Origin of the sequence: Rhizobium sp. BT-226, from assembly GCF_025847085.2 — a bacterium.
GTDB lineage: Bacteria > Pseudomonadota > Alphaproteobacteria > Rhizobiales > Rhizobiaceae > Rhizobium > Rhizobium sophorae.
Map to the genome: position 1 here is coordinate 454,927 of NZ_JAOYTI010000004.1, position 54,008 is coordinate 508,934.

Consider the following 54,008-nt stretch of genomic DNA (forward strand, 5'->3'; position numbering starts at 1 on the left):
TAGGCCGAGCCGGAGGCGATGGCGATGCGCGGCACCGAGGTGAAGAAGGATAGCGTCACGCCGACGACGAAGCCGGCAAAGACAACCTTGCGCGCTGCCTGCGGGCCGAACTGGCGGTTGGTCAGATCGGTGATCAGGAAGGCGATCGGATAGGAGAAAGCGCCCCAGGTCAGGATGTCGGCAAGGTTGATGCCGGCGACTTCGGCGTTCAGGGGAAACTGGACGAGGAAGTTGGAGGCGACGACGACGAGCGTCATCAGCGCGACATAGGCAATGGTATAGCGGTTCTTCAGCATTTTTTTATCCTGGGTGATGCCACCAGTTGGAGGAGCAAACCGGCAAAGCAAAAGGCTTGTCGGTATTATCCGTTCAAGCCTTTTGAAGCCGTATGAAAGAAGGGCAGAAGCTTACGCAGCAGCGGCTTCAGCGGTCTTCTTGGCAATCTGACGGCGCAGCAGGCGCGCGCGCATCGACAGTTCGTTTTCGCTGGCCTTCAGCAGGAAGGCATCGAGGCCGCCACGATGCTCGACGGAGCGAAGAGCGGCAGCCGAAACGCGAAGACGATAACGCTGGTTGAGAGCGTCGGAAATCAGCGTTACCTGGCACAGGTTCGGCAGGAACCGGCGCTTGGTCTTGTTGTTGGCATGGCTGACATTGTTACCAGTCAGGACGGCCTTGCCGGTCAATTCGCACACGCGGGACATGGAACACCTATTCTTGTTTTTCTCGGGCCATCGAATTGCCACTCCCGGCAAAGCCAGGCGCGCAATCCAACGGGCATGATTGGAAAGTTGCGGTTCTATAGTCAGACAGGCTGCTCGCGTCAAGCCAAACCTTGGCCTTTCCCGCAATTCTGTCAAAAAGCTGCTGTTTTCTTCCCTTCACGGCAGGAGTATAGAGCGCTCAGCAAGGCCTGCCGGCGCGCAGCAAGACAAGGCTTTTTTCCATGGCTCATTCGGGCAGACGGATTTTCATTTCGGCCATCGCCGCACTTCTTGCCATACCGGCATCGGCGGCCGAAATCCTGCATCGGACGGAATACCGGGTGGCGCTCGCCGGCCTGCCGATCGCGCGTGCCGCGTTCCTGACGCAGATCGAGGACGATCACAGCTACAAGATCGCCGGCGACATCAATTCTGCCGGTCTTGCCGATCTCGTCACGACGATTTCGGCCAAGACCAGTGTCACCGGGGTCGTGCGCAAGAACAGGCTGCAGGCGTTGAAATATTCGCTCTACTACAAGAGCGGCAAGAGGAAGGCCCGCGTCTACGAGGTCAGCTACCGCAACGGCAACATCATTTCGGCGACGACGACACCGATGCCGAAGCGTCCGAAGAACTGGATCGACGTCACGCCGCGCGACATGCGCTCGGTGCTCGACCCGATCTCCGGTCTGGTCTTCACCGGCGATACCAAGGTCTGCTCGCAGACGCTGCCGATCTTCGACGGCGAGACACGCATGGATCTGGTGCTGTCGCCGAAGGGCGACGAGGATTTCTCCACCAATGGCTTCAAGGGCAAGGCGACCGTCTGCAGCGTGCGCTTCGTGCCGCGCTCGGGCTACAAGAAAGGCCGCAAGGACATCGACTATCTCAGCAAGAGCCACCGCATGGAAATCTGGTTTGCCAAGTCGGACGCGGCAAATGTATACGCTCCTGTCTATGTGCGCATTCCAACCGAATATGGAATGGTGACGATCACTGCCGTCAAATACGGCAGCAACAGCTGACGGGGCTTCTGCCTCCGTGAAAGGGGACAGGTGAAGCTTCGCGCGACGTTGATCGGTTTTACGGCCATTCTGATGTGGTCGTTCCTGGCGTTGTTCACGGCCGCTTCCGGCAAGATGCCGCCGTTCCAGCTTTCGGCCGTCTGCTTTGCGATCGGCAGCATTCCCGGCCTCGTCGTGCTGACCCTCGATCCCTCGCGGCTGGCGCTGCTGAAGCAGCCGGCCAAGGTCTGGATAACCGGCATTATGGGGCTGTTCGGTTATCACTTCCTCTATTTTACCGCGCTCCGGAACGCGCCGGCGGTGGAGGCGGGGCTGATCGCCTATCTCTGGCCGCTGCTGATCGTCGTCGGTTCGGCGCTGCTGCCCGGCGAACGGCTGCGCTGGTATCATGTGGCAGGTGCGCTTGCCGGGCTTTGCGGCACCTTCCTGATCGTTAGCCGCAACGGCATCGATTTCGACGGCGCCTATGCCATTGGTTACGGCGCTGCTTTTCTCTGCGCCTTCACATGGTCCGGCTATTCGCTGCTGACGCGGCGTTTCGACGCCGTCTCCACGGATGTCGTCACCGGCTTCTGCCTTGCAACCTCCATGCTGTCGCTCTTCTGCCATCTCGGCCTTGAGACGACCGTCTGGCCGGAAACGGTTTTCGAATGGGTCGCCGTCGCCGGGCTCGGGCTCTTTCCGGTCGGTGCTGCCTTCTACGCGTGGGATTACGGCGTCAAGAACGGCGATATCCAAATTCTCGGCGCGGCAAGTTATGCAGCACCTCTGCTTTCGACGCTTATTCTGGTGCTGTTCGGATTTGCCGAGCCGAGCTGGCGCATTGCTCTCGCCTGCCTGCTCGTCACCGGCGGGGCGGTGCTCGCCGCTCAGGACATGTTTCGCCGCAAAACTCCTGCGCAGCCTGCGGCTGCAGCATAGGCCTTAGAACAGGATTCAGATTTTTGGGCCCGGTCGGCCTAAAATCTGAATCCTGTTCTAAATTAGATAGTTGGAGGATGATGTCGCCCGAAAACCGCTCACACTTTTCGGCTTCATGCTCTAACCGCCGGGCTTCCAACCGGGCGGCGCCATCTCGAAGCTCGAAAATTCGAAGCCGGGCGAGACGGTGCAGCCGACCAGGGTGAAATCGCCGAGGGTTTCGGCCGATTGCCACCAATTGGCGGGAATGATTGCCTGCGGCCGTTCGCCGGCAGGAAGATTCGTTCCGAGCGTCAGGGTCTCGCTTGCCGTTCCGTCTTCCGACCGATGCAGCGAGAGCGGCGCGCCGGCGTAATAATGCCAGACCTCCGCCGCATCATGGACACGATGCCAGTGCGAACGCTGCCCCCTGGCCAGCAGATAATAGATCGCTGTCGAGTGGCCGCGTTCTCCGCCCGCGGTATCGCGGAATGTCTGCACGTACCAGCCACCTTCGGGATGCGGCTGCATGCCGAGTTCGCGGATGATGTCCTCAGGCGACATCAGAAATGGTCCTTGCGCTTGCGGATCTCGGCAAAGACTTCCTCGTTGGTCTTGCCTTCCATCAGCAGATTGCGGCGGATCGCCGGATCGGCGGCGCGCAGAAACGGGTTGGTTTCCTTTTCTAGCCCCAGCGTCGTCGGGATGGTGAATTTGCCGTCGGCGCGCAAGGCCTCGATCTCGGCGGCGCGGTTCTTCAGTCGCTCATTGTCGGGATCGACGGTCAGCGCGAAGCGGGCATTGGACAATGTGTATTCATGGCCGAAATAGATGGCGGTCTCATCGGGCAGCACGGCGAGTTTCTGCAGGGAATGCCACATATCGGCGGCCGGGCGTTCGAACAGCCGGCCGCAGCCGAGCGCAAACAGCGTGTCGGCGGCAAACAGCAGTTTGTCATCGACGAAGTGATAGCAGATGTGGCCTGCGGTGTGGCCGGGCGTCTCGATGACGTTGACCGTGTGGTCGCCAAAAAGGAAGCTGTCGCTATCGGCCATCGTCCGATCGAGACCGGGAATGGCAATGGCCTCGTTGATCGGGCCGATGATCTCGCAGCCGAACTGTTCCTTCAGCGCCAGGTTGGCCGTGACATGGTCGGTGTGATGATGCGTGGTGAAGATATGGGTGATTTTCCAGCCGCGACGTGTCGCCGCCTCCAGGATCGGCGCCTCCTCCGGCGCATCGATCGCCGCGGTAAAGCCTGTCTCCGGATCGTGCACGAGAACGCCGAAATTGTCGGTGCGGCAGAGAAAAACGTCTAATTCCAAAGGTTTCATCGTTCAATAATCCCTTATCCCAGGAGTCTCGCGGAAATGTAGAGGTTCCGGCCTTGAAGTCCAACCGCCCGCTGATAACATTTGTCGCGATGCACGCCGATATCGTCGACTTACGCCAGTTCTATCATTCCGAGCTCGGACGTCTTGCCGAGCAGTCGATCGCCATGGCGCTGTCCTCGCTCTGGGTGCGGCTGCCGCAGGAGCGCCTGGTCGGTATCGGTTATGCCGTGCCCTTCCTCGATCGCTTCCAGGCCGATACCGAGCGCACCTTCGCCTTCATGCCGGCCGGGCAGGGCGCGGTGAACTGGCCGATGGGCTCGCTTTCGACGACGGCGCTTGTCTTCGACGAGGAACTGCCGCTGCCGGATTCGTCGATCGACCGGGTGCTGATGGTGCATTCGCTGGAATTTGCCGAAAGCCCGCGCGAGACGCTGAAGGAGCTCTGGCGGGTGCTGGCGCCGGGCGGACGGCTGGTCATCGTCGTGCCGAACCGGCGCGGCGTCTGGGCACGCATGGAGCATACGCCCTTCGGTTCGGGCCGGCCCTATTCCCGCGGTCAGCTGACAAATCTGCTGCGCGAGACGAATTTCACGCCGGGCGCGACGGCTGAAGCGCTGTTCTTCCCGCCCTCGAAGCTCAGGACCATCCTGCGCCTGCGGCGCGCCTTCGAGCGGATCGGCCGAACGCTTTGGCCGGCCTTCTCGGGCGTCATCATCGTCGAAGCGCAGAAGCGGCTCTATCAGGGGCTGCCGGTTGCGGCGCGGGCCTCCCGCCGCGTCTTCGTGCCGGTTCTCGCACCGCACGGCGTGCCGACCACACGTAGTAGATGACGTCGCTCGCGGTGGTCTTGTGTCACGCCCATAGCTCTCGACAACAATCGCATTCCGCTTTAATGCCACTTGGTGTTTTTCAGCCCGGATTTACCGGCAATTCCAAGGTCGAACCATGAGCGTTGAGATGAGCAAACCCGTTCCGCGTCCCGGTATTCTCGATATCGCAGCCTATGTGCCGGGCAAGGAACATGCGCCGGGTGTTGCCCGTGTCTACAAGCTCTCGTCCAACGAAACGCCGCTCGGCGCCAGCCCGAAGGCAATCGAGGCCTTCAAGACGGTTGCCGACAATCTGGGGCGTTATCCTGACGGGCAGGCGATCGAACTGCGCGAGGCGATCGCTGCCGTGCACGGCCTCAATCCGGCAAACATCCTCTGCGGCAACGGTTCGGACGAGCTGCTCGGCCTGCTCTGCCATGTCTATCTCGGCGCTGGCGACGAGGGCATCATCACCGAGCACGGCTTCCTCGTCTACAAGATCCAGATCCTGGGCGCAGGCGCCACGCCTGTCGTCGTCAAGGAGAAGGACTATACCGTCGATGTCGATGCCATTCTTGCGGCGGTGACGGAGAAGACGAAGATCGTCTTCATCGCCAATCCCGGCAATCCGACCGGCACCTATGTTTCCGTCAGCGAGATCCGCCGCCTGCAGGCCGGACTGCCGAAACATGTCGTCCTGGTGCTCGATGCGGCTTACGCCGAATATGTGCGCCGCAACGATTATGAAGCCGGCATCGAGGTCGTGTCCTCCAATGCCAATGTGGTGATGACCCGCACCTTCTCGAAGGCCTACGGTCTTGCGGCGCTACGCGTCGGCTGGATGTATGCGCCGGCCGAGATCGTCGACGCATTGAATCGCGTGCGCGCGCCGTTCAACTTGAACGCACCGGCAATCGCCGCCGCCGCCGCTGCCATCCGCGACCAGGCCTTCATCCAGCAGGCCGTCTCCTTCAACCAGATGTGGGTGGAGACACTAACCCAGGCGCTCGAAGCGATCGGGCTGAAGGTGACGCCGTCCGTTGCCAATTTCGTCCTCATCCATTTCCCGGAGATCGACGGCAAGCGCGCCGCGGATGCCGACGATTTGCTGACGAGCCGCGGCTACATCCTGCGGGCCGTGCGCGGTTATGGCTTCGCCAATGCGCTGCGCATGAGCATCGGCCCCGAGGAGGCCAATCGCGGCGTGATTGCCGCGCTCACCGAATTCATGGGTCATCAGCGATGAGCGTGCAGTTCGATCGTATCGCGCTGATCGGCATCGGCCTGATCGGCTCTTCGCTCGCCTATGACATCAGGCGGCTTGGTCTTGCAAGGGAGATCGTCGTCGCTACGCGCAGCCCCGATACGTTGAAGCGCGCCGAAGAACTCGGCCTCGGCGATCGCTATACGACGTCGTCGCAGGATGCCGTCACGGATGCCGATCTGGTGATCGTCTCGGTGCCGGTCGGCGCTTCTGAAAGCGTGGCGAAGGAGATCTCGGGAAACCTGAAGCCCGGGGCCATCGTCACCGATGTCGGTTCGACAAAGGCTTCTGTCATTGCGCAGATGCTGCCGCATATGCCTGATAATGTGCATTTCATCCCCGGCCATCCGTTGGCCGGCACCGAAAAATCCGGCCCGGATGCCGGCTTTCCCGGCCTCTTCGAAGGCCGCTGGTGCATCTTCACGCCGGTCGCCGGCACCGATGAGGCGGCGCTCAAGCGGCTGCGCAGCTTCTGGGAAGCGCTGGGCTCGAAGGTCGACGAGATGGATGCCGAGCATCACGACAAGGTGCTCGCCATCGTCTCGCACCTGCCGCATATCATCGCCTACAATATCGTCGGCACGGCCGACGATCTGGAAACGGTGACGGAATCTGAAGTCATCAAATATTCCGCCTCCGGCTTTCGCGATTTCACGCGCCTTGCTGCCTCCGACCCGACCATGTGGCGCGACGTCTGCCTCCACAACCGCGATGCGATCCTCGAAATGCTGGCGCGCTTTTCGGAGGATCTCGCCTATCTGCAGCGCGCCATCCGCTGGGGCGAAGGCGACAAGATTTTCGAACTCTTCACCCGCACACGCGCCATCCGCCGTTCGATCGTCCAGGCTGGCCAGGATGTCGACGCGCCGGATTTCGGCCGCCACGCTCTGGACAAGAAGTAGCCGCCGCGATGGTGGAGGTGGCAAACGCCGGCCAGGCAGATATCGACTGGCTGGTGCGCGAGGATGCCAGTGCCGGTGCGGCATGGGTATCGCGCTGTGTCGCGCTCGGCGAATATCTGGTTGCCAGGGAGGCCGGCGAGATTGTCGGTTTCCTCCGCTTCTCCCGCTTCTGGGGCAGGGTTCCCTATATGGAAATGATCCGCGTCCTGCCCGGACACCGCCGGTCGGGCGTTGGAACGGCGCTGTTTCTTGCCTGGGAAGACGCCATGCGCGGCGATGGCGCCCGCCTGCTGATGACGTCGAGCGAATGCGATGAAAGCCGGCCTCAGGACTGGCATCGCCGCAACGGATTTTCCGAAACCGGCGCGATCGAGCTGCCCGGCCTGCAATCGGTCCCGGAAGTCTTCTTCATCAAGCGAATTGCCTGAAGCGCCTCGCGTCGAGCCGTAATCATGCGACGCGCTCAGGCCTGTTCCTATTTCCTGTGCATCCCCCTATCCCAAAACCGCTGCACACTTTTGGGCGAGATGCATCAGATCGGCGGAATCCGGCCGAGTGGGATGAAACCGCTGACGGTGGCATTGCCGCGATCGACGACGAGATCGACGGAGACCTTGTCGCCGCCGCCGGCAAGCGCCTTCAAGAGCTTCGTCGCGGTGTTGACGGTCGATGCGATATCCGGAAATGCCTGTTTCAGGCTGTCGCCCCAGGGGCCGAGCTGTTCGATCTCCAGCTTGAATTTTCCCGAGAGGAAGCCTTGTTCGTCGAAGGAGAAGGGGCCGGTGAGCGTCATCACCTTGCCGTCGCCGATGTCGGCGACGATGCGGCGCAGGTCGCCGGTGGCGCCATTGAGGCCGTTCCGGTCGCTTCCGTCGATCAGGCCGGCCTTGCCGGCGACGGTCAGATCGATGCTCGCCGACAATTTCGGGAAGATCTGCGGCCAGTCCTTGATCGCCGTATTGGCGTCCTGCACGGAGATCGCGCCGTCGAGATCGGCACCGTTCTGGCGCAGATGGATTTCGGTGCGAGCGGCATCGAAGCTCATGGTCTGGCCGGTGTAGGAGGAGAAGGCCATCGCCTTCAGACCCTCGATGACGGTCGAGCTGCGGTCGATGCCCTGCAGCCTGGTTGCAAGACTCGCCTGCAGGTTCGTCCACTGGGCCGAGATCGAAAGGCCGTTGCTGGTGCGGATTTCGGCCGGCGAATCGAGTTCCCAGACGATATTGCCGGGCGCATAGACCTGGGCTGCCGAGCGCAGCGCGCCGAAGGTGGCGGAGACGCCGTTGACATTGTCGTCGACGTCGATCTTCGAGCAAAACAGACCGATACGGAAGGGATAGCCACGGAATTCGATATCGGAGCATTCACCGCTGACGCCTGCCTGGTCGCGCGGCGCGATCGCCTTCAGCACCGTGGTCTTCAACGCCGACGCCGCATAGAACCAGCCGCCGGTATAAAGCGCGATCGCCAGGAGGACGCCTCCACCCAGCAACCAGAATTTCTTGCCGCTGCCGGATTGGCTGCTGCCGGATCGGCTTGACGCTGCCATGATGTTCTCCAATGGTGAATCGCAAATGTGATTCCGGTCTGGCGTGCGATATGGACGAATTTTGGGTATTTGGCTACGGTTCGCTGATGTGGAATCCGGGCTTCGAGTTCATGGAGCGGGCAGAGGCCCTGGTCTACGGCTACAGGCGTTCGCTCTGCGTCCGCTCCTTTGTCCATCGCGGCACCCGCGACAATCCGGGCCTGGTTCTCGGCCTCGACAGGGGTGGCGCCTGCCGCGGCATGGCTTTCCGTATTGCGCCGGAAAAATGGGATGAAGTGATCGATTATCTCCGCGCCCGCGAGCTGGTCACCAACGTCTATCTGGAGCGCCGGGTGCGGTTGCAGCTTGCCGGCCGGCGCCGGGTCGAGGCGGTCGCCTACATCATCGACCGCGAGCATGAACAATATGCCGGCGCACTGGATGCGCTTGCGGCGGCGCGGGTGGTGAACGAAGCAAAAGGCCAGTCTGGTCCGAATGACGCCTATGTCTTCAACACGCTGACGCATCTGAAGCAGATGGGCATTCGCGACCATTGGCTGGAGCAGGTCGTCAACGAAGTGGAGCGGCTGCGCGCCGCCTGATCTCAGCCAGTTGCCGCGTTCAATTTGCGCAGCTCGCCCAGTCTGTCGACCGCCGTCGGCGGGAGCGGCAGATGCGGATTTTGCGCGACGGTTTCGAGCAGAAGCTCGTCGCTTGCCCGCTCCGATACCTCGATCAGATGGGCGAAAAAGGCGTCCGGATCCATTCCCGGCATGATCGGCGGTAGGATCCTCACCTTAAAATGGCCGGGATAACGACGAATGCTCCGCCGCGGCCAGAAGAGGCCGGGATGCATGGCGACCGGCACGACGGGGAGGCTAAGGTCGCGGTACATGCGGGCTATGCCGTATTTATAGAGCGGCTCTGCGCCCGGCGGGCGGCGGGTGCCCTCGGGATAGATGATGAGCTGGCGGCCGGTCGACAGCTCTTCCTTCGTGCGTTTCAGCACTTCCACCATCACCTTGCCGCGGGCGCCGCGATCGACCGGGATCATGCGCTGTTTCTTCGCATACCAGCCGAAAAGCGGAATCCACATCAGTTCGCGCTTCAGGATGTAGACCGGATCTTTCAGCCAGGGCAGCAGTGCGTAGGTATCCCAGAAGGACTGATGCTTCGGCGCCAGGATGTAACTGCCGTCAGGCAGGTTCTCCAGGCCCTCGATCTCGAAGGTGGTGCCGACGATCACCCGCATCAGCCAGTGGTTGGAGCGCGCCCAGTTCTTCGGGATCGCATAGGCGATCTTGCGCGGCACGACGAAATAGTAGGGCGAGAGCACGATCATCCGGATGATGAGGTTGGCGTAGAAGATCGTGTTGAAGAGAACGGAACGCAGGGCGATCATGAAACTTTCCCGAGGCATGCTCACGCGACCGGCCTACACGATATTGCCGATCATAAAAAGCGTTTGATGCTGCCTTGATGTAAAAGCTCAGTCTGAGGCGGATACGCCTGCCGAGCGCAGCCCGGTGTGGCGGCCGAAGCCGGTGATGTTGCGGGCGCCGGTCAGCAGCACTTTCACATATTCGGCCAGCATGACGCGCATCGCATTCGGGTCGGTGAACCAGTTGCGGCTCTTCAAATCCGAATTGACCACGGGATAAGCGATGAACTCGATGTCGGGATCGACATAGGAGAGCTCGGCGAGGCTTCGCGGCATGTGGTAGTTGTTGGTGACGATCAGAACGCTGCGGTATCCCTTGGCGTGGATCCAGTTCGAAGCTTCCTCGGCATTGCCGATCGTATCGATCGCATCGTAACCGATATCGACACAGCAGGAGAAGAGATCGGCCGAACCCTGCGTCATCTTGCGGATCTGTGCCGGCGTCGTCGTCGGGTGGGCGCCGGAAATGAGCAAGCGCTTGCCGGCACCCTTCTGCAGCAGCTCCACGGCCTGGTCGATGCGCTGGTAACCACCCGTCAGCACCACGATGGCATCCGCCTTCGGTTCAGCCGGGGGCTTCAGCGTCGTCACGGAATCGGCGAAACGCAGAAAACCTCCGAACACCAAGGCGATTGCCAGCAAGCAGGCAAAGCCGCCCCAGCGCAGCAGGCGGCGGATCGGCCCGCGCCGCGGCGACAAAGCTGCCGGGCGATCAAGCTCCGGGTCCTGATGAATCGGGTTGGGTGTCGTGTGTCCCATCGTCATGAATCGTGATTATACGCTGATTGCGGCGCAGAACAGACGCTTTCATGGCAAAACGGCACGGTCACGATCAACTTCCGATGCCGTCGGTGCGTGTCGGGTCCGAGCGTAGCGTATCGATTTCGTAGATCGTCCGCATGACGGTCAGCCGGGCGGTAAAGGTGGTCAGGAGCGCGATGACGATCATCGTAGCGAAGATGCCGGCATAACCGAGCACGCCGACGGAGAAGGTGCCGAAGAGCGCGGTCGCCTGGTCCGTTTCGGGGGTGGCGAGGGTACGGCTCTGCCAGAAACCGGCGGTGGCGAAGAAGAGGGCGGCAAGCGCGCTGCCGATCGCCGAGCCCTTGAGGCTGATCTTCAAGAAATGCTTCTGGAATTCGGTGGCGACGAAGGAGCTTTCGGCGCCGACGAAATGCAGCACTTCGACGACGTGCCGATTGCCCGACAGCGCGCCGCGCGTGGCGAAGACGACGGTGAGTACCATCGCCGTGAAAACCAGGAGCAGGATGCCGGTGCCGATCATCACAGTCGTGTGCGCCATGGACACCAGCCGGTCGACCCAGGTGCGGTGATCGTCGAGGGTCGCCTGCGGAATACTGTCCTTCAGCAGCGCCCGCATCGAATCGAAATCCGGAGGATTGCTCTCGTCGATGGTGATGATGACGAGGCGAGGAACGGGCAGATCCTTGAGATCGAGACCGGGGCCGAGCCAGGGTTCGAGCAGGCGAGCGGTCGCCGCCTCGTCGACGATCTGGCCGCTCTTGGTGCCGACGAAGGTCAGCGCCAGGTCGCGCGCCTGGATCAGCGCCTTTTCCATGTCGAGATTGTCGTCCGGCTTGATCTGGATGGTGATCTCGCGCGAGATCTGGCTCTCCCAGCTTGCCGCGGTCGACCGCACCATGCTGACGCCGCCGAGCGTCAGGCAGGCGAGAAAGGCCATGATCGATATCACCACCATCAAGGCGCTGCCCTGGATGTTGGAAGGCGGCAGGATCGGCGCGGTCGGACGCACGCGCAATTCCGGCCGCTTCTGCTGGGTCTTGGCAGACGCCTTCTCGGGGGGTCTGGACGGGGGCTCAGTCATAAATATCGAGATGCCCCTCTGAGAGGATCATGCGGCGAGCCTCCACCTGCTCCATCAACGCCAGGTCATGCGTGGCGATCACGACCGCCGTGCCGAGGCGGTTCAGCTCGAGGAAAAGGTTGAGCAGGCGCTTGGCCATCGGCGGGTCGACATTGCCGGTCGGCTCGTCGGCCAGCAGCACTTCCGGCCGGTCCATCAGCGCACGGGCGATTGCGGCGCGCTGCTTCTCGCCGCCGGAGAGTACAGGCGGCAGCACGTTGATGCGTTCGCCGAGGCCGACCCATTTCAAAAGTTCCAGGACGTCGGTCTTGTAGGAGCTCTCATCCTTGCCACGTACCCGTAAGGGCAAAGCGACATTCTCATAGGTGGTGAGATGGTCGAGGAGGCGGAAATCCTGGAAGACGATGCCGACGCGGCGGCGCAGAAGCGGCAGTTCGGGGCGGGGGATTTCAGAAATATCGCGCCCGAACATGCGGATTAGGCCGCGCGTCGGCTGCAGCGACATGAAAAGCATCCGCAGCAGCGACGTCTTGCCGGCGCCCGATGGGCCGGTCAGGAACTGAAAGGATTTCTTCGGAATGTCGAAGGTCAGGTCCCGGAGGATTTCCGGGCCCATGCCATAGCGCAAACCGACATTCTCGAAATGGATCAACGGGCAGCTCAGTCTGTTGTGGGTTTCACCGCACGACTTGTTAACCAACACCGTTAACAGCCGGTAAATTTTGCTGGAAAGACGCCCGTTTGATGGCGATCTTTGCGAAGCATTAACCATTAAAATTTACGACTGAGCAGGATTCGTTTCAATGCCAAGATTTCCCCTGGCAGCGAAACCATGTGGACATCTGCGAGGCAGCCATCATGGAAGCATCCTCCTTCAGTCGCCGGACTCCGGGCCAGACCTATGATTTCCTGCCGCCGGAACCCGCCAACCGTCGGTACCGCTCGGCGCGTCCTGCCGATATCTCCGACGCCGAATTCGTCACCCTCGGCAAAGTGCGGCCCAGGGAATTCAGTGCAAGGACTTATAACGACAATCGCAACCGCATGGCTGCCGCAAACGCCGCACCGAAGCCGTTCATGTCGGCAATGGCTGCTTCTGTTCTGCAGACCGTGGAATCCTGGCTTCAGCGCGCGTCGACGCGGAGCTTCGCAGCGCTGGTACTGGCGCTCACCGTGCTCGTCTTCGGGCTAACAGGTGGTTTTTCCGGCCTTTCCGGCGAGCGAGCCGCTTCCGGCGCATCGCTGCACTTCACCCATGTCACGGTGACGCCGCGTGATGCGAACGGCATGCGGGTACTCGTCATCAACGGCATCATCGAAAACGAGAGCGGCACGACGCAGACGGTGCATCCGATCCGTGCCGATCTCGTGACCGACGAACGGCTGACCGCAAGCATCGTCATCAACCCGCCCGCCGATGTGATCTATGGCGGCCAGAGCCGTGGCTTCTCGGCTCGCGTCCAGCATGCCGGCGGAAAAATGCCGGAGGTCCGGCTTTCCTTCCTGCCATAGACGTAACACGACATGGATTGCCGATTTTTGCGTCGCAGGTCGTGCCAATCCCGTTAATTTCATGGCAGGCGAGGCTGTTTCAGGCTCGCATATGTGCTAACGGCTTACCCTTCTTTTCATGGAGCAAGCCCTTATGCCTGTCGTGCGCGGAAAAAACATCGAGCCGCTCTTCACCGCCGAGCAGATCGCCGAGCGCAATCATGCGATGGCGCGGGAGATCGCCAATGGCCCGACCAAGGACCTGCTCGTCATCGCCGTGCTGAAGGGTTCCTTCATCTTCGCCGCCGACCTGATTCGCGCCCTGCATGATAGCGGGCTTGCCCCGGAGGTCGAGTTCATCACGCTGTCGAGTTACGGCATCGGCACGGTTTCGCAGGGTGTGCGCATCGTCAAGGATATCGACAGCGACGTGCATGGCCGCGACGTCCTGCTGATCGACGATATCCTCGAATCCGGCCGGACGCTGCTCTTTGCCAAGGAGTTGCTCTTCGAACGTGGCGCGCGCAACGTCACGATCGCCGTGCTGCTCGACAAGCGCGTCAAGCGCAAGGAAAAGCTGGAGGCCGACTATGTCGGCTTCGAATGCCCCGACTATTTTGTCGTCGGCTACGGCATGGATGTCGCCTATGCCTTTCGCGAACTGCCCTTCGTCGGCGTGGTTACCGGGGACGCCTGAGCGTTGCCTTCAAGACGGGTTGTTAACCATCTCGTCCATTGCTTCGTCATCTTTACCGATCGAAAAGGAAAGTCTGGTGATTTCCGTCGCGGGGCTGATACGGAGCGATGCACATATGGCAAGAATTCTGATTACGGAAGACGAGGACTCCCTGCGGTCCTTCGTGGCCCGAGCCCTGCGGCTTGATGGCCACGAGACCGATGAGGCGGCCGATGGGGCCGAGGGCTTGGAGAAGCTCAAGGACGGGGTCTACGATCTGCTGCTTTCAGATATCCGCATGCCGGTGATGGACGGCATTGAACTCGCCCATCAGGCAAAAGACGCCTTTCCAGGTCTGAAGATCCTGCTGATGACCGGTTACGCCGAACAGCGCGAACGGGCCGACGATCTTGCCGAAAAGATCATCGATGTCGTCGCCAAACCCTTCGCGCTTCCCGATATCCGCAAGGCTGTCGCCCGGGCGCTCGTCGCTTAGAGCATAATGCCGAAAGGTGTGAGCGTTCTTCGGACGAGATGGTGCACACCTTCCTCGATTGAGGTCCGGATTTAGATTTTAGGCCGCTCCGGCCTAAAATCATTCTGTTAAAGCGACTGCGATGCATTGTGTAGTGGCGTAGGACTACTGAATATCCAACAGCCGCTCGAGATAACGCCGTTCCATTTCCTGCGGCGGATTGTTGCCGAGCTTTTCGCGGATCGCGTCAAGGATTTCTCGTGCCCGCTGAACGTCGATTTCATCAGGCACCTTCACGTCATCGCCGAAATCAGGTCCCTGGGTCCGGCGTGGCCGGCCGAGTGGGTCGCGGCCGTTCTGGTCGCCCTGGCCCACCTGGCCGTTTGGACCTTGACCCTGCTGGCCCTGCTGCGCCTGCATCATCTGGTTCATCATGTCGCGGGCGCCCTGGCGAAGCGCTTCGAGCGCGCGGCCCTGGCCCTCGACGGCCGGTTGGCCGCGGCCCTGGCCGAGTTCACGGCCGGCACCTTCCATTTCGCGTTGCGCCTGGCCAAAGCCCGGGCCGGGCTTCATGCCCATCTCGCCGAGGCTTTTCTGCAATTCGCCGAGCTGCTTGCCGAGCGCATCCTGCTGAGCGCGTAGCTGTTTCAGCGCCTCGCGCAGCTGCTCGGCCGTCATCTGGTCGGAGGGCTGCTCACCTTCCTTGCCTTGCTGTCCCTGCTGCTGATCCTGCGGCTCGCCATTCTCTTCCGGATTCATCTCGTCGAGCAGCGGGTCGTTTTCGCCCATCTCAGTCTCGCCGCGCTGCATGCGGTCCCTGAGCTGCTGATCGAGCCGGAAGGTTTGTTCCATCAGCTTCTGCTGGTCGCGCAGGATCTCGCCGAGCTTGTCCATCTGTTTGCGGGCTTCGCTGTTTTCCTGGCTCTGCTGACCGCGCTGCGGCCGGCCCGCCTGCAAGTTGTTCATCATCCGCTGCAATTCCGACAGCATCTGCTGGGCCGCGTCACGATTGCCGGAGCGGGCAAGATTCTCGATCTGGTCCATCATCCGTTCCAGATCCTGCTGGCGCAGGATATTCTGCGCATTCTGGTTCGGCTGCATCGGCGCGTTCTGCATGCGTTGGGCGAGCTCGGTCATATAGTCCTGCATCGCCTTGCGCAGCTCGTCCATCAGCTTCTTGATCTCCGCGTCGGGGGCGTTGCGGTCCAACGCGTCGGCAAGCTTCTGCTGGGCTTCGCGCAGCTTGCGCTCGGCCAGCGAGAGATCACCGTCCTCCATGCCCAGCGCAATCTCCCAGAGATATTGGGCCGTATCCTTCAGCGCATCCTCGCCCTTTGCGAGCTTCATGCGCGCCAAGGCGGATTCGAGCAGCAGGTAGTTGGTAAGCTTGGGGATCGTCTCCTCGGGACGGATGGTCAGCGCCTCGTTCAAGGCGATCGCCTGCGGCATCTTGCGCGTATCGAGTGCGAAGACCTGCCGCTGCTCGGCGACGGCTGCGGCAAGCGGCTCGTTGAAGGGCCGCGACGGCAGCACCATCTCATGAGGCGGGCTGCGGCCGGTCTGGCCGGCGGCATCCTTGGCGACGAGGGTGATGCGCACGCGCTTGCCGGCAAGCGGATGTTCGGTCAGGTTCCGGCTGGTCACGCCCTTGGCGTCGCGGGCGTTGCGGCGGGGGATATCCAGCCGATATTCCGGCAGCGGATAGAGCGGCGTTGCCGTCGGGTCGTTTTCCAGAGGAACGATCTCCGCATGCGCCTCCTGGACGCCGTAATCGTCCTTGACGGTGAAACCGATTTCGAGCGCGCCGTTGACGCTGGGCTTCGGCAAACCGTCGAAGGCAATTTCCGGCGCCTTGTCGGGAAGCACGTCGAAGCTCCAGCGGCGGCCGTTGACCTCGAGTGCGCCGTTCTCCTGGAGCTTCATCATATGCGTCTGCGCGACAAGAGCCTGGCTGGCCGGTGCCGCCGTCTGCTGCTCGCTGGCTGATGCCGCCGTCTGCTGCGGCTTGGTATCCGCCTGCACGGCGATATCCTGGGCCTCGCCGTTCGCCTTGCGGAACACGACCTTTTCGGCCGTCTTTCCGCCGCTGACGCGGACAGTGAGGCCTGAAAACTGCGGAATGCCGATCGGCGCCTGCTCGCTGCCGTCAGCCGTCAGGTAAACCGGGGCGCGGCCGGTATAGGAGGGCGGCGTCACCCAGGCGTCGATGCGCACCGCCGGATCGCTGACCACCGGTTCGGGTGCTGCCTGCAACGCGTCGCGGATCGAGCCGCCGTTGATCGACAGCGAATAACCGAAGGCCGTGACGAGCAGCAGCGCCGGGACGGCGCGCAGCGCGAAACGGTCATGCGCGGCAATATCAGGCCGCGGCAGTCCGGCATCGAGCGCTGCGATCTTTTCAGCCATGCGCGTCTGGTGCTCGCGCCAGAGCGCCCGGCCGAAGGGCGTATCGAAGGCCGGCTCGTCCTCCTGGACGGTGACCGGCTGGTGCGGCAGGCCGTTGCGCTCCTCCAGCATGCGGTCGGCTTCTGCGACTTTCGGCCAGCGCAGGGTGCGGAACGGGAGGAGCGAAACCAGAAAAGCGGCGGCAAAGGCGATGAGCAGCAGGATGCGCAGCCAGTCCGGCACGCTGCGGAAGAGGCCGAACCAGGAAGCGCAGAGATAAAAGGCGATGACGGACAGTACCGGCATCAAAGGCGGCAGCAGCTGCTCGAAAAAGAGCACGATGCGCGCCAACAAGCGTTTCGTCGTCACCAGCCGGGCAAGCGAGGGACGGAACGCAAATGCACCTTTCTTCTGCCGCGAGGGGCTTGTCATCGGTCCGGTCTCCGCGATCTGGCGTTGTGGAACAGAGGGCGCTTCCGGCGATTGCGGGGCAATACGCTCATGAACGAAAGGATAACACTCTTTGTGGCGAAGGCGAGGGCGAGCGGCCGGTAATACCGGCTTTTCACGGTTATTCGCCAAAAAGTGATGGCTTGTTCAGTCGAGCCAGGCCGGAACGGAGTCGAGGCTGATCAGTTCGGCATAGGTTCTGCGCGGGCGGATCGTATGAAAATCGCTGCCCCTGACCAGAACTTCGGGCACCAGCAGGCGGCTGTTATAGGTGCCGGCCTGGACCGCGCCGTAAGCGCCGGCAGTGCTGACGGCCATCAGGTCGCCGGGCTTCGGCATCGCCATCTCGCGGTCCAGCGCCAGATAATCACCGGTCTCGCAAACGGGACCGACCACGTCGGCGCGGATGCGGGGCGCGTTGGCCGCCGAAATCGTCACCGGGCGGATCTCGTGATAGGCCTCGTAGAGCGTCGGGCGGATGAGATCGTTCATTGCGCCGTCGACGATGACGAAGGTCTTTTCGCCGCCATCCTTCACATAGAGGACTTCGGTCACGAGGATGCCGGCATTGCCGACGATCAAGCGTCCGGGTTCGGTGATGATCTTGCAGTCCAGGCCGCGCAGCTGGTTCTTGACGATTGCGGCATAGGCATCCGGCAGCGGCGGCGGATTGTTGTCGTCCTTGTAGGGGATGCCGAGGCCGCCGCCGATATCGACGTGGTGGATGGTGTGGCCGTCGGCGCGTAGCGTCGCGACAAGGTCGTGCAGCAGTTTGAAGGCGTCGTCGAAGGGCTGCAATTCGGTGATCTGGCTGCCGATATGCATGTCGATGCCGGTGACCTCGATGCCCGGCAGCTTGGCGGCATGGGCATAGATGGCGCGGGCGCGCTCCCAGGAGATGCCGAACTTGTTTTCCTTCTTGCCGGTCGAGATCTTCGAATGCGTCTTCGCATCGACATCCGGGTTGATGCGGAAGGAGACCGGCGCTTTCTTGCCCGCGCTGACGGCGCGCTGGTTGAGGATCTCGAGTTCGGGCTCGGATTCAACGTTGAAGCAGTAGATGCCGGCCTCGAGGGCGAAATCCATCTCGGACGGCGTCTTGCCGACACCTGAGAACATGATGCGGCTCGCCGGAATGTCGGCGGCAAGCGCGCGGCGCAGCTCGCCTTCCGAGACGACATCGATGCCGGCGCCGAGGCGGCCCAGCGTCTTCAGCACCGCCTGGTTCGAATTCGCCTTCATCGCATAGCAGACCATGGAGTCCATGTCGGCGAAGGCTTCCGAAAAGACGCGGTAATGGCGCTCCAGCGTCGCGGTGGAATAGACGTAAAAAGGGGTGCCGACCGCCTTGGCGATCTCGGGAACGGGGACGTTCTCCGCATGAAGGACGCCGTCGCGGTACTCGAAATGGTTCACGGGTTTGTGCCTTAAAGAAGGGGATCGAGAAGGAAGGGCTTGTCGACGGTTCCCGGCCGTTTCGTCGGCTTGGAAACGTCGCCTTCCTTGGTTGCCGCAGCGCTCGGCGGATCGAGGTCGCCCTTGCGCCCGCATCCGGCAACGGCAAGGCCGATGACGGCGAGAACCGCCGTCAGGCGGACGAGGTGCGGCAAGCTCTTCTGCATGGATATCCTCTTCTGCGGCATGTGATGGCATCATTCATATCGAATGATGGACATCTTCATAACGAAGTTTATCTGCCTTGTGCACCCTGATTGTTGGGCGGTCTTTCGAGGCCCGCAGGAAGGGCGGCGGCTTTTCGCCACGCCTGCTATCTCTTAGTTGCGGGCGCGCCAGAAGGCGATCTGCCTGCGCACTTCGGACGGCGCGGTGCCGCCGAAGCTCTTGCGACTGGCGACCGAAGCCTCGACGGTCAGCACGTCGTAGACCTTGTCGGTGATGTCGGGATGGATCGCCTGCAGATCGGAGAGCGGCAGCTCGGCAAGGTCGCAGCCCTTGCTTTCGGCGAGCGCTACGGCGCGGCCGGTGACGTGATGGGCGTCGCGAAAGGGCAGGCCCGCTTCGCGCACCAGCCAGTCGGCAAGATCGGTCGCCGTCGAATAGCCGGAGCCGGCCGCCGCCTTCATGCGCGCGGTGTTGACGGTCATGTCGCGCACCATGCCGGTCATGGCGGCGATTGCCAATTCCAGGCTCTCGGCAGCGTCGAAGACCTGTTCCTTGTCTTCCTGCATGTCCTTGGAATAGGCGAGCGGCAGGCCCTTCATGATCGTCAGCAGCGCCACCAGCGAGCCGTTGATGCGGCCGGTCTTGGCGCGCACCAGTTCGGCGGCATCCGGGTTCTTCTTCTGCGGCATGATCGAGGAGCCGGTCGAGAAGGCGTCGGAGAGGCGCACGAAACCGAATTGCGGGGTCGACCAGATGACGATCTCTTCTGCCAGACGCGACATGTGCATGCCCGCAATCGCTGCGATCGACAGGAATTCGATGGCGAAATCGCGGTCGGAGACCGTATCGATGGAGTTGCGGGTCGGCTCGCGGAAACCGAGCGCCTTGGCCGTCATGTGGCGGTCGATCGGATAGCCGGTGCCGGCAAGTGCGGCGGCACCGATCGGGCTTTCATCCAGATGCTCGATGGCGTGGCGCACGCGCGAGCGATCGCGGCCGAACATTTCGACATAGGCCATGCAGTGATGGCCGAAGGTAACGGGCTGGGCGGTCTGCAGATGGGTGAAGCCCGGCATGACGCTTTCGGCATGTTCTTCGGCGCGGTCGAGGAAAGCCGCGATCAGGCTGGTCAGCATCTGCTCGGTCTTCTGCAGCTCTTCCTTCACCCAGAGACGGAAGTCGAGCGCCACCTGATCGTTGCGCGAGCGGGCGGTGTGCAGCCGGCCGGCCGCCGGTCCGATCAGCGTCGCCAGGCGTGCCTCGACATTCATGTGGATGTCTTCGAGCTGACGCGAGAATTCGAAATTGCCGCTTTCGATTTCTGACAGGATCGTGTTTAGCCCGTGAACGATCTTGTCCTTATCGTCTGATGAAATGATCGCCTGATGGGCAAGCATGGTCGCGTGGGCGATCGAACCGCGGATGTCCTGGGCGAATAGCTTCTTGTCGAAACCGATCGAGGCATTTATCTCCTCCATGATCGCGTCCGGGCCGGAGGCGAAACGCCCACCCCACATCTGGTTGGAGGATTTGGTGTCCGTGTTGTTCTCGGCCATGGAAGATGCCCGTCCTGGAGAATGAAATGACGACGAAAAAACCCTTCGGCCTGCCGTCCGGAAAATTGATCGCAATCGCCGCCGTCGCAGGTGTCGTTGCAGGTGCGGCAGCGGTATACGTGAAGGAGACAGGGATTGGCAATGGGATCGGCAGCAGCGCTTCGGCCGAATGCTCGCTGGCGAAGGAGCGTGCTGCCAATCTGGCACCGCTGATGAAGGGGCAGGTGGCCGCCATGATTGCCGCCACCGAGCCGCGCAAGCTGACGGCGGTTTCCTTCAACGGGCCGGATGGCAAGCCGCTGACGCTCGACCATTTCGCCGGCAAGACCGTGCTTCTCAATCTCTGGGCCACCTGGTGCGTACCCTGCCGCGAGGAAATGCCGGCGCTGAACGCACTCGAAAAGGAGATGGGCAGCGACAGATTCCAAGTCGTGCCGGTCAATATCGACACCGGCGACGACGAGAAGCCGAAGACTTTCCTGACTGAAACCGGCGTCGATGCGCTGCAGCTTTATCGCGATAACACGATCGGCGTCTTCAACAGCCTGAAGAAGGAAGGCCTTGCCTTCGGCCTGCCGGTGACGCTGCTGCTCGACGACAAGGGCTGCCTGATCTCCGGCATGAACGGCCCCGCCGCCTGGGACAGCGAAGACGCCAAAGCGCTGATCAAGGGTGCGATCGGGTCGTAACGACGATCAGGAGTCTCCATTTCCTCTTATGAGGAAGACGCCCGCGATTCCGATCAGGACGCAGCACTGCAGCAGGAACATGGGTGTTTCGGTCGACATGGCGTTTCCTCCCGTTCCGGGCAAGGAAAGCATTTCGCGGGCGTTCGGTCCATTCGCCCGTTTTAGTGATGGCCTGATTACCGCGTCGGGACCGGTACTTCACCGCGATAGTCATAGAAGCCGCGGCCGGACTTGCGTCCGAGCCAGCCGGCTTCGACATATTTCACCAGCAGCGGGCAGGGACGATATTTCGAGTCCGCCAGGCCGTCATGCAGCACCTGCATGATCGAGAGGCAGGTGTCGAGGCCGATGAAATCGGCAAGCTGCAGCGGTCCCATCGGATGGTTGGCGCCGAGCTTCATTGCCGTATCGATGGCGTCGACCGTGCCGACGCCTTCATAGAGCGTGTAGATCGCTTCGTTGATCATCGGCAGCAGGATGCGGTTGACGATGAAGGCCGGGAAATCCTCGGCGACGGTGATGGTCTTTTCCAGCGTGCCGACGAATTCCTTGGCGGCGGAAAAGGTCTTCTCGTCGGTCGCGATGCCGCGCACCAGTTCGACCAGCTTCATGACAGGCACCGGGTTCATGAAATGTATGCCCATGAAGCGCTCGGGGCGGTCGGTGGCGGCAGCAAGGCGGGTGATGGAAAGGGAAGAGGTGTTGGTGGCAAGCAGTGCTTCCGGCTTCAGGACCGGACAGACTTGCGTATAGATCTTGCGCTTGACCGCTTCATCCTCAGTGGCGGCCTCGATGACGAGATCGGACGGGGCAAGATCATTGACATCGGACGAGCCGGTGATGTGCGACAAGGTCGACTTGCGTTCCTCTTCGGTCATCTTGCCGTTCGTCACCAGGCGGGCCAGGTTGCCGTTGATGGTGGCAAGGCCGGATTCGATGCGGTCCTGCGAGAGATCGTAGATGTGAACCCTGTAACCTGCGGCGGCCGAAACATGCGCGATGCCGCAGCCCATCTGGCCGGCACCGATAATACCAATATTCTTCAACACCGCATTCATCTCCAAACCCCCGCACGGCATTCGCCCCCGCGCCGCCGCATTTTCTAGCAATACTGCCGGACGAAGGATCGCCCGGCAGCAGTAGTAGCCCGATAAAAGATAATTTTCCAGTCATTCGCAAGTGCGAAAGAAAAGCATTTGACGCAGTCAGAGCGCCTTTTGCAATTCCGGCAAGACCTCGAAGAGATCGGCGACCAGTCCGTAGTCGGCGACCTGGAAGATCGGCGCCTCCTCGTCCTTGTTGATGGCGACGATCACCTTCGAATCCTTCATCCCGGCCAGATGCTGGATGGCACCCGAAATGCCGCAGGCGATGTAGAGCTGCGGCGCCACCACCTTACCGGTCTGGCCGACCTGCCAGTCGTTCGGCGCATAACCGGCATCGACGGCGGCTCTGGATGCACCGACGGCAGCCCCGAGCTTGTCGGCAAGCGGCAGGATGACTTCCCTGAATTTTTCCGCCGAGCCGAGCGCCCGGCCGCCGGAGATGATGATCTTCGCCGAGGTCAGTTCCGGTCGGTCGGAGGCCGACAGCGCATCGCCGACGAAGGTCGAAAGCCCCGGATCGGAAACCGCCGGGATCGCCTCGACAGTGGCTGAGCCGCCGTCCGGTGCAGAGGCAAAGGAGGCGGTGCGCACGGTGATCACCTTCTTGGCATCGCTCGCCTGTACCGTCTGAATGGCATTGCCGGCATAGATCGGCCGCTTGAAGGTATCGGCAGAGATCACTTCGATGACCTCCGAGACCTGGGCAACATCGAGCAGGGCTGCCACCCGCGGCAGCACGTTCTTGCCGACCGAGGTGGCGGCAGACAGGATCGTGTCGTAGCTACCAGCCAGTGAGACGATCAGGTCGGCCAGCGGTTCGGCCAGATTGTTGGCGAGTTCGTCGCTTTCGGCCAGCAGCACCTTGGAGACGCCGGCAAGCCTGGCCGCTTGTTCGGCAGCAGGCTTGGCCGCCTTGCCGGCAACGAGAATGTGGATGTCGCTTGCCTGTTCCTTGGCGATCTTTGCGGCTGCCGTCAGCGCCTTGGCGGTCTGATCGGACAGGCTGGCATTGTCGTGGTCAGCCAGAAGAAGAATGGTCATGATGATGGCTCCTGTTCCAACCTGATTACAGCACGCCGGCTTCGTTTTTGAGCTTGTCGATCAGTTCGGCGACCGACTTGACCTTGACGCCGGCCTTGCGGCCGGACGGCTCCTCGGTCTTCAACACCTTGAGGCGCGGCGTGGTGGAGATACCGAAATCATCAGGGCTCTTCTTGTCGAGCGGCTTTTTCTTCGCCTTCATGATGTTCGGCAGCGAGGCATAGCGCGGTTCGTTCAAGCGCAGATCGGTGGTGACGACCGCCGGCAGCTTGATCTCGATCGTCTGCAGGCCGCCATCGACTTCGCGGGTCACCTGAGCCTTGCCATCCCCGATCTCGATCTTCGAGGCGAAGGTCGCCTGGGCAATTCCCATCAGCGCCGCCAGCATCTGGCCGGTCTGGTTGCTGTCGTCGTCGATCGCCTGCTTGCCGACGATGATCAGGCCGGGCTGTTCGGCATCGGCCACAGCCTTCAAGATCTTGGCGACGGTGAGCGGCTCGACCGCATCGTCGGTCTCGACCAGGATCGCCCGGTCGGCGCCCATGGCAAGGGCGGTGCGCAGCGTCTCTTCGGCCTTGGCCGGACCGATCGACACCACCACCACTTCCTCGGCCTTGCCGGCTTCCTTCAGCCGCAACGCCTCTTCCACCGAGATCTCGTCGAACGGGTTCATCGACATCTTCACATTGGCAAGCTCGACACCCGTGCCATCCGGCTTCACACGGATCTTCACGTTGTAGTCGACAACCCGTTTGACTGGGACGAGTATCTTCATGGGGTCCTTCCTTCAGGAGAAACTGGCTTCAGAGACTTTTTTAGAAAATGCGCGCTTGGGCGCCGCTCCGATTGTCGAATGGCGACATGGATACGCGCTTTTCCTCCAAATTCAACGCTTCCATGACGCCGGCAGGCGATTTGCCTCGGCAATATATGGACGTTTACGTTCACGTCAATATCGTCGTTTAGCGTCGGCCCCAGGGAAAGCGCTGCGCCGTCCGCCCGTCCGTGCCGGCCGCGATGGCCGGTCCGGCGCCTGGGTCGTTTCTTACGGCGCGGGGCGTGACGATCTGCCGGTCGAAGAGCGGCACACCAGGCCGGCGCAACACCAGGATCAGGAAAGCGCCGGCGAGGATGCCGCCGACATGCGCGCCCCAGGAAACGTCGCCATCAGGTGCAATCGCCAGCATGAAGAACTGCTGCCCGATCCACAAAAGCAGCGGCACGAAGGCCGGCAGGGGCAAAGGCACACGGAAAAACACCAGCACCCAGACCCGGACGCGCGGATGCAGCATGACATAGGCGGCAACGACGCCGGAGACCGCCCCCGATGCGCCGACAAGCGGCGCTTCCGAGGTCATGGTCAGCAGGCCGTGGCAGAGCGCGCCGGCGGCGGCGCAGACGAGGTAGAAGATCAGGAAACGCAGATGCCCCATCGCATCCTCGACATTGTCGCCGAAGACCCAGAGGAAGATCATGTTGCCGGCCAAATGCCAAAAGCCGGTATGGACGAAGGCGTAGGTCAGGTAGGTCAGCGGCTCCGGTACGATTTCGAGCCCCTGCGCCAGCACCGCGTGGCCGAAGGCGATTGCCGGGATGTAGCCGAGCCCGACGGTCGTTGCCTGGGCTGCCTGCTCGCTCTCCAGGCTGGTCAAAAGCCAGACCGCGATATTCAGGGCGATCAGTGCGAGCGTCACCCACTGGACCTTGATATGTTTCAGCGTATTGGCATCGTGAAGTGGTATGAACATAAAGGCCCCCCGGCGATCGTGATCGAGGCAAGCCTATCTGGTTTTTCCCGGAACCCAAAGTACATCCGCATGGCCCCGGTCATTTGCATGACGCGCGGCGACGAAGAGGAAATCTGAGAGCCGGTTGACATATTTCATCGCCGGCTCGCCGACGATTTCGCCGTCGGTGCGGGCAAGCGCCACCATCAAACGCTCGGCTCGGCGCGCAATCGTGCGGGCAAGATGCAGATGGGCGGCAGCCGGGCTGCCGCCCGGCAGGATGAAGGATTTCAGTGGCTCCAGACCGGCGTTCAACTGGTCGATATCGTGCTCGACGCGGTCGACCTGCGTCTCGACGATCCGCAGCGGCTCGTAGGCCGGCGGCTCACCAGTGTCAGGGGTAGCGAGATCGGCGCCGAGATCGAAGAGGTCGTTCTGGATCGACATCAGCATGGCATCGAGTTCAGGCAAGCCGGCCGTGTGCAGCCGCGCCAGGCCGATCGCGGAATTGGCCTCGTCGATCGTACCGTAGACCTCGACGCGCAGATCGTCTTTGAGCCGGCGCGGGCCGGACACCAGCCCGGTCGTGCCGTCATCGCCTGTTTTCGTGTAGATCTTGTTGAGCTTGACCACGGTTTCCCCCTTGAAGTCCGGTCACGTCGGGCGGCCGCCGCCGGTCAGCCACAGCGTCACCATGATCAGGATGACGGCGATCGCCTGCAACAGCACACGAAGCTGCATCAGCTTGTTGGAACGGTTGGGATCGCCGCCCTTCATCATGTTGAAGAGGCCGCGGATCAGGACGAGGGCGACGACGCCCATGACGATAATCGCGAGGATATAGGTGACCGTGGACATGGATTCAGCTTTCTCAGTCAGTCCATCCAGCGCATCAGGCGGTAGAAGAGGTCTGCCGGAAGCAGCCGCTTCAGGAACATGCCCTGCTTAGCCGGAGTCGTTACAGGATAATGTGGCCTCGGATTTTTCGAGTTCAATGCGTGTTTCAACACGGAATAGACCGCTTCCGGGCCGAGTTTATGGCGGTTGACCGGCCCCGATCCGTCGAGTCTCGCCAATTGTCTAATGTAATCGACCGCGTGCGGCGAATTCTCGAGATCGATATGCTCCTTGATCTTTGCGAGCGCATTGGCGGTAAACCGCGTGGCGATCGGTCCCGGCTCGATCAGACTGACATGGATGCCGCTGCCCTGCAGCTCCATGCGGAGCGTGATGCTGAGGCCTTCCAGCGCGAACTTGGAAGCGGTGTAGGCGCCGCGATAGCGATAGGGGACGACGCCGAGGATCGACGAGCATTGCACGATCCGCCCTTGGCCACGTTTGCGCATCGGCGGAATGACCTGCCGCGTCAGTTCATGCCAGCCGAAGAAATTCGCCTCGAACTGCGCGCGCAGCGTTGCCGTCGACAGATCCTCGACGGCGCCCGGCTGGCCATAGGCGCCGTTATTGAAGAGGGCGTCGATGCGACCGCCGCTGCGTTCCAGAACCGCGCCGACCAGATCGGAAATCGTCTCGGTCCTGGCATAGTCCATCAGTAAGGCTTCGATGCCTTCTGCTTCCAGCCCCGAAAGATCGTCCGGCTTGCGCACCGTCGCGAAGACACGCCAGCCATCGGCTTTCAGCGCCCGCGCGCAATGAGCGCCGATACCGGACGAACATCCGGTCACGACGATGGTGCGCTCTCCCGCCATGGAATGATTCCTGTACAAAATGGGACTCGTTTCCCATATTCGGCCAGAGGATACAATCTGGAAAGCCGGAGACGGAATGCCGAAGGTGCTGCGCACGATCTACGACGTGGTCTATGACGCGATCTGTCACATGGTCGAGGACGACGGCTTTGCCATGGCAAGCCATGTGGCGCTGTCGAGCCTGCTTGCGGTTTTCCCCTTCCTGATCTTCGGCACGGCGCTTGCAAGCTTCCTCGGCGCCGATCAGTTCTCCTCGACCGCCATCCATCTGATCTTCGACACCTGGCCCGAGGCGATCGCCAAACCGCTCGCCGACCAGGTGCTGCAGGTGCTGACCATTCCGCGCGGCGGGCTGCTGACGATCTCGGTGCTGGCGGCCGCCTATTTCGCTTCGAACGGTGTCGAGGCGCTGCGCATTTCGCTCAATCGCGCCTATCGGGTGCAGGAAACGCGGGCCTGGTATTTCACCCGTCTCGCCAGCCTGGGCTACGTGCTGATCGCGGTCATCATCTTCACGGCGATCAGCATTTTGCTGGTCGCCCTGCCGCTGGCGCTCGATTATTCGAGGAAATGGTTTCCGCTGTTTGCCGATACGCTCGACATCGTCTTCAGCTGGCGCATCTACGGTACGCTGGTGGTTTTGACCGTCGGATTGCTGGTCATGCATCTCTGGCTGCCGGCCGGCAAGCGGAGGGTCTTCGACGTCATTCCCGGGGTGCTGCTGACGCTGCTTCTCTGGCTCGCCGGCGCGCTGATCTTTGCCTATTATCTCGCGACCTTCGCCAATTATACGGCAACTTATGCCGGTCTCGCCTCTGTCATGATCGTGCTGATCTTCCTCTACATGGTCGGCGTCATCTTCATCATCGGGGCGGAGATCAATGCAGCGCTGATCAAGTTCCGCGTCTTCCGGATGTTTTCGCACACACTTTCGATCGTCGGCAGAGAACGTGTCGAAAGGCAATCAAAGCCCGACAAGGCGGCGAATATCCGCCCCTGACATGCCCCGGGCGCGCAATTCGCCAAGCCCGGTGTCGCCTTGGCTTTTCGAAAGCTTGCGGCCATCCTCGCCGAGAATGAGACGATGATGGTGATAGACCGGCTGCGGCAGGCCGAGCAGCACCTGCAACAGCCGGTGCACCGATGTGGCGTGGAAGAGGTCCAGCCCACGCACGACATGGGTGACGCCCTGCAGCGCATCGTCGACAACCACGGAAAGATGATAGCTCGACGGCGCATCCGAGCGCGACAGGATGACGTCGCCCCAGACGTCGGGCTCGGCGGCGATCTCACCTGTCCTGCCGTCGCCGGTTTCCGTCCAGAACAGCAGTTCGCCGATCAGGTCGAGCGCCTTGCGCATATCGAGCCGCCAGGCATGTGTCTTCCCGGAGGTCAGCATGTCCCGCCATTCGTCTGCCGGACGCTCGCGATCATTTGCGGGATAATGCGGAGTGCCGTCGGGATCGCGCGGCCAGGATTCACCCGACGCCTCGTAGGCGGCGACACGGGCCTTCACCTCGCCGCGCGTCAGAAAGGCCGGATAGACCAGTCCACGCTCGATCAGTGCGTGCAACGCCGCCTGATATTCGGGAAAGTGTTCCGACTGGCGCCGCACCGGGCTTTCCCAGCTGATATCAAGCCATTCGAGATCCCTGAGGATGCCGGCCTCGAACTCGGGCGTGCAGCGCGTCTGGTCGATATCCTCGATGCGCAGCAGCAGGCGCGCTTGTTCGGCCTGCGCCATGTCGCGGTTCAGAAGGGCCGAGAGGGCATGCCCGAGATGCAACGGTCCGTTGGGGCTCGGCGCAAAACGAAAGACAGGTTTTTGACGCTCACTCGTGGTCATGCTTTCTTCTGCCATGGATTCGGCTTTTGAACCACTGCGAGGCAAAGTGCAGATCATTCGCAACGAAGACGATGTCACGCAGGGGCTCGAAGCGCTGCTTCGCCTCGATCCGCGTCTTGCGCCGATCGTTGCGGAGGCCGGGGCCATTCCGCTCAGGTTGCGCGAGCCCGGCTTTGCCGGTCTTGCCCATATCATCGTCTCGCAGATGGTGTCGCGCGCCAGCGCCGAGGCGATCTGGCGGCGCATGCTGCCGGCGGACGGTTTGCTGACGGCCGAAGGTTACGCACTGCTTCACGCCGAGGCGTGGCGCGAATTCGGTCTGTCGCGCGCCAAGGCGGAGACGCTGTCGCGGATCGCCGAAGCGGTCGCCTCCGGCCGTCTCGACCTCTCCGGGCTCTGCCTGAAGCCGCCGGGCGAGGCGCTTGGCGAACTAACCGCGCTGAAGGGGGTCGGACCGTGGACGGCACAGGTCTATCTGATGTTTTGCGGCGGCCATGCCGATGTCTTCCCGGCCGGCGATGTCGCGCTGCAGAATGCCGTCGGGGCAGCATTGGGTCTCGCTGCACGGCCGCAGGCGAAGACGCTTGCTGAGCTTTCGGCAGTCTGGTCGCCGTGGCGCTCGGTAGCGGCACGGCTTTTCTGGGCCTACTACGCCACGAGGATGCGCCGTGACATGGTGCCGATCGGCTGATCGGCAACACTCTTCAAATTGCCTTTATCCTCTGAATTTATTGGACTTCACAATCCTGTAACAACCGGCCTAATATACAGGTGCAGATGCCGAATCGATCAGGAGAGTCCCTTGACGATTGCAGTCTCCCCACAGGCCCTGCCGGCGCTCGTCCTGAACGCTGACTACCGGCCACTGAGTTATTACCCCTTGTCGTTGTGGTCCTGGCAGGACGCGATCAAGGCGGTATTTCTCGACCGTGTGAACATCATTGCAGAATATGAACATTCGGTTTCCTCGCCGAGCTTTTCGATGCGGCTTCCGAGTGTCGTGTGCCTGAAGACTTACGTTCAGCCGTCCCGCAATCCCGCATTCACCCGGTTCAACGTCTTCCTGCGCGACCGGTTCGAATGCCAGTATTGCGGCGCCCATGACGACCTGACCTTCGACCACGTCATCCCGCGCGCCCATGGCGGCGAGACGACTTGGGAGAATGTCGTGGCAGCCTGCTCGCCCTGCAATCTGCGCAAGGGCAGCAAGCTTCCGAAGCAGGCAGGCATGTTCCCGGCTCAGAAGCCCTACCAGCCGACGGTGCAGGATCTGCACAATAACGGCCGGCTGTTCCCGCCGAACTATCTGCATGAAAGCTGGCTCGACTATCTCTATTGGGATACCGAACTGCAGCCCTGATCGAACTGTCTGCAGCGCCACGCGTCCCTTCAGGGGCGCAATGGACGCTGCAGCCCTTCGAATGCTGCATAATTTTATGCGGCGGCCTTGCGAACGCCGACAAAGGCGAAGGCCGCGAGCAGGATTCCGGCAATCACGTTCCAGCCCGCAAAAGACAGGCCGAGCACGCGCAGCGCCGCATCGGTGCAGGACGGGCCCTTGATGGTGTTGAGCTCACCGAGCAGATCGCCGGCATTGGTCGTCATGCTGCTTGCCGTCGTCGAGCAGGTGGCCGGGCCCGGCCAGAAATGCCATTCGACGCCGGCATGATAGACACCCATGCCTGCTGTCACCAGCATCAACATGCCGGCCGCGAGAATGAGCGCCCGGGTGATCCAGTTCGGCAGTCCGACGAGCTCGGAGAGTGCGGCCAGGATCGCGATCGGGATGGCGTAATAATAGGGCTGCCGTTGCAACAGGCAGAGCGCACAGGGAATATAGCCGCCGATATACTGGAAACCGAGCGCCGTGCCGACCGCCGCCGCCATGCCGATGGCGAGCAATATGGAATAGACAAAGCCGGGGCGGGCGAGCGGCGAGGAAATAGTCATGGCGGAGCTCCGCGAGTTTAGTAGAGCATGAGATGCGGATTGAGATTTTAGGCCTGTTCGGCCGAAAATCATCCTCGCTAGTGAGCGAAAGAGCGGTAGCCGACATATAGCACGATCACCGTAGCGGCACCGATGCCAACGATCTGGCCGAGGCGCTTCTCGATGAAGTCACGGATCGGCTCGCCGTAGCGGCGCAGCAGCCAAGCGAGGAAGAGGAAACGCGCGCCGCGTGCAATAATCGCCGAAACAATGAAAAGGCCCAGATTGACGTGGATGACGCCAGACAGGATCGTCACGATCTTGATCGGCGGCAGATGCGCAAGACCTGATGTGACAAGCAGCAGCAGGATCCACTCGTAGGTGACGTAGGCCTTCATCTGCTCAAAGGCATCGAGCTTGCCGTAGAATTCGAGAACCGGCCGCGCCACCGTCTCATAGGCGTAAAAGCCGAGCGCCCAGCCGGCGATGCCGCCGAGTACGGATGCGACGGTCGCGACCAGCGCGTAGCGATAGGAGCGTTCCGGCCTGGCAAGCGCCATCGGCAGGAACAACACATCGGCGGGGACGAGAAAGACGGAGCTTTCGACGAAGGCGATGACGGCGAGCCAGATTTCGGCCGATTTGCGCGCGGCCAGAGACATGGTCCAGTCGTAAAGTCTGCGGAGCATTCCGTTTCCTTCCTGTTGCAGTGCAAAAGAGCTTTAGGGGCCGTGCGCGGCGCTGTAAATGCTCGCCCGTGTCCTTCCTGCCACCGCCGTCAAAAAATTTTCGTGATGACGGGTGTCAGCGCCTCTCCCAAGATTTCACGGGATTGCGAATCGGCCATTCTGCGGCAAGCTGATTGAGGGTCGACGTGCAAGGTGGCATGAGAATGTTCAAAGTGATCGAAGGCGGCCGTGGGCAGGCCGTGCAAATGGATGACTGGTCCGAAGAGCGGCGCGGACCAAGCAGAGACGATGTGCGCCTTGAGGCTGCGCGGCGGATCAGCGAGAGCGGCTATCATCTGTCCCGCATTCGGGAATTCGCGACCGGCGTGCCGATGCTGGCATCACTTAAATACCTGTCGCTGCAGATCGATTTCGCAGCAGAGACGTTGTCGCGGCTCGATCCGATCCCGGAGGATTTCCGCTCCGACGGCTATTGGCCGGCGGGCTGAGGCAATCGCGGCAGCGTAATTGCCGCTGACATGCGGTGATGTTGGCGTCAGGACAGGTCCATCGACTTTTCCCATTGCTGCCGCAGGACGTTCATTTCCGTCCGCTTCTGGGCCATTTCGCTGACGGCGGCGCGCAGATGTGGATGGTGGGACATGAACATGTTGAAGTCGCGCCGCTCGAGCACCTCGAACTGGCAAAAATCGACTGCGATGACGTCGGCGGTGCGCCGTGCGCCGGTCAGCAGCGCCATTTCCCCGAAAAAGGCGCCCGGCTCCAGACGGATCGCGCCACTGGCGAGCCGCACTTCCACCGCGCCGGACGAGATGAAATACATGCTGTCGCCGCGGTCGCCGCGGCGGATGACGCGTTCGCCGGGCGGTGCGGATTTCGCCTTGAAGAGCAGCAGCAGCTCCTCCTGCGCGTCCTCGTTGACTTGGGAGAACAGCGGGAAAGTCTCGATCAGCTGCTGCATCTTCAGTTGATGCTGGCGCTCGCGCTCTTCGCCGAGCGCCCTGATCTTTTCCAGTTCTTTGCCGAGCGCCTTCTGCCTGCTCCTGCCGTAGCTTTCCCAGAGGGAGGGCCACCTCGAATGGATAACTTTCTTCAGGCCGTCGGTTGCGAAGATCACGATTGGGTTGAGTGTGATCGACAGGATCGCGGCAGCCAGGATCAAATCCTGGCCCTCATGCGGCAAAAGCCCGAGTGAGACGCCGAGGCCGGCGAGGATGAAGGAAAACTCGCCGATCTGTGCAAGGCCGCCGGCTAATGTCAGTCCCATGCTGATCGGATATCTGAGCAGCATGACGATGAGAAAGGTGATGATGCCCTTGCCAAGGATGACGAGCGCCAGCGCGCCGATCACGGCCAGCGGCTCGCGCACCAGGATCGAGGGATCGAAGAGCATGCCGACGGAGACGAAGAACAACACGGAGAAGGCATTCTGCAACGGCAGCGAGTCGGCCGCCGCCCTGTGGCTGAGCTGGGATTCGCTCATGACGACGCCGGCGAAAAAAGCGCCGAGTGCAAAGGAGACGCCGAAGATTGCCGCCGAGCCGAAGGCGATGCCGAGTGCGATCGCCAACACCGTCAGCGTAAAGAGTTCGCGCGATCCCGTGCGGGCGATCATCGTCAGCAGCCAGGGCACGATGCGAGGGCCGAGGAAGATCGCCATGGCGGCGAAGGCCACAACCTTCAGCAGCGTCAGGCCGATCGTCATCGCCAGCGGCAGGTCGCCGAGGCCGTGGTTGGTCGCATTGGCGGCATTGCCACCCAGAAGCTCTGCGAGCGCCGGCAGCAGCACCAGCGCCAGCACCATCACCAGGTCCTCGACGATCAGCCAGCCGACGGCGACGCGTCCGCTTGCCGCGTTGACGAGATTGCGCTCCTCCAGCGCCTTCAAGAGCACGACGGTGCTTGCCACCGACAGGCTGAGGCCGAGGACGATGCCGGCGCCGAGGCTCCAACCCCAGAGTTTGCAAAGGCCGATGCCCAAGAGGGTCGCGAGGATAATACGTCCGATCGCGCCAGGCACGGCGATGCCGCGCACGGCGAGCAGGTCGGAGGCGGAAAAATGCAGGCCGACGCCGAACATCAAAAGGATGACGCCCATTTCGGCAAGCTGGCCGGCAAGGGCGGTATCGGCGACGAAGCCCGGCGTGAACGGCCCCATCAGGATGCCCGCCATCAGGTAGCCGACGAGTGGCGGCAGCCGAAGCCGGTCGGCACCATAGCCCAGGATTGCTGCAAAAACGAAACTGACAGCAACCGTCGCGATAAGTCCTACTTCCTGATGCACGTCCGCCCTCTCTTGTGATCGCGGCGGCCACTTTGGACGAAGCGCAAGCAAAATTAAACAGTTGATTTGGGGTTGGGCTACTGTTTGAAGCCTTCGTTCTCAGTCCTGGCCTAGTGCGGCGCAGACGTCGTCCACGGCACGGTCGGGCCATCACCGATGTTGGAACCAGTTGCGTCTTGTCTCGTTGCCCTTTCATCAGACAAGGAGAAACGACATGCGGAAGATCATCCTGAACTGTACTGTGGCGGCCCTTGCCGCCTGCTCGTTTGCTGCGCCTGTTCTTGCCGACAGCGTTTATGTGAGGGAGCGTTCCTATGACGACGGCTATCGCCATGAGCGGGTACAACCCGGCATCACCATCAGCGAACGTGGCGTCACTTTCGGTGCTGTGCGCGAACGTGAGCACCGCCGCTATCGCGATAATGGCTGCGAAACCAGGAGCGTCACCCGCCAGACCGACGAAGGCGAGGTCACCAGGACGGTCCGACGCTGCAATTAACGAAAAAATATGCGATAAAGAAGAAGCCCGGTTCCGACGAGCCGGGTTTTCGCCTTTTGTGGCACGAATATTTCAATGCAGTGGTGAAAGTCGTCTGTCGGTGTTATGAGCACGCCTTTGGTAACAGCGCGTTCCCAGCGCAAACACCGCCCGCACAGGATCTTTTAGTATGATTGAGCTTACGCCGTCCCAGATCGCCGCACTTAAACTCGCCAGGGATGGAGACCTTTATCCTCAGCCGGCCAATAAATGGACGCACGAGAACGCGACAGTGACTTATGCAAAAACTGACCGGTGGAAAGAGCGGCCTCAGAAAATAAAGTCGGTCACTGCCAAGACACTGGGCGAGTTGAAGGAGCCGGGTTTTCTCGAAAGGCGGCACCTGGATGACGACGCATCAAAAGATGTCTACGGCATCACGATGGCCGGTAAGATGTGGCTGCTGAAGAACAAGTAAGGTTCGCTTAGGCGCTGAGTATTTTCACAAGCCTCCCAGCCGAACGGGGTATGACGGGCTCATATCTGACTTTTCGGGGGACCGGAGATCGCCGCCAAAGCGACCTGGCCAATAAGAATTGTATCGGGTACGGGCGGTAATGCAGCGTCGTCTTTCGCTGGCGCACAGCCGCCAGCGCCGGCGCCCCATCACGCCCAAGCCTTCACAGTGCCTTTGGTTCGGAATCATGCGACTTCACGTGCCTGCTCGCAAAGCCATGCGCAGAGCTGCCGCGGCGCTTGGCGCGCGTCATTGGCGCGGATGAGCGCAAAATGCCAGGCTGGCCCGCTCAGCACGTATGGGAACGGCGCGATCAACCGGCCCTCGGTCAAAAGTGGCCGAAACAGCGACGGCGACAACAGCGCCACACCCACGCCTGCCAGCGCCGCATTGGCATCCAACTCGTGCGTGGGGTAATCGACCGCCAAAAAGCGCAAACCCTGCGGGGTCGCGCATTGAGCCTCCTTAAACCATTGCTCCCAATCAGGGTGCGGCAAAAGCTCGAAGTCAGTCAGCGCCTCCGGCGCGGCGAGCGTCTGTGTTCCAAGCAGGGAAGGCGATAGCATCGGAGTCACTTCTACGGGAGCGAGCCGATATTCTTCCAGCCCGGCCCATCCACCGCGACCCGTCCTTATGGCGACGTCGAATGCGCCCGGATCACGTATTTCCGCCGAGACGTCGACCTCGATGACGGAAGCTCCAGGCGTAGGATAGCGTGCCAGACGCGGTGCAAGCCAGTGTGACGCAAAAGTCGGCGGCGCCGTGAGCCTGAGTGGCGGCGTCGCCGCCTGAAATTCTGCGAGCGCCTCACCGATCCCGGTTAATGCCTCCCGGACCCGATTTGCCAGAACGGAGGCGGCGGCCGTCGGGACCACTCGCCGACCGCCGCGGATAAATAGCGGCTGACCGAGTTCAGCCTCCAGGGTGCGAATACGAAGGCTGATCGCCGCCGGTGCCAGAAACAAGCGTTCGGCTGCGCGCGCGAAGCTGCCGGCGGAGACACACGCCTCCAATACGCGCAGAGACTCCAATGACGGTCGCATGATCAGCTTCCCTTCACGATCAATTTATCTTGCGATGACGACAAGCAAAGCGCGTTTTGAAGGCGGAACGCTCTGGCGCAATTTGGAGGCAGCCAAGAATAGGAGATTTACCGTGTCCCTGCAATCTCAGCACCTGTTTACACTCTTCATCGCGCTTCATCCGACGCTGGAGCTTGGGCAGACGCCGGCCGGCGGCCGGCGCATTTTTCCTGTCTCGGGCGGACATTTCCAAGGGGAGCGCCTGAAAGGAGAAGTATCGCCGCTGATCGGATCGGATCTCCTGCTCGCTCGTGCCGACGGCACATTTCAGCAAGATGTCAGGCTCCTCCTCGTCGCCGACGACGGGGGCCTCGTCCTCATGACCTATCGCGGCGTAAGGCGTGCGTCACAGGCCGTCGACGAGCGTTTGGCGCGCGGCGAAACGGTCGACGCTTCGGAATATTATCTGCGCACGACACCGTATTTCGAGACCGCCGCGCCTGCGCATGGGTGGCTCAACAGCATTGTCGCGGTTGCCAAGGGCGGCAGGTGTCCGGGCGGCGTCGAATACGAAGTCTTTGAAGTTCTGTGACACGATATTGTCCTCGCCGCTCTCTCACATTGTGGGCGGGGTTTTCGCAGATCTTCCGCGCGAGACGACGCAGCCCGCTTGCGTTGCTTGAACTATCTGACAAAGAGCTTGAAGATTTTAGTGGTGCCCCATGCCGGAGTCGAACCAGCACTTCTTTCGAAACTCGATTTTGAGTCGAGCGCGTCTACCAATTCCGCCAATGGGGCAACGGATATGAACGGGCGGCTGTCTAACATGCGAGCGCCTGGACGCGCAAGACGGGCAAGCGAAGTTATCGGACTGATCCGGTAGAGAGATCCGGCCTCGCTCGAGGCCGGATCTTGTCCGATATCAATGGGCGGCGGCCGGTGCCGGGCTGCTCAGGCCGGACTTCTTCAGCGTAATCGCCAGGATCGAGGCCAAGAGGCAGAAGGCGCCGGCGACGAAGAATGCGGGTAGGTAGCTCGAAAGCTCCGTGCGCGAGAGGCCGGCGCCATAGGCGGCGGTGGCGGCTCCCAGCTGATGGCCGGCAAAGACCCAGCCGAAGACGAGGCCGACCTTTTCAGGGCCGAAGCGGTCGGCGGCGATCTTGACGGTCGGCGGCACGGTGGCGATCCAGTCGAGACCGTAGAAGATGGCGAAGATGGAGAGGCCGTAAAAGCTGAAATCGCTGAAGGGCAGGTAGAGCAGCGACAGGCCGCGCAGGCCGTAATACCAGAATAGCAGCCAGCGATTATCGAAGCGATCGGACAGCCAGCCGGAGCCGATGGTGCCGAAGAAATCGAAGATGCCCATGACGGCCAGCACGCTTGCCGCGGCCACCGGCACGATGCCGAAATCGCCACAGAGGGTGACGAAATGGGTCTGGATCAGGCCGTTGGTGCTGAGACCGCAGATGAAGAACGTGGCAAAGAGGATCCAGAAGGTCGAGGTCTTCGAAATTTCCCCAAGGACGGTGATCGGCGTCATCAGCGCGACGCCAAGCGAGGTGCTTGCCGGCGGCGGCGTCACCTGCGTCTCACCGAGGGCGGGCAGGTTGAGGTCGGCCGGGCGGTCGCGCATAAAGGCCAGCACGGCAAGGGCTGCGACCATGATCATGGCGCAGACGAAAAACACCGTTGAGCGCCAGCCGTAACGTTCCGTCAGCTCGGCCATCAGCGGCAGGAAAACGAGCTGGCCGGTGGCCGAGCTTGCCGAGAGCATGCCGACGACGAGGCCGCGGTGCTTGGTAAACCAGCGGGAAGAGACCGTCGCGGCGAGCACCATCGCCGTCAGGCCCGTGCCGAAGCCGACGACGATGCCCCAGAGCAGCAGCAGCTGCCAAAGCGTCGTCATAAACAGCGAACCGATGAAGCCGGCGCCGATCAGCGCCAGCGCGAAGACGATGACCTTGCGCACGCCGAAATAATTCATGAAGGCGGCGGCGAACGGACCCATGAAGCCGAACAGGATCAGGCGGATCGCCAGCGCCGAGGAAATCTGCGAGGTCTCCCAGCCGAACTCATCCTGCAGCGGCTTGATGAGCACGCCGGGTGCGCCCATAGCGCCAGCGGTGACCAGCATGGTGAGGAAGGTCGCGGCAACGACGACCCAGCCGTAGTGGATGTTGCGCCGGGCAAGGGTGGAGGCGAGGACGGTGGAAACCATGGGCAAGATTCCGTTTGAATTCAGCTTCGAGAAGATACTGGACCGATTTACATGATGGCCATCATATTTCTTGCGTATTGATGATGGACGTCATATATTTTGTCAAGCGACTATTTCTGGAGACGACAATGCGGGTCAGCCGCGAAAAATTTGCCGAAAACCGCGAAAAGATCCTGAGCGTTGCCGGCGTGCTTTTCCGCGAAAACGGGTTCGACGGGGTCGGCGTCGCCGATATCATGAAGGCGGCGGGGCTGACGCATGGCGGCTTTTACGGTCATTTCGGTTCGAAGGACGATTTGGCGCTTGAGGTCAGCCGCAAGCTGATCGACAAGGTCGAAACGCGCTGGAAGGAACATATCGCCGAATCGCCGGACCGGCCGCTGGCAGCGCTTCTCGATCATTATATCCACTGGCGCACCGTTGACGATCCGGGCGGCAGCTGTGTCTTTGCGACGCTGATCCAGGAAGTCAGCCGCAGCCGCGGCGCAGTCCGCGCGGTCTTCAGCGATGGGCTGTCCGTGCTGGTCGACACGCTTGCCGATATCGTTCCCGGCGAAACGGAAGAGGAGCGCCGCGCCAATGCGACGACGACACTCTCATCGATGATGGGTGCTGTCATTCTTGCCCGCGCGGTCGAGGACAGGGCGCTTGCCGAGCAGTTTCTGGTGACGATGCGCCGGCAGCTCGATCCTGAAAGCCAGAAATAATCTCAATCGAGGATGGCGCTAGTTTCGATCTCCCTCTCCAAGTGGAGAGGGATCTATCTTGCATGTGCCTGAGGACCGAGAAGCCAGCGGCTACTTGAAGCCGGCGATGGCGTGCGGGATGTAGGGTGCCTCCAGGGCCGCGATTTCCTCGGCGGTAAGCTTGACCGAGAGCGAGGCAACGGCGTCCGTCAGGTGGTTCGGTTTGGACGCGCCGATGATCGGGGCGGTCACCGCACTCTTCTGCAGGATCCAGGCGGTTGCGACCTGGGCGCGGGAGATGTTGCGGGCCTTGGCGATTTCGGCGACGGCCCCGACGATCTTGCGGTCGGCATCGATGGACTGGGTGTAGAGCGTCTTGCCGAATTCGTCGGTTTCGCTGCGTGCCGTCGTCTCGTCCCAGTCACGGGTCAGGCGGCCGCGGGCAAGCGGGCTCCACGGAATGACGGCGATTTTCTGATCCTCGCAGAGCGGCAGCATTTCACGCTCTTCCTCACGGTAGAGCAGGTTCAGGTGATCCTGCATGCTGACGAATTCGGTCCAGCCGTTCAGCCGGGAGACGTAGAGCGCCTTGGCGAATTGCCAGGCATACATGGAGGAGGCGCCGATATAACGCGCCTTGCCCGATTTGACGATGTCGTGCAACGCCTCCAGTGTTTCCTCGATCGGCGTCGTATAGTCGAAGCGGTGGATCTGGTAGAGATCCACGTAGTCGGTGCCAAGGCGACGCAGGCTGTTGTCGATCTCGTCGAAGATCGCCTTGCGCGACAGGCCGGCGCCGTTCGGGCCCGGCCGCATGCGGTTGAACACCTTGGTCGCCAGCACGATGTCCTCGCGTTTGGCGAAGTCTTTTATGGCACGGCCGACGATCTCCTCTGAGGAACCGTTGGAATAGGTGTTGGCGGTGTCGAGGAAATTGATGCCGAGGTCGATCGCCTGCTTGATCATCGTCCGGCTTTCTTCTTCCCTGAGGCTCCAGGCATGATTGCCGCGCCCGGGATCGCCGAAGGTCATGCAGCCTAAGCAGATCTTCGACACCTCGAGACCGGTCTTGCCAAATTTTGCGTATTCCATGAAACGACTCCGTGATGAATTGGATGACCCCCAGGCGGTGTCCATGATTTAGCGCGAGACAGCCAAAATCGCAGGGTGGCAAATGAAGAATTCTATGCTGCATGCGCACAATGATCCGTGATCGAGACTTCTGAGGCCGCGCTCATCGCTGTCGATTCGGGCTGCAGCTTGCACATCCGCGCCGCAAGATGTTAGCTGATGCAGCATTTTATCGGAATCCGACCATGCAACTGCCGTCCCACGATCGCTACGACGATCTTTATCGCGATTTCTCCTGGCGGATTCCGGAGGATTTTAATATCGGCCGCGCCGTCAGCGACGACTGGGCCGCGAGAGATCCCGAGCGCGTCTGCCTTGAGCATTTCAGCCCCGACGGCGATCACCGCGCAATGACCTATCGCGCGCTCGCCGACCGTTCGTCGGCATTTGCAAATGCGCTCGTTTCACTTGATATCAAACGCGGCGATCGCGTCGCGCTGCTATTGCCGCAATCCTGCGAAACGGTGATCGCACATGTGGCGATCTACAAGATCGGCGCTGTCGCGCTGCCGCTGGCGCTGCTCTTCGGCGTCGAGGCGCTGGAATACCGGCTGAAGGCGGCAGGTGCCGCGGCCGTCGTCACCAATGGCTTCGGTCTCGAACGCATCCGGCAGATCCGCGATCGCTTGCCGATGCTGAAACATGTCATCAGCATCGACGGGACGAGGGCCGATGCGACTGCTTTCGCCGAACTGGTGGATGGCCATCCCTCTGTCTTCGACATCGCCAAAACCGGTCCGGACGACCCGGCGCTGATGATCTTCACGTCGGGAACGACGGGGCCACCCAAAGGCGCGTTGCATGGCCACCGCGTCCTGCCCGGCCATATTCCCGGCATGCAGTTCGCCCATGAGGGTTTTCCGCGGCCGGGCGATAAGGTCTGGACGCCGTCCGACTGGGCCTGGGCCGGCGGTCTGCTCAATGCATTGCTGCCGAGCCTTCTGCTCGGCATTCCCGTGGTCTCGTCGCCGGCGCAGAAATTCGATGCCGGGATGGCCTATCGCATCATGGCCCAAATGAAGGTGCGCAATGCCTTCATTCCACCGACGGCGCTAAGGCTGATGAGATCGGTTGCCGATCCGCGCTCGAACTATGATCTGGTGCTGCGCACCATCGGCTCGGCCGGGGAGGCGCTCGGGCGCGAGACCTATGAGTGGGCGCGGCATGCGCTCGGCATCACCGTCAACGAATTCTACGGCCAGACGGAGTGCAATTTCGTGCTCGCTTCGAGTGCGGCCTATGGCGTCACCAAAGCGGGCGCCATAGGCCGGGCGGTGCCCGGACATCGTGTCGCGATCGTTAGCGAGGCGGGTGACGAATTGCCCGTCGGCGAACCGGGCCAGATCGCCATCGCCAGTCCCGATCCTGTCATGTTTCTCGGCTACTGGGACGACGCGGCGGCGACGGAACGAAAATTCGCCAAAGGCTGGCTGCTCACCGGCGATATCGGCCGGCAGGACGCCGAGGGCTATGTGACCTTCGAAGGCCGCGACGACGACGTGATCACCTCGTCGGGATATCGCATCGGGCCGGCCGAGATCGAGGACTGCCTGATCGGCCATCCCGCCGTGCAGCTCGCCGCCGCCGTCGGCAAGCCCGATGCCGTGCGCACCGAGATCGTCAAGGCCTATATCGTGCTTTCACCAGGCCATCATCCAAGCGAGGCGCTGGCCGCCGACATCAGGGAATGGGTGAAGACGCGGCTTTCGATGCACGAATATCCGCGCGAAGTGGAATTCATCGATGCCTTGCCGCTGACGACCACCGGAAAGGTGATCCGCCGGCTGCTGCGCGAAAGAGCGGCGGCTGAAGGTTAGCCTCGACCGGCAAGCGACATGATCTTTTCCCGCAGCATCTTCGCCATATTGCGGGTGCTGCGATACATGTGAAGTTGGGCGGTGGCCTGGCGCATGTCGCGGTCGCTGTTCTGCGTCAGGCCGATCACCAGCGTTCCCATCTCCTCGCGCTCCTGCCAGAAACGGCTCATGATCGGATGATCCGAGACGGCGCAGGAATCGGAGCGGACGATGTTGGCGTCGTCGAGATGCCATTCGGTGAGTTCGCTCATCAGCAGCTTGCCCGGCGAATAGCGGGCATAGTTCTCGTCATAGGCGGTCTTCCAAGTATAGGCCTCGCCGCCCATCATCAGCACGACGATGGCGGCAATCGCCTTGCCGTTGAGATCGATCGTGTGAATACGCACGGCATCGACGGCGGCAAGGTTCGACACCGCCTCGCGGGCGAAGGCCGTATGATAGCGATCGGTGACGAGAGCGCTTCGCCGCTTGCCCTTCCAGCCGCCCGCTTCCATCGCCAGGAATTCTTCGAAGCGGGTATGGATTTCGCGCGGCTGGCGGGCGACGGCATAGACCGCGGTTCCCTGTTCCTCCAGCAGGCGCCACTGGCGGCGCATCTCGCGCATATGCGCGGAGGAGATGGTTTTGCCGAGATAGACCGGCGCCTCTTCCTCGCTCTGCAGCATCGGGCGCAGGTAGGGATTGGTAACGGTGACGGGAAGATTGCGGCTGAGCGCCACGGCCTTGATCATGCGCACGAAGATACCGTTCAGCCTGAGATCCGGCAGTACCAATATGCCGGGCAGATTAAGATCACGCGCGGTCAGCCCCTCGAAAAGGTTGTCGAGGGTTTCGGCGGCATCCTCGCCATCGACGAGCGGCGTGCCGAGCGGACCGAAACTGTTCGACCAGCCGCGGATGATCGATGGGCCGACGGCAAAGCCCGGCTTGTCGACCGAAAACGGCAAGAGGAAGCGCATGCGGCTGCGGCCGGCATTGTGGTCGCGGATCAGGGCGAAGTTCACCTGCCGGTCTTCGAGCCGCGGCATGGCGGGGGCGAGGAAGCGGCCGGAGAAAAAGACATTCGGTTCCATCGCCCGGTTGGACAGGAAATCGAGCTCATCCTGAAGCTCATAGCCGAGCTTGCCGGGATAGAGGCAGAGCTCGCGCCCCGGCCGGCCGATCTCGGCGCGAGCCTCGGCCTGCGGCGCTTCGAAATGCAGCGCTGCGAGATCATGCACCATGCGGTTTGCGGCGCTGTCGGTGCTTTCGGTAACGGGGGGAACACGCACCATCTATCGAACTCTCATTTCTGGCGTTGCGGCGGAGGGGCTGGCGAAGGCGAAAAGAACGATGTCGAGGGTGCGGCGCACGGCGACATGCAGCAGGATTGCCTCGACGGCCATGGCCGAAGCCGTGGCGATCGCCGTGCCTTCGATGCCGTAATGCGGGATTAAAGCGAGGTTGAGGCCGACATTGGCCGTCAATGCGCCGGCATAGAGCGCGACGCAGAGGTTCTGCTTGCCTGCCATCATCAACAGCGTTTCGGCTGGGCCGACCAGCGATTTCGCGAGGATGCCGGCGAGCAGGATCGCCATGACCAGATAACCTGATGTGAAGGCGCCGCCGAAGAGCGACAGCAGCAGATGACCGGCCGCAAGCACGACAAGGCCGACCCCGAGCGCCGGCCAGAAGGTCCAGCGAGCGGCGTCGATGGCAGCGGCTGCCAGTTGGGCGTGGTCCCCTTCTGCAATGATCGAGGAAAAGCGCGGGCCGGAGGCTGCCTTGACCGAGAAATTGATGAAATGCACCAGCGCCATCGTCTTGGCGGCGGCGAAATAGATGGCGACATCGTGCGGCTCGAGGAAGATGCCGACGACGACGACGTCGGAATTGGTGAGCAGGAAGCTCACGCCCTCGATCAGGAAAATCGGGAAGGCGACGCTGAACCAGGCGAGGAAATCGACCTTGCGCGGGCCGTCGTCATAATGCCGGCGAAGGCGGTAGAGCGTTGCGGCATACTGGCCAAGCGCGGTGACAAAGGTGGCGGCGAGCGCTGCCTGCATCGCGGTGACGGCCGTATGCTCGGCACCGACGGCAATCGCGATCAGCATGAAGAGGATGATAAGGATCGGGCGGACGATATAGACGGGGCTCAGCGCCATCACCGGCCAATGGTTTGCCCGTGACGTGCCTTCGAGAATGTCGCCGAGCGCGATCATCGGCATGGCGAGCAGGCCGATGAAGATCGGGACGAGATAATAGACCTGGATCATGTCGCCGAAGAAATGCAGCCCGAGCATGCCGACGGCGAGCACCGCCGTGCCGGACAGCAGCGCAAAGATGCGAGCCGTGCCGGTCAGGCCGCGGATTTCCTCGAAAGCGCCCGCTGCCCTGTATTGCGGCAGGAAGCGGACGATCGCGGTGTGGAAACCGAGACATGAGAGATCGCCGAAGACGACGACCAGCACCCAGACGAAAACGAAGATGCCATATTCATATTCGCCCATTAGCCGGGCGAGCACGATCTGGGAGACGAAGGCAAGTGCCGCGCTGAGGATACGAATCGAAAAGGCCGTCAGCGCCATGCGCTGGGCGGCCGCCCTCTCACCGCGTTCGGTCAGCACGGCAGCAAGCATGCGCAGCGTGCGGCCGCCGATCGGGCGCAGGCCCGCGGGCAGCATCTTCTCCGCTGTTTCTATGACCGCCATGATGAACACGCAAAACTCTGAGGTCAGGCAAATCGCCCCTGAAGTCTTGACAGAACAGGGTTAAGAAACGGTTCCGGATCGGGTCTGCCGCCCAAGGCTGAAATTCCGGCTTTCCGGCATTGCCGCAGAAAAGAAAATGCCGCCCGGAGGCGGCATTTTCGCGGATCTTTGCGGGCTTGCCTCAGACCTGCTCGAAGGCGCCGTGGCAGTGCTTGTATTTCTTGCCGGAGCCGCAGGGGCAGGTCTCGTTGCGCCCGACCTTGCCCCAGGTGGCTGGGTCATCCGGGTTGCGGTTTTCAGGAGAAACGATGACTTCCGATGCCTGGTAGATCGCCGGCGCGAAATCGTCCTCGCCGGTCGTCGGATCCAGGTGATGGGCCTGCATCAGCGGCGGTTCAGGCTCGGCAGGGGCCTGCTGCACCAGTTCGACGCGCATCAGCTGGGCAGTGACGGCCTCGCGCAGATTGTTGAGCAGCGCCGTGAAGAGCTCGAAGGCTTCCGACTTGTATTCCTGCAGCGGATCGCGCTGGGCATAGCCGCGGAAGCCGATGACGGAGCGCAGATGGTCGAGGTTGACGATGTGCTCGCGCCAGAGATGATCGAGCGTCTGCATGACGATCGAGCGTTCGACATAATGCATGATGTCGTCACCGAAACGCTCGGCCTTTTCCGTGAAGGCAGCATTGGTGGCTTCGGTCAGGCGCTCACGGATATCGTCTTCACCGATACCTTCTTCCTTCACCCAGTCCTCGATCGGCAGGTCCAGATTGAGAATGTTCAAAGCAGCGGTCTTCAGGCCGGCGGCATCCCATTGTTCGGCATAGGCGCGTTCGGGGATATGCTTTTCGACCATGTCCTCGATCACCTCACGGCGCATGTCGGAAACGGTCTCGGAAATATTGGTCGATTCCATCAGTTCGAGGCGCTGCTCGAAGATCACCTTGCGCTGATCGTTGAGAACATCGTCATACTTCAAGAGGTTCTTGCGGATGTCGAAGTTGCGGGCTTCGACCTTCTTCTGGGCGCGCTCCAGGGCCTTGTTGATCCAGGGATGGACGATCGCCTCACCCTCTTTGAGGCCGAGCTTGGTCAGCATGCTGTCCATGCGGTCGGAGCCGAAGATGCGCATCAGGTCGTCCTGAAGCGAGAGGTAGAACTTCGAGCGGCCGGGGTCGCCCTGACGGCCGGAACGGCCGCGCAGCTGGTTGTCGATGCGGCGGCTTTCATGGCGTTCGGTGGCGATGACGTAGAGGCCACCGGCTTCGAGCGCCTTCTGCTTGAGTTCCTTGATCTCCTCGATGATCGCCTGGATCCGGGCGTCACGCTCCGGACCGGCTTCGACTTCGCCGAGTTCGCGCTCGATGCGCATGTCGAGGTTGCCGCCGAGCTGGATGTCGGTGCCTCGGCCGGCCATGTTGGTGGCGATAGTGATGGCGCCCGGCACGCCGGCCTGGGCGACGATATAGGCTTCCTGCTCGTGGTAGCGGGCGTTCAGCACCTTGAATTCGTCGAAGCCCTGCTTGCGCAGGCGCTCGGCGAGCAGTTCCGATTTCTCGATCGAGGTGGTGCCGACCAACACCGGCTGGCCGCGCTTGTGGGCGTCGAGGATCTCCTCGATGATCGCCTTGAATTTCTCGTCGAAGGTCCGGTAGACCTCGTCGTCCTCGTCGAGGCGCTTGATCGGCAGGTTGGTCGGGACCTCGATGACGTCGAGATTGTAGATGTTGGCGAATTCTTCCGCTTCCGTCTGCGCCGTACCGGTCATGCCGGCGAGCTTGTCGTACATGCGGAAGTAGTTCTGGAAGGTGATCGAGGCCAGCGTCTGGTTTTCCGGCTGGATCTGCACCTTTTCCTTGGCTTCGAGCGCCTGGTGCTGGCCTTCCGAATAGCGGCGGCCCGGCATCATGCGGCCGGTGAACTCGTCGATGATGACGACTTCGTCGTTGCGGACGATATAGTCCTTGTCGCGCTGGAAGAGCTTGTGGGCCTTCAGCGCGTTGTTGACGTGGTGGACGATCGCGACGTTCTCGATGTCGTAGAGTGCGTTGCCCTTCAGGAGGCCGGCCTGGCGGAGCAGGTTTTCCAGCTTCTCTGTGCCCTCTTCGGAGAAGTTGGCGGAGCGCTGCTTCTCGTCGATCTCGTAATCGCTGGGCGACAGCAGCGGAATGAAGGCGTCGATCGTGTTATAGAGTTCGGAGCGGTCGTCGAGCGGACCGGAGATGATCAGCGGCGTGCGCGCCTCGTCGACGAGGATCGAGTCCACTTCGTCGACGATCGCGAAGTTGTGGCCGCGCTGGACCATCTGGTTCTTCTCGTACTTCATGTTATCGCGCAGATAATCGAAGCCGAGTTCGTTGTTGGTGGCGTAGGTGATGTCGCAGGCATAGGCCGCGTGGCGTTCCTCGTCGGAAAGGCCGTGGACGATGACGCCGGTGGTCATGCCGAGGAAGCCGTAGACGCGGCCCATGGTGGCGGCATCGCGCTGGGCGAGGTAATCGTTGACGGTGACGACGTGCACGCCCTTGCCGGAAAGCGCGTTCAGATAAACCGGCAGGGTGGCGACGAGGGTCTTGCCTTCGCCGGTCTTCATCTCGGCGATCGCATTCGAATGCAGGATCATGCCGCCGACCAGCTGTACGTCAAAAGGTCGCAGGCCGAGAACGCGGCGCGAGGCTTCGCGCACGACGGCAAAGGCCGGGATCAGAATGTCGTCGAGCGTCTTGCCCTCGGCGAGCAGGGCGCGAAACTCCGCGGTCTTTGCCGCCAGCTGCTCGTCCGTCAGGGCCTTCGTCTTCTCTTCGATAGAGTTGATGGCAGTGACGTTCGGCTGGTAAGACCGCACGCGGCGGTCGTTGGAAGACCCAAATAACTTGCGGGCTATACCGCCAAAGCTGACCATATGACTGGCCCTTTCTCAATATTCATCCCCGGCGTTGCTTGTCCGCGGCCCAGCCGAAAATCAGGCGCGCGCCTTAAAACGCCCGGAAACTGTTCTGGACGCGAGGTTGCGTGACAGATAAGAGGGGGGTCGAATGATGTCAACGGATTTGGCGGATACAGAAAGGCCACAATCCGGTGTTGATGGCTATTTTGGGCTGGATTCAGGGGATGCTGAAACCGGCGATGTAACTGTGAAGGGTATTTCATGTTGAGCACCAACAAACTTGCCGTTCTGGCGTTTGCAACTTTTGTTGCGCTCCAGGCCCCGGCCTATGCCGATGACGCCGTCATCGCCAAGGTCGGCACCCTGGAGATCCACCAGTCGGAACTCGACCTCGCCGTCGCCAATCTCGACCCGCAGTTGGCGCAGCTTCCCGATGACCAGAAGAAGGTCGCAGCCCTTTCCGCCGCCATCGACGTGAAGCTGCTCGCCGCCGACGCTGCCACCGAGAAGCTCGATCAGACCGACGAATTCAAGAAGCGCATGCAGTATCTCTCCGACCGCGAGTTGCACAATGCCTATTTCAAGAAACATGTCGTCGACATCGTGACGCCTGAAGAAGTCAAGGCCCGCTACGACAAGGAAGTCGCCGCCCTGCCGAAGCAGGAGGAAGTCCACGCCCGTCATATCCTCGTCAAGACTGAAGACGAAGCCAAGGACATCATCAAGCAGCTCGACGCCGGCAAGGATTTCGCCGAACTCGCCAAGGAAAAGTCCACCGATCCGAACAAGTCGGAAGGCGGCGATCTCGGCTATTTCTCGCGCGGCCGCATGGTCAAGGAATTCGAAGACGCAGCCTTTGCGCTTGAGAAGGGCACCTATTCCAAGACGCCGGTTAAGACCGATTTCGGCTTCCACGTCATCAAGGTCGAGGATAAGCGCGACGCTCCGCCGCCGCCCTTCGAGCAGGTGCAGGATCAGGTTCGTCAGCTCGTCATGCGCGACAAGTATCTTGCGCTTCTGAACCAGGCAAAGACGTCCGCCAAGATCGAGATCACGGACGAGACGCTGCGCAAGGGTTACGACCAGGCCAACAAGCAGCCGGAGCCGGGCAGCGAGCCCGGCGCCCCGGCGCCGAAGCAGTAGTATTCGCATCAGGGCCCGGTTCTTCCGGGCCCTTCACTATCGTCGTTGTTGTCGCATTTCCCGATGGCGAGCCGGTTCCATTTTTCGCCTGGAAATGCCCATTGGCAGGTCTCATCATGTCCGGTTCCGTCTCTCCGCTCGCTCCGAAATCCTTCGTCTCGATGCCGCCGTTGCGCGGCGTACGCATGGCGACCGCGTCCGCCGGCATCAAGTACAAGAACCGTACCGACGTGTTGATGATGGTCTTCGACAGGCCGGCGGCAGTTGCGGGTGTCTTCACCCGCTCGAAGTGCCCGTCGGCGCCGGTCGATTTCTGCCGGGCCAATCTCCCCCATGGCAGTGCCCGCGCCGTCGTCGTCAACTCGGGCAATGCCAATGCTTTCACCGGCCTGAAGGGCCGCCAGGCGACCGCACTGACGGCGAAGTCGGCTGCCGCTGCCGTCGGCTGCGCCGAAAACGAAGTCTATCTGGCCTCGACCGGCGTCATCGGCGAGCCGCTCGATGCCACCAAATTCGCAGGCGTCCTCGACCGGATGCAGGTCGAAGCGACCGGCGATTTCTGGTTCGAGGCCGCCAAGGCGATCATGACGACCGACACCTACCCAAAGGTTTCGACCCGCAGCGCCGAGATCGGCGGCGTGACTGTCACGATCAACGGTATCGCCAAGGGCGCCGGCATGATCGCGCCTGATATGGCGACGATGCTTTCCTTCGTCGTCACCGATGCCGACATTGCGCCTGCCGCGCTGCAGACGCTTCTGTCCGATGGCGTCGGCCCGACCTTCAATTCCATGACCGTCGACAGCGACACCTCCACGTCCGACACGCTGATGCTGTTTGCAACGGGTGCCGCGGCCGAGGACGGCCAGGCCCACATCGAACGCGCCGACGACCCGCGCCTTGCCGCCTTCCGGGCCGCACTCAACGAAGTGCTGAAGGATCTGTCGCTGCAGGTGGTGCGGGACGGTGAGGGTGCCACCAAGATGCTCGAAATCACCGTGACGGGTGCCGAGAGCGATGCCGCCGCCAAGCGCATCGCGCTGTCGATCGCCAATTCGCCGCTGGTCAAGACCGCGGCCGCCGGCGAAGACGCCAATTGGGGCCGTATCGTCATGGCCGTCGGCAAATCCGGCGAGATGGCCGACCGTGACCGGCTCGCCATCTGGTTCGGCGACATCAGGGTCGCCGTCAATGGCGAGCGTGATCCCGATTACTCCGAGGCGGCGACCTCGGACGTCATGAAGGCGCAGGATATCCCCGTCAAAGTCGATATCGGGCTCGGCACTGGTTCGGCAACGGTCTGGACCTGCGACCTCACCAAGGAATATGTTGCGATCAATGGCGACTATCGGAGCTGATCGTTCATTGGCGCAGGCATCCATTTCCTCACACAATCTGCCGCTGGTGCGCAGGCTGGAGGCCGTCGGTTTCCGCGCCTGGCCGGCGGCATCCGTGCAATATGACGGCAGCTGGCAGGTGCGGCTGACGGCCGGCCACCCGTCCAACCGGCTGAACTCGATCGTGCCGCTCGATCCCTCGGATCATCGCGACGTCGAAATCCGCCTGGAAAAGGCGAGCCGGAAGTTCGAAGCTTATGGTCGCGCCGCCGTGGTCCGCCAGACGCCGCTTGCCTCGCCGGTGCTGATCGAACTTCTCCGCGCGCAGAACTGGACGCGCTTCGACGATACGGTGGTGATGACCTGCGACCTTGCCGAGGCGGAGCTGCCGGATACGCTTGATCACCTGCCGACCCATGATGTCGGCCGCTTCGTTGACGCCAACCTTGCCGTCGACCAGGCGCCGCTGACGCTGAAGCCGGCGCTTGCCGAGATCATTTCGGCGATCAAGCCGCCATCCGGCCTGTTCATGATCGAGAACGCGGTGGACGGCCCGCTTGCGACCGTGCTCTGCGTCCAGGACAACGACCTCGCCGGCATCATGTCGCTTTCGGTCTCCGAGGCGCGGCGGCGCGAGGGGCTCGGCACCGAAATCCTGACCTCGGCGCTGCGCTGGGCGCGCATGCGCAGCGCCCGTTCGGCCTGGCTGCAGGTGAAGCTGTCCAACCGTCCGGCCATCGCACTCTATGAGCGCCTCGGTTTTCGCGACGCCTATCATTATTGCTATTGGCAGCAGGAGCCGCGATGAGCGAGGCGGGCCGGAAGATATTGCTGGTCGCCGCCTGTGCGCTGATCGATGCCGATGGGCGTATCCTGTTGGCACAGCGCCCCGAGGGAAAGTCGCTCGCCGGGTTGTGGGAGTTTCCCGGCGGTAAGGTCGAACCGGGTGAGACGCCCGAGGAAACATTGGTGCGCGAGCTCGAGGAAGAGCTTGGCATCCACACCAAGATCGCCTGCCTCGCGCCGCTGACCTTTGCCAGCCACTCCTACGAGACCTTCCATCTTTTGATGCCGCTTTATATCTGCCGGCGCTATGAGGGCATTCCCCAGGGCCGCGAGGGCCAGGCGCTGAAATGGGTGCGCCCGCAGGCGCTGCGCGATTATCCGATGCCGCCGGCCGACGAGCCGCTCATCCCGATGTTGCAGGATTTACTTTAGCATTATCTGATTATTATTGTGCCACACCGTTTTCGGCTGTGGATATTAATGGATCGTTTAACACCTTCTGCCAAAGATCGGCCTCAATCAAGCATCTGGCGTGCGTGTATTAAAAAGGCTTGACGTCATGGACGATGATTTCTGGAAAGCTGTCCGGGAAAAGGAACGGGCCTCGTCTGCCTCGCGCAGGACGGGTGCGCTGAATATCGCCCTCCTGTTCGGCACGGCGGTGGTCGCGCTGACGCTGATCCTGACGCCGATGCTTGCGGATTCCTCGAAGAAAAGCGTCTTTGCCAGTGCTCCGGCGGATTTCGATACGATCACGACAGGATCGATCCCCAAGAGCGAAAGCGGCAAGCGTTATACGATCCGCCGCAGCGTCCTCCAGGATACGCCCGGCTCGGTCTGCGTCGTCCAGGGCTACGGCGTCGGCGCCGGTTGCTGAAGAATACCGGCCGTCGTCCCGATGGTCGTGGAATTGGTCGTTTGTTGTCGGTTTCTCGCAGCGGTGGGGTCATGCGTCTTTTGAAAGCATTTGTTGCAGATACCAGAGGTGCGACGGCGATCGAGTATGGCCTGGTCGCCGCCCTCATTGGCGGCGCTCTCGTTTCGGCTCTTGGAATCTTCTCCGGCGCCCTGCACGACGTCTTCAACGTGGTCAACAACAATCTGACCGTGAATTGAAGAAGCAGCCAGCTGCTACTGTCTGAGCTTGTGCTCGTCCACCTTCAGCGCGTCGGCAAGGCGCGCCTTGGCCGAGCCCGGCCTGAGCGGCTTTTGCTGGCTCTCGTGCGGCGCCCATCCCGAGACATAGATGATGGAGAAGGTCGCGCGGATGCGTCCGTCGGGATCGGCATAGCGTTCGGCATAGATCTCCGCTGCGCGCAGGAAGAAAGCACGCGTCAGCGGTATCCGGCCACGGGCTGCGAGCGGATTGCTCATGCCCATCGCTCTTAGATCCCGCATCAACGGAAAAAGCGAATCATAACGCACGGTATAGTTTTCCGCGTCGATCACCGGCAGCGTGAAGCCGGCGCGCTGCATGAGGCTGCCGACATCGCGCACATCGGCGAAGGGAATGACGCGCGGGCTTGCGCCGCCTGTCATCTCGACCTCGGCAGCCAGCAGCACCTCGCGCAGTTCCTGCAGGGTGCCGGCGCCGGGGATCGCGGCCAGGAAAAGGCCGTCCGGCTTCAGGGCGCGGCGGATCTGGATGAAGACACCCGGCGTATCGTTGGTCAGATGCAGGCTGAGCGGCGCAAGGATGAGATTGGCTGATTGCGGTTCGAGCGGCACGTCCTCGAGCGGCGCCTCGATCAAGGTTTCGCCCGGCCGGACATAGGCCTTCTCGCTTTCGACGCGGATCATCGTGCCGATCTTGCCCGTCGCCAGCGCGGCACGGGCGGCAGCACCGGTTGCGCCATGCAGTTCGACGGCGGTATCGAAAGTCCGCTCGACCACGGAAAGCCTTTCGCCCATTTCCTCCGCGGCAATGTCAAGCAGGAAGGCGGCTTTCGGGTCGTTGTTTGCAAGCGCGCGATGGCGATGTGCGGCGACCAGGGCTCTGTCAAAGATCGTTTCCATGACGATGTCCTTAGTCCCGCGCCGCCTGTGCGGCAAGACGATTTTCCTTTCGCTAAGAACACGCTAGTCTCGACGGCATGGGGCCAATCGATTTCGAAAGACCGGCAGAATTCTTGCGGGCGCATCTCTTGCGGCCGTTCTCGGTGCTTGCCGATTTTTTCTATCCGCCCGCCTGCTCCGTCTGCGGTATTTCCACAGGCGGCCATCGCGGCCTCTGCGCAAAATGCTGGTCCGGCATCCGCTTCATTGAACGGCCCTATTGCGAGGTGCTCGGCATTCCCTTCTCGCACGATCTCGGCGTCGGCATCCTCAGCGCCGAGGCGATCGCCAACCCGCCGCCCTTCGACCGGTTGCGGTCGGCTGCGACCCACGACCATGCCGTCCGCGATCTTGTTCATGGGCTCAAGTATCGCGATCGCACCGATCTAGCGCCGATGATGGCCGCCTGGATGCTGCGCGCTTCTGACGGGACGGTCGAAAGCTGCGATGCGCTGATCCCGGTGCCGCTACACCGTAGCCGCATGCTGGCGCGCAAGTTTAACCAGGCAGCCGAGCTTGCCCGCCATATGGCAAGGCTCTCGGACAAGCCGCTGCTTGCCGCCACGCTTATGCGCGTCAAGCGCACCAGCCAGCAGGTCGGTCTTGGCGCCAAGGCGCGCGAAGACAATGTCAGGGGCGCTTTTGCGATCGCCAAGGGTTGCGAAAACGACATTTTCGGCAAGCGCATCGTCCTCGTCGACGACGTCTATACAACAGGGGCGACGGTCGCTGCAGCAAGCCGGACACTGCGCAAGGCGGGTGCGACCGACATAACGGTTTTGACCTTTGCAAGGGCTCTCTCCGAACCTATATGACAGAAATACTCGGCATCGGTCTGGAGAGATTATGGTACCCGTCACAATCTATACACGGCAGTTTTGCGGCTATTGCACCCGCGCCAAGTCCCTTCTCGAAGAAAAGGGTGTCGAATATGTCGAGCACGATGCCACCTACTCGCCGGATCTTCGCCAGGAGATGATCGGCAAGTCGAACGGGCGTACCACTTTTCCGCAGATCTTCATCGGCGCCGATCATGTCGGCGGTTGTGACGATCTCTTTGCGCTCGATCGGGCCGGCAAGCTCGATCCGATGCTGGCAGCCTGAGGAAGAACCGATGAGCTTCAAGGCCGCTGCCGTCCAGATGTGTTCCGGGGTCGATCCGGTGAAGAATGCCGCCGCCATGGCGCGGCTGGTGCGCGAGGCCGCTGGCCAGGGCGCGACCTATGTGCAGACGCCGGAGATGACCGGCATGCTGCAGCGCGACCGCGCGGCGGCGCGCGCCGTGCTCGCCGACGAGACCCATGACATCATCGTCAAGACCGGCTCGGAGCTCGCCAGGGAACTCGGCATCCACATGCATGTCGGCTCGACGGCGATCGCCCTTGCCGACGGCAAGATCGCCAATCGCGGTTTCCTGTTCGGTCCCGACGGCAGAATTCTCAATCGCTACGACAAGATCCATATGTTCGACGTCGACCTCGACAATGGCGAGAGCTGGCGTGAAAGTGCCGCCTATACAGCCGGCTCGGAGGCCCGCGTCCTGTCGCTGCCCTTTGCCGAAATGGGCTTTGCGATCTGCTACGACGTGCGGTTTCCCGCACTCTTCCGCGCTCAGGCGGTTGCCGGCGCCGAGGTGATGACAGTTCCTGCCGCCTTCACCAAGCAGACCGGCGAGGCGCATTGGGAGATCCTGCTCAGGGCTCGCGCAATCGAGAACGGTGTCTTCGTCATCGCCGCCGCGCAGGCCGGCCGGCACGAGGACGGCCGCGAAACCTTCGGCCATTCGATGATCATCGACCCCTGGGGCACGGTGCT

General features: G+C 61.8%; 60 protein-coding genes and 1 tRNA gene (2 of these 61 only partly in view). 29 read left to right on the forward strand and 32 right to left on the reverse strand.

Annotated elements, in window-relative coordinates; genetic code table 11:
- Nucleotides 1-296: the start of a VUT family protein gene (locus OIU37_RS26710; RefSeq protein WP_264259190.1), read on the reverse strand. Its footprint begins 340 nt before the window's first position; the window shows 296 of its 636 coding nt (coding positions 1-296); its start codon is at nt 294-296; its stop codon lies beyond the left edge, outside the window.
- 111 nt (nt 297-407) lie between these two features.
- The gene (rpmB, locus tag OIU37_RS26715) at nt 408-704 is read right to left on the reverse strand and encodes a 50S ribosomal protein L28 (protein WP_018243798.1); all 297 of its coding nucleotides are present in this window, start codon (nt 702-704) and stop codon (nt 408-410) included.
- Between the two features lie 242 nt (nt 705-946).
- On the opposite strand from rpmB, the gene OIU37_RS26720 reads away from it, so the two are divergent.
- Nucleotides 947-1,729: a DUF3108 domain-containing protein gene (locus tag OIU37_RS26720; protein WP_264259191.1), complete on the forward strand. Its 783-nt coding sequence runs from the start codon at nt 947-949 to the stop codon at nt 1,727-1,729.
- Nucleotides 1,730-1,759: 30 nt separating this feature from the next.
- Nucleotides 1,760-2,650, forward strand: a complete 891-nt coding sequence (locus tag OIU37_RS26725) for a DMT family transporter (RefSeq protein ID WP_264259192.1) — start codon at nt 1,760-1,762, stop codon at nt 2,648-2,650.
- Nucleotides 2,651-2,770: 120 nt separating this feature from the next.
- Here the strand turns inward: OIU37_RS26725 and OIU37_RS26730 are convergent, their stop codons facing one another.
- A complete protein-coding gene (locus OIU37_RS26730) occupies nt 2,771-3,193 on the reverse strand; it encodes a cupin domain-containing protein (RefSeq protein WP_168313450.1) in 423 nt (140 codons plus the stop codon).
- Nucleotides 3,193-3,963 carry a hydroxyacylglutathione hydrolase gene (gloB, locus tag OIU37_RS26735; protein ID WP_264259193.1) on the reverse strand — a complete coding sequence of 257 codons (771 nt, stop codon included), beginning with the start codon at nt 3,961-3,963 and terminating at the stop codon, nt 3,193-3,195. Before gloB ends, OIU37_RS26730 begins: the two co-directional genes overlap by 1 nt.
- A 53-nt stretch (nt 3,964-4,016) precedes the next feature.
- On the opposite strand from gloB, the gene OIU37_RS26740 reads away from it, so the two are divergent.
- The 4 genes from OIU37_RS26740 to OIU37_RS26755 all read left to right on the forward strand — a co-directional run bounded on the left by OIU37_RS26740 (nt 4,017) and on the right by OIU37_RS26755 (nt 7,366).
- Nucleotides 4,017-4,793, forward strand: a complete 777-nt coding sequence (locus OIU37_RS26740) for a class I SAM-dependent methyltransferase (protein ID WP_264259194.1) — start codon at nt 4,017-4,019, stop codon at nt 4,791-4,793.
- Between the two features lie 127 nt (nt 4,794-4,920).
- On the forward strand, nt 4,921-6,018 hold the full coding sequence (gene hisC, locus OIU37_RS26745) for a histidinol-phosphate transaminase (RefSeq protein WP_184501367.1): 1,098 nt from the start codon (nt 4,921-4,923) through the stop codon (nt 6,016-6,018).
- Nucleotides 6,015-6,938, forward strand: coding sequence for a prephenate/arogenate dehydrogenase family protein (locus tag OIU37_RS26750; protein WP_180696415.1), 924 nt, complete (start codon nt 6,015-6,017; stop codon nt 6,936-6,938). Before hisC ends, OIU37_RS26750 begins: the two co-directional genes overlap by 4 nt.
- A gap of 8 nt (nt 6,939-6,946) precedes the next feature.
- Nucleotides 6,947-7,366 carry a GNAT family N-acetyltransferase gene (locus tag OIU37_RS26755; protein ID WP_264259195.1) on the forward strand — a complete coding sequence of 140 codons (420 nt, stop codon included), beginning with the start codon at nt 6,947-6,949 and terminating at the stop codon, nt 7,364-7,366.
- 104 nt (nt 7,367-7,470) lie between these two features.
- On the opposite strand, the gene OIU37_RS26760 is transcribed toward OIU37_RS26755, so the two are convergent.
- Entirely contained in the window at nt 7,471-8,487 is a 1,017-nt protein-coding gene (locus OIU37_RS26760) for a DUF2125 domain-containing protein (protein ID WP_264259196.1), read from the reverse strand.
- 50 nt (nt 8,488-8,537) lie between these two features.
- Between OIU37_RS26760 and OIU37_RS26765 the strand changes: the two genes are divergently transcribed.
- Nucleotides 8,538-9,068 carry a gamma-glutamylcyclotransferase gene (locus OIU37_RS26765; RefSeq protein WP_171604683.1) on the forward strand — a complete coding sequence of 177 codons (531 nt, stop codon included), beginning with the start codon at nt 8,538-8,540 and terminating at the stop codon, nt 9,066-9,068.
- A 2-nt stretch (nt 9,069-9,070) separates the two neighbouring features.
- Here OIU37_RS26765 and OIU37_RS26770 read toward each other — a convergent pair whose 3' ends face one another.
- From OIU37_RS26770 to ftsE, 4 genes are all read right to left on the reverse strand, one after another.
- A complete protein-coding gene (locus OIU37_RS26770) occupies nt 9,071-9,868 on the reverse strand; it encodes a 1-acyl-sn-glycerol-3-phosphate acyltransferase (RefSeq protein ID WP_264259197.1) in 798 nt (265 codons plus the stop codon).
- A gap of 87 nt (nt 9,869-9,955) precedes the next feature.
- Complete coding sequence (locus OIU37_RS26775; RefSeq protein ID WP_182211774.1) at nt 9,956-10,672, reverse strand: YdcF family protein; 717 nt, start codon at nt 10,670-10,672, stop codon at nt 9,956-9,958.
- A 67-nt stretch (nt 10,673-10,739) separates the two neighbouring features.
- On the reverse strand, nt 10,740-11,753 hold the full coding sequence (locus tag OIU37_RS26780) for an ABC transporter permease (protein WP_264259198.1): 1,014 nt from the start codon (nt 11,751-11,753) through the stop codon (nt 10,740-10,742).
- Nucleotides 11,746-12,405, reverse strand: a complete 660-nt coding sequence (gene ftsE / locus OIU37_RS26785; protein ID WP_003543317.1) for a cell division ATP-binding protein FtsE — start codon at nt 12,403-12,405, stop codon at nt 11,746-11,748. The genes OIU37_RS26780 and ftsE overlap by 8 nt, the downstream gene beginning before the upstream one ends.
- 206 nt (nt 12,406-12,611) lie before the next feature.
- Between ftsE and OIU37_RS26790 the strand changes: the two genes are divergently transcribed.
- The 3 genes from OIU37_RS26790 to OIU37_RS26800 all read left to right on the forward strand — a co-directional run bounded on the left by OIU37_RS26790 (nt 12,612) and on the right by OIU37_RS26800 (nt 14,416).
- A complete protein-coding gene (locus OIU37_RS26790) occupies nt 12,612-13,265 on the forward strand; it encodes a hypothetical protein (RefSeq protein ID WP_264259199.1) in 654 nt (217 codons plus the stop codon).
- 133 nt (nt 13,266-13,398) lie between these two features.
- Nucleotides 13,399-13,941 (forward strand): hypoxanthine phosphoribosyltransferase, encoded by a 543-nt coding sequence (gene hpt, locus OIU37_RS26795; protein ID WP_064840895.1) that lies wholly within the window; start codon nt 13,399-13,401, stop codon nt 13,939-13,941.
- A gap of 115 nt (nt 13,942-14,056) precedes the next feature.
- Nucleotides 14,057-14,416: a response regulator gene (locus tag OIU37_RS26800; RefSeq protein WP_003543311.1), complete on the forward strand. Its 360-nt coding sequence runs from the start codon at nt 14,057-14,059 to the stop codon at nt 14,414-14,416.
- 144 nt (nt 14,417-14,560) lie between these two features.
- On the opposite strand, the gene OIU37_RS26805 is transcribed toward OIU37_RS26800, so the two are convergent.
- The 4 genes from OIU37_RS26805 to argH all read right to left on the reverse strand — a co-directional run bounded on the left by OIU37_RS26805 (nt 14,561) and on the right by argH (nt 20,409).
- Nucleotides 14,561-17,212, reverse strand: coding sequence for a TIGR02302 family protein (locus OIU37_RS26805; protein WP_264259200.1), 2,652 nt, complete (start codon nt 17,210-17,212; stop codon nt 14,561-14,563).
- Nucleotides 17,213-17,377: 165 nt separating this feature from the next.
- Nucleotides 17,378-18,646, reverse strand: coding sequence for a diaminopimelate decarboxylase (gene lysA / locus OIU37_RS26810; RefSeq protein WP_018243783.1), 1,269 nt, complete (start codon nt 18,644-18,646; stop codon nt 17,378-17,380).
- Nucleotides 18,647-18,657: 11 nt separating this feature from the next.
- On the reverse strand, nt 18,658-18,852 hold the full coding sequence (locus OIU37_RS26815) for a lipoprotein (protein ID WP_026265471.1): 195 nt from the start codon (nt 18,850-18,852) through the stop codon (nt 18,658-18,660).
- A gap of 153 nt (nt 18,853-19,005) precedes the next feature.
- The gene (gene argH / locus OIU37_RS26820; RefSeq protein ID WP_264259201.1) at nt 19,006-20,409 is read right to left on the reverse strand and encodes an argininosuccinate lyase; all 1,404 of its coding nucleotides are present in this window, start codon (nt 20,407-20,409) and stop codon (nt 19,006-19,008) included.
- A gap of 26 nt (nt 20,410-20,435) precedes the next feature.
- Here argH and OIU37_RS26825 point away from each other — a divergent pair, with 26 nt between their 5' ends.
- A complete protein-coding gene (locus OIU37_RS26825; protein ID WP_240604118.1) occupies nt 20,436-21,098 on the forward strand; it encodes a TlpA disulfide reductase family protein in 663 nt (220 codons plus the stop codon).
- 176 nt (nt 21,099-21,274) lie between these two features.
- On the opposite strand, the gene OIU37_RS26830 is transcribed toward OIU37_RS26825, so the two are convergent.
- From OIU37_RS26830 to OIU37_RS26860, 7 genes are all read right to left on the reverse strand, one after another.
- On the reverse strand, nt 21,275-22,156 hold the full coding sequence (locus tag OIU37_RS26830; protein WP_171604692.1) for a 3-hydroxybutyryl-CoA dehydrogenase: 882 nt from the start codon (nt 22,154-22,156) through the stop codon (nt 21,275-21,277).
- A gap of 147 nt (nt 22,157-22,303) precedes the next feature.
- Nucleotides 22,304-23,245, reverse strand: a complete 942-nt coding sequence (locus tag OIU37_RS26835) for an electron transfer flavoprotein subunit alpha/FixB family protein (RefSeq protein WP_264259202.1) — start codon at nt 23,243-23,245, stop codon at nt 22,304-22,306.
- Between the two features lie 25 nt (nt 23,246-23,270).
- Nucleotides 23,271-24,020: an electron transfer flavoprotein subunit beta/FixA family protein gene (locus OIU37_RS26840; protein ID WP_264259203.1), complete on the reverse strand. Its 750-nt coding sequence runs from the start codon at nt 24,018-24,020 to the stop codon at nt 23,271-23,273.
- Between the two features lie 187 nt (nt 24,021-24,207).
- On the reverse strand, nt 24,208-24,993 hold the full coding sequence (locus OIU37_RS26845) for a rhomboid family intramembrane serine protease (protein ID WP_240605477.1): 786 nt from the start codon (nt 24,991-24,993) through the stop codon (nt 24,208-24,210).
- Between the two features lie 33 nt (nt 24,994-25,026).
- Nucleotides 25,027-25,605: a cob(I)yrinic acid a,c-diamide adenosyltransferase gene (locus tag OIU37_RS26850; protein ID WP_240605476.1), complete on the reverse strand. Its 579-nt coding sequence runs from the start codon at nt 25,603-25,605 to the stop codon at nt 25,027-25,029.
- Between the two features lie 21 nt (nt 25,606-25,626).
- The gene (locus OIU37_RS26855; protein WP_012759165.1) at nt 25,627-25,830 is read right to left on the reverse strand and encodes a twin transmembrane helix small protein; all 204 of its coding nucleotides are present in this window, start codon (nt 25,828-25,830) and stop codon (nt 25,627-25,629) included.
- A gap of 17 nt (nt 25,831-25,847) precedes the next feature.
- Entirely contained in the window at nt 25,848-26,681 is an 834-nt protein-coding gene (locus OIU37_RS26860; protein WP_240605475.1) for an SDR family oxidoreductase, read from the reverse strand.
- 76 nt (nt 26,682-26,757) lie between these two features.
- Between OIU37_RS26860 and OIU37_RS26865 the strand changes: the two genes are divergently transcribed.
- Nucleotides 26,758-27,681 carry a YihY/virulence factor BrkB family protein gene (locus tag OIU37_RS26865; protein WP_264259204.1) on the forward strand — a complete coding sequence of 308 codons (924 nt, stop codon included), beginning with the start codon at nt 26,758-26,760 and terminating at the stop codon, nt 27,679-27,681.
- Here OIU37_RS26865 and gluQRS read toward each other — a convergent pair.
- Nucleotides 27,646-28,527 carry a tRNA glutamyl-Q(34) synthetase GluQRS gene (gene gluQRS, locus OIU37_RS26870; RefSeq protein WP_240605474.1) on the reverse strand — a complete coding sequence of 294 codons (882 nt, stop codon included), beginning with the start codon at nt 28,525-28,527 and terminating at the stop codon, nt 27,646-27,648. The genes OIU37_RS26865 and gluQRS overlap by 36 nt on opposite strands.
- Between gluQRS and OIU37_RS26875 the strand changes: the two genes are divergently transcribed.
- Nucleotides 28,526-29,218 (forward strand): DNA-3-methyladenine glycosylase, encoded by a 693-nt coding sequence (locus tag OIU37_RS26875; RefSeq protein WP_171604734.1) that lies wholly within the window; start codon nt 28,526-28,528, stop codon nt 29,216-29,218. The genes gluQRS and OIU37_RS26875 overlap by 2 nt on opposite strands.
- A 111-nt stretch (nt 29,219-29,329) precedes the next feature.
- The gene (locus OIU37_RS26880) at nt 29,330-29,887 is read left to right on the forward strand and encodes an HNH endonuclease (RefSeq protein ID WP_003543279.1); all 558 of its coding nucleotides are present in this window, start codon (nt 29,330-29,332) and stop codon (nt 29,885-29,887) included.
- A gap of 74 nt (nt 29,888-29,961) precedes the next feature.
- Here OIU37_RS26880 and OIU37_RS26885 read toward each other — a convergent pair whose 3' ends face one another.
- The gene (locus OIU37_RS26885) at nt 29,962-30,477 is read right to left on the reverse strand and encodes a disulfide bond formation protein B (protein ID WP_264259205.1); all 516 of its coding nucleotides are present in this window, start codon (nt 30,475-30,477) and stop codon (nt 29,962-29,964) included.
- A gap of 77 nt (nt 30,478-30,554) precedes the next feature.
- Complete coding sequence (locus OIU37_RS26890) at nt 30,555-31,145, reverse strand: YqaA family protein (RefSeq protein WP_017962276.1); 591 nt, start codon at nt 31,143-31,145, stop codon at nt 30,555-30,557.
- A 197-nt stretch (nt 31,146-31,342) separates the two neighbouring features.
- Between OIU37_RS26890 and OIU37_RS26895 the strand changes: the two genes are divergently transcribed.
- Entirely contained in the window at nt 31,343-31,633 is a 291-nt protein-coding gene (locus OIU37_RS26895) for a hypothetical protein (RefSeq protein WP_182211668.1), read from the forward strand.
- A gap of 47 nt (nt 31,634-31,680) precedes the next feature.
- Here the strand turns inward: OIU37_RS26895 and OIU37_RS26900 are convergent, their stop codons facing one another.
- Nucleotides 31,681-33,429, reverse strand: coding sequence for a cation:proton antiporter (locus OIU37_RS26900; protein WP_264259206.1), 1,749 nt, complete (start codon nt 33,427-33,429; stop codon nt 31,681-31,683).
- Between the two features lie 214 nt (nt 33,430-33,643).
- Between OIU37_RS26900 and OIU37_RS26905 the strand changes: the two genes are divergently transcribed.
- Nucleotides 33,644-33,928, forward strand: coding sequence for a hypothetical protein (locus OIU37_RS26905; protein WP_171604704.1), 285 nt, complete (start codon nt 33,644-33,646; stop codon nt 33,926-33,928).
- 169 nt (nt 33,929-34,097) lie between these two features.
- The gene (locus tag OIU37_RS26910; protein ID WP_003543268.1) at nt 34,098-34,385 is read left to right on the forward strand and encodes a hypothetical protein; all 288 of its coding nucleotides are present in this window, start codon (nt 34,098-34,100) and stop codon (nt 34,383-34,385) included.
- A 224-nt stretch (nt 34,386-34,609) separates the two neighbouring features.
- Here OIU37_RS26910 and OIU37_RS26915 read toward each other — a convergent pair whose 3' ends face one another.
- Nucleotides 34,610-35,467 carry a LysR family transcriptional regulator gene (locus OIU37_RS26915; protein WP_264259207.1) on the reverse strand — a complete coding sequence of 286 codons (858 nt, stop codon included), beginning with the start codon at nt 35,465-35,467 and terminating at the stop codon, nt 34,610-34,612.
- Between the two features lie 112 nt (nt 35,468-35,579).
- Between OIU37_RS26915 and OIU37_RS26920 the strand changes: the two genes are divergently transcribed.
- A complete protein-coding gene (locus OIU37_RS26920) occupies nt 35,580-36,038 on the forward strand; it encodes a DUF3237 domain-containing protein (RefSeq protein ID WP_171604735.1) in 459 nt (152 codons plus the stop codon).
- A 121-nt stretch (nt 36,039-36,159) separates the two neighbouring features.
- Here the strand turns inward: OIU37_RS26920 and OIU37_RS26925 are convergent.
- Nucleotides 36,160-36,244, reverse strand: a tRNA-Leu gene (locus OIU37_RS26925).
- A 124-nt stretch (nt 36,245-36,368) separates the two neighbouring features.
- Nucleotides 36,369-37,664 (reverse strand): MFS transporter, encoded by a 1,296-nt coding sequence (locus OIU37_RS26930; RefSeq protein WP_171604706.1) that lies wholly within the window; start codon nt 37,662-37,664, stop codon nt 36,369-36,371.
- A 128-nt stretch (nt 37,665-37,792) separates the two neighbouring features.
- On the opposite strand from OIU37_RS26930, the gene OIU37_RS26935 reads away from it, so the two are divergent.
- Nucleotides 37,793-38,371, forward strand: coding sequence for a TetR/AcrR family transcriptional regulator (locus tag OIU37_RS26935; RefSeq protein WP_171604707.1), 579 nt, complete (start codon nt 37,793-37,795; stop codon nt 38,369-38,371).
- Nucleotides 38,372-38,461: 90 nt separating this feature from the next.
- On the opposite strand, the gene OIU37_RS26940 is transcribed toward OIU37_RS26935, so the two are convergent.
- On the reverse strand, nt 38,462-39,442 hold the full coding sequence (locus OIU37_RS26940) for an aldo/keto reductase (protein ID WP_168293511.1): 981 nt from the start codon (nt 39,440-39,442) through the stop codon (nt 38,462-38,464).
- Between the two features lie 224 nt (nt 39,443-39,666).
- On the opposite strand from OIU37_RS26940, the gene OIU37_RS26945 reads away from it, so the two are divergent.
- Nucleotides 39,667-41,298 carry an AMP-binding protein gene (locus OIU37_RS26945; RefSeq protein WP_264259208.1) on the forward strand — a complete coding sequence of 544 codons (1,632 nt, stop codon included), beginning with the start codon at nt 39,667-39,669 and terminating at the stop codon, nt 41,296-41,298.
- Here OIU37_RS26945 and OIU37_RS26950 read toward each other — a convergent pair.
- The 3 genes from OIU37_RS26950 to secA form a co-directional block, all read right to left on the reverse strand.
- A complete protein-coding gene (locus OIU37_RS26950; RefSeq protein ID WP_171604709.1) occupies nt 41,295-42,572 on the reverse strand; it encodes a GNAT family N-acetyltransferase in 1,278 nt (425 codons plus the stop codon). The genes OIU37_RS26945 and OIU37_RS26950 overlap by 4 nt on opposite strands.
- Nucleotides 42,573-43,988, reverse strand: coding sequence for a lipopolysaccharide biosynthesis protein (locus OIU37_RS26955; protein ID WP_264259209.1), 1,416 nt, complete (start codon nt 43,986-43,988; stop codon nt 42,573-42,575).
- Between the two features lie 181 nt (nt 43,989-44,169).
- Nucleotides 44,170-46,887, reverse strand: a complete 2,718-nt coding sequence (secA, locus tag OIU37_RS26960; protein ID WP_264259210.1) for a preprotein translocase subunit SecA — start codon at nt 46,885-46,887, stop codon at nt 44,170-44,172.
- A gap of 246 nt (nt 46,888-47,133) precedes the next feature.
- On the opposite strand from secA, the gene OIU37_RS26965 reads away from it, so the two are divergent.
- The 6 genes from OIU37_RS26965 (at nt 47,134) to OIU37_RS26990 (ending at nt 51,254) form a co-directional block, all read left to right on the forward strand.
- Nucleotides 47,134-48,015 (forward strand): peptidylprolyl isomerase, encoded by an 882-nt coding sequence (locus OIU37_RS26965; RefSeq protein WP_182211676.1) that lies wholly within the window; start codon nt 47,134-47,136, stop codon nt 48,013-48,015.
- Nucleotides 48,016-48,131: 116 nt separating this feature from the next.
- Nucleotides 48,132-49,373 (forward strand): bifunctional glutamate N-acetyltransferase/amino-acid acetyltransferase ArgJ, encoded by a 1,242-nt coding sequence (gene argJ, locus OIU37_RS26970; protein ID WP_264259223.1) that lies wholly within the window; start codon nt 48,132-48,134, stop codon nt 49,371-49,373.
- Entirely contained in the window at nt 49,354-50,160 is an 807-nt protein-coding gene (locus OIU37_RS26975) for an N-acetyltransferase (protein ID WP_264259211.1), read from the forward strand. Before argJ ends, OIU37_RS26975 begins: the two co-directional genes overlap by 20 nt.
- Nucleotides 50,157-50,570, forward strand: coding sequence for an 8-oxo-dGTP diphosphatase MutT (gene mutT / locus OIU37_RS26980; RefSeq protein ID WP_011653687.1), 414 nt, complete (start codon nt 50,157-50,159; stop codon nt 50,568-50,570). The genes OIU37_RS26975 and mutT overlap by 4 nt, the downstream gene beginning before the upstream one ends.
- 127 nt (nt 50,571-50,697) lie before the next feature.
- Nucleotides 50,698-51,015 (forward strand): hypothetical protein, encoded by a 318-nt coding sequence (locus OIU37_RS26985; RefSeq protein WP_003543245.1) that lies wholly within the window; start codon nt 50,698-50,700, stop codon nt 51,013-51,015.
- Nucleotides 51,016-51,086: 71 nt separating this feature from the next.
- Complete coding sequence (locus tag OIU37_RS26990) at nt 51,087-51,254, forward strand: Flp family type IVb pilin (protein ID WP_171604737.1); 168 nt, start codon at nt 51,087-51,089, stop codon at nt 51,252-51,254.
- 15 nt (nt 51,255-51,269) lie between these two features.
- Here OIU37_RS26990 and OIU37_RS26995 read toward each other — a convergent pair whose 3' ends face one another.
- Complete coding sequence (locus OIU37_RS26995; protein ID WP_180696669.1) at nt 51,270-52,154, reverse strand: methyltransferase domain-containing protein; 885 nt, start codon at nt 52,152-52,154, stop codon at nt 51,270-51,272.
- Nucleotides 52,155-52,231: 77 nt separating this feature from the next.
- Here OIU37_RS26995 and OIU37_RS27000 point away from each other — a divergent pair, with 77 nt between their 5' ends.
- The 3 genes in view from OIU37_RS27000 to OIU37_RS27010 are tightly spaced (at most 31 nt apart) and all read left to right on the forward strand, a layout consistent with a single transcriptional unit that may run on beyond the window.
- On the forward strand, nt 52,232-53,008 hold the full coding sequence (locus OIU37_RS27000; RefSeq protein WP_171604715.1) for a ComF family protein: 777 nt from the start codon (nt 52,232-52,234) through the stop codon (nt 53,006-53,008).
- A 31-nt stretch (nt 53,009-53,039) separates the two neighbouring features.
- The gene (gene grxC, locus OIU37_RS27005) at nt 53,040-53,297 is read left to right on the forward strand and encodes a glutaredoxin 3 (protein ID WP_171604716.1); all 258 of its coding nucleotides are present in this window, start codon (nt 53,040-53,042) and stop codon (nt 53,295-53,297) included.
- Nucleotides 53,298-53,307: 10 nt separating this feature from the next.
- Nucleotides 53,308-54,008: the 5' portion of a carbon-nitrogen hydrolase family protein gene (locus tag OIU37_RS27010; protein WP_264259212.1), read on the forward strand. 157 nt of this gene lie beyond the right edge of the window; 701 of the gene's 858 nt are visible here — the first part of the coding sequence; the start codon lies at nt 53,308-53,310; the stop codon falls past the right edge of the window.

Excerpts from the sequence above, each read along its gene's own strand:
- rpmB (WP_018243798.1), bottom strand. The coding sequence starts at position 704 with ATGTCCCGCGTGTGCGAATTGACCGGCAAGGCCGTCCTGACTGGTAAC.
- OIU37_RS26720 (WP_264259191.1), top strand. The coding sequence starts at position 947 with ATGGCTCATTCGGGCAGACGGATTTTCATTTCGGCCATCGCCGCACTT.
- OIU37_RS26730 (WP_168313450.1), bottom strand. The coding sequence starts at position 3,193 with ATGTCGCCTGAGGACATCATCCGCGAACTCGGCATGCAGCCGCATCCC.
- gloB (WP_264259193.1), bottom strand. The coding sequence starts at position 3,963 with ATGAAACCTTTGGAATTAGACGTTTTTCTCTGCCGCACCGACAATTTC.
- hisC (WP_184501367.1), top strand. The coding sequence starts at position 4,921 with ATGAGCAAACCCGTTCCGCGTCCCGGTATTCTCGATATCGCAGCCTAT.
- OIU37_RS26750 (WP_180696415.1), top strand. The coding sequence starts at position 6,015 with ATGAGCGTGCAGTTCGATCGTATCGCGCTGATCGGCATCGGCCTGATC.
- OIU37_RS26755 (WP_264259195.1), top strand. The coding sequence starts at position 6,947 with ATGGTGGAGGTGGCAAACGCCGGCCAGGCAGATATCGACTGGCTGGTG.
- OIU37_RS26760 (WP_264259196.1), bottom strand. The coding sequence starts at position 8,487 with ATGGCAGCGTCAAGCCGATCCGGCAGCAGCCAATCCGGCAGCGGCAAG.
- OIU37_RS26765 (WP_171604683.1), top strand. The coding sequence starts at position 8,538 with ATGGACGAATTTTGGGTATTTGGCTACGGTTCGCTGATGTGGAATCCG.
- OIU37_RS26770 (WP_264259197.1), bottom strand. The coding sequence starts at position 9,868 with ATGATCGCCCTGCGTTCCGTTCTCTTCAACACGATCTTCTACGCCAAC.
- OIU37_RS26775 (WP_182211774.1), bottom strand. The coding sequence starts at position 10,672 with ATGACGATGGGACACACGACACCCAACCCGATTCATCAGGACCCGGAG.
- OIU37_RS26780 (WP_264259198.1), bottom strand. The coding sequence starts at position 11,753 with ATGACTGAGCCCCCGTCCAGACCCCCCGAGAAGGCGTCTGCCAAGACC.
- OIU37_RS26790 (WP_264259199.1), top strand. The coding sequence starts at position 12,612 with ATGGAAGCATCCTCCTTCAGTCGCCGGACTCCGGGCCAGACCTATGAT.
- hpt (WP_064840895.1), top strand. The coding sequence starts at position 13,399 with ATGCCTGTCGTGCGCGGAAAAAACATCGAGCCGCTCTTCACCGCCGAG.
- OIU37_RS26800 (WP_003543311.1), top strand. The coding sequence starts at position 14,057 with ATGGCAAGAATTCTGATTACGGAAGACGAGGACTCCCTGCGGTCCTTC.
- OIU37_RS26805 (WP_264259200.1), bottom strand. The coding sequence starts at position 17,212 with ATGACAAGCCCCTCGCGGCAGAAGAAAGGTGCATTTGCGTTCCGTCCC.
- OIU37_RS26815 (WP_026265471.1), bottom strand. The coding sequence starts at position 18,852 with ATGCAGAAGAGCTTGCCGCACCTCGTCCGCCTGACGGCGGTTCTCGCC.
- argH (WP_264259201.1), bottom strand. The coding sequence starts at position 20,409 with ATGGCCGAGAACAACACGGACACCAAATCCTCCAACCAGATGTGGGGT.
- OIU37_RS26825 (WP_240604118.1), top strand. The coding sequence starts at position 20,436 with ATGACGACGAAAAAACCCTTCGGCCTGCCGTCCGGAAAATTGATCGCA.
- OIU37_RS26830 (WP_171604692.1), bottom strand. The coding sequence starts at position 22,156 with ATGAATGCGGTGTTGAAGAATATTGGTATTATCGGTGCCGGCCAGATG.
- OIU37_RS26835 (WP_264259202.1), bottom strand. The coding sequence starts at position 23,245 with ATGACCATTCTTCTTCTGGCTGACCACGACAATGCCAGCCTGTCCGAT.
- OIU37_RS26840 (WP_264259203.1), bottom strand. The coding sequence starts at position 24,020 with ATGAAGATACTCGTCCCAGTCAAACGGGTTGTCGACTACAACGTGAAG.
- OIU37_RS26845 (WP_240605477.1), bottom strand. The coding sequence starts at position 24,993 with ATGTTCATACCACTTCACGATGCCAATACGCTGAAACATATCAAGGTC.
- OIU37_RS26855 (WP_012759165.1), bottom strand. The coding sequence starts at position 25,830 with ATGTCCACGGTCACCTATATCCTCGCGATTATCGTCATGGGCGTCGTC.
- OIU37_RS26860 (WP_240605475.1), bottom strand. The coding sequence starts at position 26,681 with ATGGCGGGAGAGCGCACCATCGTCGTGACCGGATGTTCGTCCGGTATC.
- OIU37_RS26865 (WP_264259204.1), top strand. The coding sequence starts at position 26,758 with ATGCCGAAGGTGCTGCGCACGATCTACGACGTGGTCTATGACGCGATC.
- OIU37_RS26875 (WP_171604734.1), top strand. The coding sequence starts at position 28,526 with ATGCTTTCTTCTGCCATGGATTCGGCTTTTGAACCACTGCGAGGCAAA.
- gluQRS (WP_240605474.1), bottom strand. The coding sequence starts at position 28,527 with ATGACCACGAGTGAGCGTCAAAAACCTGTCTTTCGTTTTGCGCCGAGC.
- OIU37_RS26885 (WP_264259205.1), bottom strand. The coding sequence starts at position 30,477 with ATGACTATTTCCTCGCCGCTCGCCCGCCCCGGCTTTGTCTATTCCATA.
- OIU37_RS26890 (WP_017962276.1), bottom strand. The coding sequence starts at position 31,145 with ATGCTCCGCAGACTTTACGACTGGACCATGTCTCTGGCCGCGCGCAAA.
- OIU37_RS26895 (WP_182211668.1), top strand. The coding sequence starts at position 31,343 with ATGAGAATGTTCAAAGTGATCGAAGGCGGCCGTGGGCAGGCCGTGCAA.
- OIU37_RS26905 (WP_171604704.1), top strand. The coding sequence starts at position 33,644 with ATGCGGAAGATCATCCTGAACTGTACTGTGGCGGCCCTTGCCGCCTGC.
- OIU37_RS26910 (WP_003543268.1), top strand. The coding sequence starts at position 34,098 with ATGATTGAGCTTACGCCGTCCCAGATCGCCGCACTTAAACTCGCCAGG.
- OIU37_RS26915 (WP_264259207.1), bottom strand. The coding sequence starts at position 35,467 with ATGCGACCGTCATTGGAGTCTCTGCGCGTATTGGAGGCGTGTGTCTCC.
- OIU37_RS26930 (WP_171604706.1), bottom strand. The coding sequence starts at position 37,664 with ATGGTTTCCACCGTCCTCGCCTCCACCCTTGCCCGGCGCAACATCCAC.
- OIU37_RS26935 (WP_171604707.1), top strand. The coding sequence starts at position 37,793 with ATGCGGGTCAGCCGCGAAAAATTTGCCGAAAACCGCGAAAAGATCCTG.
- OIU37_RS26940 (WP_168293511.1), bottom strand. The coding sequence starts at position 39,442 with ATGGAATACGCAAAATTTGGCAAGACCGGTCTCGAGGTGTCGAAGATC.
- OIU37_RS26945 (WP_264259208.1), top strand. The coding sequence starts at position 39,667 with ATGCAACTGCCGTCCCACGATCGCTACGACGATCTTTATCGCGATTTC.
- OIU37_RS26950 (WP_171604709.1), bottom strand. The coding sequence starts at position 42,572 with ATGGTGCGTGTTCCCCCCGTTACCGAAAGCACCGACAGCGCCGCAAAC.
- OIU37_RS26955 (WP_264259209.1), bottom strand. The coding sequence starts at position 43,988 with ATGGCGGTCATAGAAACAGCGGAGAAGATGCTGCCCGCGGGCCTGCGC.
- secA (WP_264259210.1), bottom strand. The coding sequence starts at position 46,887 with ATGGTCAGCTTTGGCGGTATAGCCCGCAAGTTATTTGGGTCTTCCAAC.
- OIU37_RS26965 (WP_182211676.1), top strand. The coding sequence starts at position 47,134 with ATGTTGAGCACCAACAAACTTGCCGTTCTGGCGTTTGCAACTTTTGTT.
- argJ (WP_264259223.1), top strand. The coding sequence starts at position 48,132 with ATGTCCGGTTCCGTCTCTCCGCTCGCTCCGAAATCCTTCGTCTCGATG.
- OIU37_RS26975 (WP_264259211.1), top strand. The coding sequence starts at position 49,354 with ATGGCGACTATCGGAGCTGATCGTTCATTGGCGCAGGCATCCATTTCC.
- mutT (WP_011653687.1), top strand. The coding sequence starts at position 50,157 with ATGAGCGAGGCGGGCCGGAAGATATTGCTGGTCGCCGCCTGTGCGCTG.
- OIU37_RS26985 (WP_003543245.1), top strand. The coding sequence starts at position 50,698 with ATGGACGATGATTTCTGGAAAGCTGTCCGGGAAAAGGAACGGGCCTCG.
- OIU37_RS26990 (WP_171604737.1), top strand. The coding sequence starts at position 51,087 with ATGCGTCTTTTGAAAGCATTTGTTGCAGATACCAGAGGTGCGACGGCG.
- OIU37_RS26995 (WP_180696669.1), bottom strand. The coding sequence starts at position 52,154 with ATGGAAACGATCTTTGACAGAGCCCTGGTCGCCGCACATCGCCATCGC.
- OIU37_RS27000 (WP_171604715.1), top strand. The coding sequence starts at position 52,232 with ATGGGGCCAATCGATTTCGAAAGACCGGCAGAATTCTTGCGGGCGCAT.
- grxC (WP_171604716.1), top strand. The coding sequence starts at position 53,040 with ATGGTACCCGTCACAATCTATACACGGCAGTTTTGCGGCTATTGCACC.